Origin of the sequence: Proteiniborus ethanoligenes (assembly GCF_900107485.1) — a bacterium.
Lineage (GTDB): Bacteria > Bacillota > Clostridia > Tissierellales > Proteiniboraceae > Proteiniborus > Proteiniborus ethanoligenes.
Map to the genome: position 1 here is coordinate 1 of NZ_FNQE01000015.1, position 57,671 is coordinate 57,671.

At 31.2% G+C, this 57,671-nt stretch carries 59 protein-coding genes and 1 riboswitch (1 of these 60 running past the window's edge); of the genes, 54 read left to right on the plus strand and 5 right to left on the minus strand.

Features of this window, described 5'->3' with window-relative positions:
• Nucleotides 1–329: 329 nt before the first annotated feature.
• The 16 genes from remA to BLV37_RS07395 all read left to right on the plus strand — a co-directional run bounded on the left by remA (nt 330) and on the right by BLV37_RS07395 (nt 15,284).
• Entirely contained in the window at nt 330–590 is a 261-nt protein-coding gene (gene remA, locus BLV37_RS07320; RefSeq protein ID WP_091729401.1) for an extracellular matrix/biofilm regulator RemA, read from the plus strand.
• 29 nt (nt 591–619) lie between these two features.
• Nucleotides 620–1,216, plus strand: coding sequence for a guanylate kinase (gmk, locus tag BLV37_RS07325; RefSeq protein WP_091729404.1), 597 nt, complete (start codon nt 620–622; stop codon nt 1,214–1,216).
• 12 nt (nt 1,217–1,228) lie between these two features.
• Nucleotides 1,229–1,432 carry a DNA-directed RNA polymerase subunit omega gene (gene rpoZ / locus BLV37_RS07330; RefSeq protein ID WP_091729407.1) on the plus strand — a complete coding sequence of 68 codons (204 nt, stop codon included), beginning with the start codon at nt 1,229–1,231 and terminating at the stop codon, nt 1,430–1,432.
• A 22-nt stretch (nt 1,433–1,454) separates the two neighbouring features.
• Nucleotides 1,455–2,648, plus strand: a complete 1,194-nt coding sequence (coaBC, locus tag BLV37_RS07335; protein ID WP_091729410.1) for a bifunctional phosphopantothenoylcysteine decarboxylase/phosphopantothenate--cysteine ligase CoaBC — start codon at nt 1,455–1,457, stop codon at nt 2,646–2,648.
• Between the two features lie 102 nt (nt 2,649–2,750).
• A complete protein-coding gene (priA, locus tag BLV37_RS07340) occupies nt 2,751–5,237 on the plus strand; it encodes a primosomal protein N' (protein ID WP_091729412.1) in 2,487 nt (828 codons plus the stop codon).
• 11 nt (nt 5,238–5,248) lie between these two features.
• Nucleotides 5,249–5,701: a peptide deformylase gene (gene def / locus BLV37_RS07345; protein WP_091729415.1), complete on the plus strand. Its 453-nt coding sequence runs from the start codon at nt 5,249–5,251 to the stop codon at nt 5,699–5,701.
• 8 nt (nt 5,702–5,709) lie between these two features.
• A complete protein-coding gene (fmt, locus tag BLV37_RS07350; protein WP_208975227.1) occupies nt 5,710–6,642 on the plus strand; it encodes a methionyl-tRNA formyltransferase in 933 nt (310 codons plus the stop codon).
• A gap of 174 nt (nt 6,643–6,816) precedes the next feature.
• The gene (gene rsmB, locus BLV37_RS07355; RefSeq protein WP_091729420.1) at nt 6,817–8,160 is read left to right on the plus strand and encodes a 16S rRNA (cytosine(967)-C(5))-methyltransferase RsmB; all 1,344 of its coding nucleotides are present in this window, start codon (nt 6,817–6,819) and stop codon (nt 8,158–8,160) included.
• Nucleotides 8,161–8,230: 70 nt separating this feature from the next.
• A complete protein-coding gene (gene rlmN / locus BLV37_RS07360) occupies nt 8,231–9,277 on the plus strand; it encodes a dual-specificity RNA methyltransferase RlmN (RefSeq protein WP_091729423.1) in 1,047 nt (348 codons plus the stop codon).
• A 47-nt stretch (nt 9,278–9,324) separates the two neighbouring features.
• Nucleotides 9,325–10,059, plus strand: coding sequence for a Stp1/IreP family PP2C-type Ser/Thr phosphatase (locus tag BLV37_RS07365; RefSeq protein ID WP_091729425.1), 735 nt, complete (start codon nt 9,325–9,327; stop codon nt 10,057–10,059).
• A 14-nt stretch (nt 10,060–10,073) separates the two neighbouring features.
• Nucleotides 10,074–12,026: a Stk1 family PASTA domain-containing Ser/Thr kinase gene (gene pknB / locus BLV37_RS07370; protein WP_091729428.1), complete on the plus strand. Its 1,953-nt coding sequence runs from the start codon at nt 10,074–10,076 to the stop codon at nt 12,024–12,026.
• Nucleotides 12,027–12,050: 24 nt separating this feature from the next.
• Complete coding sequence (gene rsgA, locus BLV37_RS07375) at nt 12,051–12,926, plus strand: ribosome small subunit-dependent GTPase A (protein WP_091729430.1); 876 nt, start codon at nt 12,051–12,053, stop codon at nt 12,924–12,926.
• 1 nt (nt 12,927) lies between these two features.
• Nucleotides 12,928–13,575: a ribulose-phosphate 3-epimerase gene (gene rpe, locus BLV37_RS07380; protein WP_091729433.1), complete on the plus strand. Its 648-nt coding sequence runs from the start codon at nt 12,928–12,930 to the stop codon at nt 13,573–13,575.
• Nucleotides 13,576–13,620: 45 nt separating this feature from the next.
• Nucleotides 13,621–13,724: riboswitch (TPP riboswitch) on the plus strand.
• A gap of 83 nt (nt 13,725–13,807) precedes the next feature.
• Entirely contained in the window at nt 13,808–14,359 is a 552-nt protein-coding gene (thiT, locus tag BLV37_RS07385) for an energy-coupled thiamine transporter ThiT (protein ID WP_091729436.1), read from the plus strand.
• A 13-nt stretch (nt 14,360–14,372) separates the two neighbouring features.
• A complete protein-coding gene (locus tag BLV37_RS07390) occupies nt 14,373–15,002 on the plus strand; it encodes a thiamine diphosphokinase (RefSeq protein WP_091729439.1) in 630 nt (209 codons plus the stop codon).
• 93 nt (nt 15,003–15,095) lie between these two features.
• Nucleotides 15,096–15,284, plus strand: a complete 189-nt coding sequence (locus BLV37_RS07395) for an exopolysaccharide biosynthesis protein (protein WP_091729442.1) — start codon at nt 15,096–15,098, stop codon at nt 15,282–15,284.
• A 69-nt stretch (nt 15,285–15,353) separates the two neighbouring features.
• Here the strand turns inward: BLV37_RS07395 and rpmB are convergent, their stop codons facing one another.
• Nucleotides 15,354–15,545 (minus strand): 50S ribosomal protein L28, encoded by a 192-nt coding sequence (gene rpmB / locus BLV37_RS07400; RefSeq protein WP_091729444.1) that lies wholly within the window; start codon nt 15,543–15,545, stop codon nt 15,354–15,356.
• Nucleotides 15,546–15,941: 396 nt separating this feature from the next.
• Between rpmB and BLV37_RS07405 the strand changes: the two genes are divergently transcribed.
• The 6 genes from BLV37_RS07405 to BLV37_RS07430 all read left to right on the plus strand — a co-directional run bounded on the left by BLV37_RS07405 (nt 15,942) and on the right by BLV37_RS07430 (nt 21,737).
• The gene (locus BLV37_RS07405) at nt 15,942–16,298 is read left to right on the plus strand and encodes an Asp23/Gls24 family envelope stress response protein (protein ID WP_091729447.1); all 357 of its coding nucleotides are present in this window, start codon (nt 15,942–15,944) and stop codon (nt 16,296–16,298) included.
• An 18-nt stretch (nt 16,299–16,316) separates the two neighbouring features.
• The gene (locus tag BLV37_RS07410) at nt 16,317–17,948 is read left to right on the plus strand and encodes a DAK2 domain-containing protein (RefSeq protein ID WP_091729450.1); all 1,632 of its coding nucleotides are present in this window, start codon (nt 16,317–16,319) and stop codon (nt 17,946–17,948) included.
• 95 nt (nt 17,949–18,043) lie between these two features.
• A complete protein-coding gene (gene recG / locus BLV37_RS07415) occupies nt 18,044–20,116 on the plus strand; it encodes an ATP-dependent DNA helicase RecG (RefSeq protein ID WP_342026598.1) in 2,073 nt (690 codons plus the stop codon).
• 132 nt (nt 20,117–20,248) lie between these two features.
• Nucleotides 20,249–20,836 (plus strand): 16S rRNA (guanine(966)-N(2))-methyltransferase RsmD, encoded by a 588-nt coding sequence (gene rsmD, locus BLV37_RS07420; RefSeq protein WP_091729455.1) that lies wholly within the window; start codon nt 20,249–20,251, stop codon nt 20,834–20,836.
• Nucleotides 20,808–21,287 (plus strand): pantetheine-phosphate adenylyltransferase, encoded by a 480-nt coding sequence (gene coaD / locus BLV37_RS07425; protein WP_091729457.1) that lies wholly within the window; start codon nt 20,808–20,810, stop codon nt 21,285–21,287. The genes rsmD and coaD overlap by 29 nt, the downstream gene beginning before the upstream one ends.
• 3 nt (nt 21,288–21,290) lie before the next feature.
• Complete coding sequence (locus BLV37_RS07430; protein ID WP_091729460.1) at nt 21,291–21,737, plus strand: ATPase; 447 nt, start codon at nt 21,291–21,293, stop codon at nt 21,735–21,737.
• A gap of 35 nt (nt 21,738–21,772) precedes the next feature.
• Here the strand turns inward: BLV37_RS07430 and ylbJ are convergent, their stop codons facing one another.
• Complete coding sequence (ylbJ, locus tag BLV37_RS07435; RefSeq protein WP_091729463.1) at nt 21,773–23,074, minus strand: sporulation integral membrane protein YlbJ; 1,302 nt, start codon at nt 23,072–23,074, stop codon at nt 21,773–21,775.
• Nucleotides 23,075–23,169: 95 nt separating this feature from the next.
• On the minus strand, nt 23,170–24,426 hold the full coding sequence (locus BLV37_RS07440; protein ID WP_091729468.1) for a nucleotidyltransferase: 1,257 nt from the start codon (nt 24,424–24,426) through the stop codon (nt 23,170–23,172).
• 176 nt (nt 24,427–24,602) lie between these two features.
• On the opposite strand from BLV37_RS07440, the gene BLV37_RS07445 reads away from it, so the two are divergent.
• The 17 genes from BLV37_RS07445 to ffh all read left to right on the plus strand — a co-directional run bounded on the left by BLV37_RS07445 (nt 24,603) and on the right by ffh (nt 42,423).
• A complete protein-coding gene (locus BLV37_RS07445) occupies nt 24,603–25,793 on the plus strand; it encodes an acetate/propionate family kinase (RefSeq protein WP_091729471.1) in 1,191 nt (396 codons plus the stop codon).
• Between the two features lie 122 nt (nt 25,794–25,915).
• Nucleotides 25,916–26,425 (plus strand): YceD family protein, encoded by a 510-nt coding sequence (locus BLV37_RS07450; protein WP_091729473.1) that lies wholly within the window; start codon nt 25,916–25,918, stop codon nt 26,423–26,425.
• 18 nt (nt 26,426–26,443) lie between these two features.
• Nucleotides 26,444–26,623: a 50S ribosomal protein L32 gene (rpmF, locus tag BLV37_RS07455; RefSeq protein WP_091729476.1), complete on the plus strand. Its 180-nt coding sequence runs from the start codon at nt 26,444–26,446 to the stop codon at nt 26,621–26,623.
• 132 nt (nt 26,624–26,755) lie between these two features.
• On the plus strand, nt 26,756–27,337 hold the full coding sequence (gene fapR / locus BLV37_RS07460) for a transcription factor FapR (protein WP_091729478.1): 582 nt from the start codon (nt 26,756–26,758) through the stop codon (nt 27,335–27,337).
• 1 nt (nt 27,338) lies between these two features.
• On the plus strand, nt 27,339–28,358 hold the full coding sequence (gene plsX / locus BLV37_RS07465; protein ID WP_091729480.1) for a phosphate acyltransferase PlsX: 1,020 nt from the start codon (nt 27,339–27,341) through the stop codon (nt 28,356–28,358).
• Complete coding sequence (locus BLV37_RS07470; protein ID WP_091729483.1) at nt 28,336–29,352, plus strand: beta-ketoacyl-ACP synthase III; 1,017 nt, start codon at nt 28,336–28,338, stop codon at nt 29,350–29,352. The genes plsX and BLV37_RS07470 overlap by 23 nt, the downstream gene beginning before the upstream one ends.
• A 1-nt stretch (nt 29,353) precedes the next feature.
• Nucleotides 29,354–30,292: an enoyl-[acyl-carrier-protein] reductase FabK gene (gene fabK, locus BLV37_RS07475; protein ID WP_091729486.1), complete on the plus strand. Its 939-nt coding sequence runs from the start codon at nt 29,354–29,356 to the stop codon at nt 30,290–30,292.
• 12 nt (nt 30,293–30,304) lie between these two features.
• A complete protein-coding gene (gene fabD, locus BLV37_RS07480; RefSeq protein ID WP_091729488.1) occupies nt 30,305–31,246 on the plus strand; it encodes an ACP S-malonyltransferase in 942 nt (313 codons plus the stop codon).
• Between the two features lie 13 nt (nt 31,247–31,259).
• Nucleotides 31,260–32,003 (plus strand): 3-oxoacyl-[acyl-carrier-protein] reductase, encoded by a 744-nt coding sequence (gene fabG, locus BLV37_RS07485; protein WP_091729491.1) that lies wholly within the window; start codon nt 31,260–31,262, stop codon nt 32,001–32,003.
• Nucleotides 32,004–32,041: 38 nt separating this feature from the next.
• Nucleotides 32,042–32,272: an acyl carrier protein gene (gene acpP, locus BLV37_RS07490; protein WP_091729493.1), complete on the plus strand. Its 231-nt coding sequence runs from the start codon at nt 32,042–32,044 to the stop codon at nt 32,270–32,272.
• Nucleotides 32,273–32,411: 139 nt separating this feature from the next.
• Nucleotides 32,412–33,653, plus strand: a complete 1,242-nt coding sequence (gene fabF / locus BLV37_RS07495; RefSeq protein ID WP_091729496.1) for a beta-ketoacyl-ACP synthase II — start codon at nt 32,412–32,414, stop codon at nt 33,651–33,653.
• Between the two features lie 263 nt (nt 33,654–33,916).
• Nucleotides 33,917–34,648: a ribonuclease III gene (gene rnc / locus BLV37_RS07500; RefSeq protein WP_091729499.1), complete on the plus strand. Its 732-nt coding sequence runs from the start codon at nt 33,917–33,919 to the stop codon at nt 34,646–34,648.
• Nucleotides 34,638–35,735, plus strand: coding sequence for an elongator complex protein 3 (locus BLV37_RS07505; RefSeq protein WP_091729610.1), 1,098 nt, complete (start codon nt 34,638–34,640; stop codon nt 35,733–35,735). The genes rnc and BLV37_RS07505 overlap by 11 nt, the downstream gene beginning before the upstream one ends.
• A gap of 119 nt (nt 35,736–35,854) precedes the next feature.
• Nucleotides 35,855–39,436, plus strand: a complete 3,582-nt coding sequence (smc, locus tag BLV37_RS07510; protein ID WP_176967917.1) for a chromosome segregation protein SMC — start codon at nt 35,855–35,857, stop codon at nt 39,434–39,436.
• Between the two features lie 276 nt (nt 39,437–39,712).
• Entirely contained in the window at nt 39,713–40,627 is a 915-nt protein-coding gene (ftsY, locus tag BLV37_RS07515; protein WP_342026599.1) for a signal recognition particle-docking protein FtsY, read from the plus strand.
• A 78-nt stretch (nt 40,628–40,705) separates the two neighbouring features.
• Entirely contained in the window at nt 40,706–41,086 is a 381-nt protein-coding gene (gene ylxM / locus BLV37_RS07520; protein ID WP_091729506.1) for a YlxM family DNA-binding protein, read from the plus strand.
• The gene (ffh, locus tag BLV37_RS07525; protein ID WP_091729508.1) at nt 41,086–42,423 is read left to right on the plus strand and encodes a signal recognition particle protein; all 1,338 of its coding nucleotides are present in this window, start codon (nt 41,086–41,088) and stop codon (nt 42,421–42,423) included. Before ylxM ends, ffh begins: the two co-directional genes overlap by 1 nt.
• A gap of 209 nt (nt 42,424–42,632) precedes the next feature.
• On the opposite strand, the gene BLV37_RS07530 is transcribed toward ffh, so the two are convergent.
• Nucleotides 42,633–44,096, minus strand: a complete 1,464-nt coding sequence (locus BLV37_RS07530) for a transposase (RefSeq protein ID WP_091729511.1) — start codon at nt 44,094–44,096, stop codon at nt 42,633–42,635.
• A 246-nt stretch (nt 44,097–44,342) separates the two neighbouring features.
• On the opposite strand from BLV37_RS07530, the gene rpsP reads away from it, so the two are divergent.
• The 10 genes from rpsP (at nt 44,343) to BLV37_RS07580 (ending at nt 50,562) form a co-directional block, all read left to right on the plus strand.
• Nucleotides 44,343–44,615 carry a 30S ribosomal protein S16 gene (rpsP, locus tag BLV37_RS07535; RefSeq protein ID WP_091729514.1) on the plus strand — a complete coding sequence of 91 codons (273 nt, stop codon included), beginning with the start codon at nt 44,343–44,345 and terminating at the stop codon, nt 44,613–44,615.
• A gap of 20 nt (nt 44,616–44,635) precedes the next feature.
• Entirely contained in the window at nt 44,636–44,866 is a 231-nt protein-coding gene (locus BLV37_RS07540) for a KH domain-containing protein (protein WP_091729516.1), read from the plus strand.
• 169 nt (nt 44,867–45,035) lie between these two features.
• Nucleotides 45,036–45,551 carry a ribosome maturation factor RimM gene (gene rimM / locus BLV37_RS07545; protein ID WP_091729519.1) on the plus strand — a complete coding sequence of 172 codons (516 nt, stop codon included), beginning with the start codon at nt 45,036–45,038 and terminating at the stop codon, nt 45,549–45,551.
• A complete protein-coding gene (gene trmD, locus BLV37_RS07550; protein ID WP_091729522.1) occupies nt 45,548–46,306 on the plus strand; it encodes a tRNA (guanosine(37)-N1)-methyltransferase TrmD in 759 nt (252 codons plus the stop codon). Before rimM ends, trmD begins: the two co-directional genes overlap by 4 nt.
• Nucleotides 46,307–46,414: 108 nt before the next feature.
• Complete coding sequence (gene rplS / locus BLV37_RS07555) at nt 46,415–46,747, plus strand: 50S ribosomal protein L19 (protein WP_091729613.1); 333 nt, start codon at nt 46,415–46,417, stop codon at nt 46,745–46,747.
• An 88-nt stretch (nt 46,748–46,835) separates the two neighbouring features.
• Complete coding sequence (gene ylqF / locus BLV37_RS07560; protein ID WP_091729524.1) at nt 46,836–47,699, plus strand: ribosome biogenesis GTPase YlqF; 864 nt, start codon at nt 46,836–46,838, stop codon at nt 47,697–47,699.
• Nucleotides 47,700–47,801: 102 nt separating this feature from the next.
• Nucleotides 47,802–48,440, plus strand: a complete 639-nt coding sequence (locus BLV37_RS07565) for a ribonuclease HII (RefSeq protein ID WP_091729527.1) — start codon at nt 47,802–47,804, stop codon at nt 48,438–48,440.
• Nucleotide 48,441: 1 nt separating this feature from the next.
• Entirely contained in the window at nt 48,442–49,926 is a 1,485-nt protein-coding gene (locus BLV37_RS07570) for a flagellar hook-length control protein FliK (RefSeq protein ID WP_091729530.1), read from the plus strand.
• A gap of 5 nt (nt 49,927–49,931) precedes the next feature.
• The gene (locus BLV37_RS07575) at nt 49,932–50,216 is read left to right on the plus strand and encodes an EscU/YscU/HrcU family type III secretion system export apparatus switch protein (protein ID WP_208975225.1); all 285 of its coding nucleotides are present in this window, start codon (nt 49,932–49,934) and stop codon (nt 50,214–50,216) included.
• Entirely contained in the window at nt 50,209–50,562 is a 354-nt protein-coding gene (locus BLV37_RS07580) for a YraN family protein (RefSeq protein ID WP_091729533.1), read from the plus strand. Before BLV37_RS07575 ends, BLV37_RS07580 begins: the two co-directional genes overlap by 8 nt.
• A 79-nt stretch (nt 50,563–50,641) precedes the next feature.
• Here the strand turns inward: BLV37_RS07580 and BLV37_RS07585 are convergent, their stop codons facing one another.
• The gene (locus tag BLV37_RS07585; protein ID WP_091729535.1) at nt 50,642–51,055 is read right to left on the minus strand and encodes a putative ABC transporter permease; all 414 of its coding nucleotides are present in this window, start codon (nt 51,053–51,055) and stop codon (nt 50,642–50,644) included.
• A gap of 276 nt (nt 51,056–51,331) precedes the next feature.
• Between BLV37_RS07585 and BLV37_RS07590 the strand changes: the two genes are divergently transcribed.
• The 5 genes from BLV37_RS07590 to codY form a co-directional block, all read left to right on the plus strand.
• Nucleotides 51,332–51,853, plus strand: a complete 522-nt coding sequence (locus tag BLV37_RS07590) for a peptidylprolyl isomerase (RefSeq protein WP_091729537.1) — start codon at nt 51,332–51,334, stop codon at nt 51,851–51,853.
• A 271-nt stretch (nt 51,854–52,124) separates the two neighbouring features.
• Nucleotides 52,125–53,699 (plus strand): YifB family Mg chelatase-like AAA ATPase, encoded by a 1,575-nt coding sequence (locus tag BLV37_RS07595; RefSeq protein WP_280140122.1) that lies wholly within the window; start codon nt 52,125–52,127, stop codon nt 53,697–53,699.
• A gap of 28 nt (nt 53,700–53,727) precedes the next feature.
• Nucleotides 53,728–54,825 carry a DNA-processing protein DprA gene (gene dprA, locus BLV37_RS07600; protein ID WP_091729542.1) on the plus strand — a complete coding sequence of 366 codons (1,098 nt, stop codon included), beginning with the start codon at nt 53,728–53,730 and terminating at the stop codon, nt 54,823–54,825.
• A gap of 67 nt (nt 54,826–54,892) precedes the next feature.
• Complete coding sequence (gene topA / locus BLV37_RS07605) at nt 54,893–56,977, plus strand: type I DNA topoisomerase (RefSeq protein ID WP_091729543.1); 2,085 nt, start codon at nt 54,893–54,895, stop codon at nt 56,975–56,977.
• A gap of 130 nt (nt 56,978–57,107) precedes the next feature.
• Nucleotides 57,108–57,671: the 5' portion of a GTP-sensing pleiotropic transcriptional regulator CodY gene (codY, locus tag BLV37_RS07610; protein ID WP_091729547.1), read on the plus strand. 222 nt of this gene lie beyond the right edge of the window; 564 of the gene's 786 nt are visible here — the first part of the coding sequence; the start codon lies at nt 57,108–57,110; its stop codon lies beyond the right edge, outside the window.

The following is a 57,671-nucleotide window of genomic DNA, read 5'->3' on the forward strand; positions in this document are numbered from 1 at the left end:
TCACCATCAGCGGTCATAGCAGCGGCAAAGTGCTTTAGTTTGGCAATATCAATGCCAACGTAAATCATAGAACCACGTCCTTTATAATAATTGACAACTGTTTTGATCCACCTAGTCTTATTCTCATAGCCTTGCGGGAGATAAAAGTTTAAAACTTATCCAACTATAAATGATTTAAATAAGACAGTGGCAATACACTCCATCTAATAGTCAAGCTATAGGTAATTATAAAAAGTCCACAGTGTCTAATTTGATTATAGCGGATAATTAAAATAAATAAGGAAGGAGAGTATGATTTTAGTCCTTGACTATATCATACAAGGATAATTATGAGTATAAAGCTTATCAACATTGGTTTTGGCAATATTGTTTCTGCTAACAGGATTATTGCTATAGTCAGCCCTGAATCAGCACCTATAAAAAGAATAATTCAAGAGGCTAGAGACAGGGGAATGCTTATTGATGCAACATATGGCAGAAGAACGAGAGCAGTTGTTGTTACAGATAGTGACCATATAATATTATCTGCTGTCCAGCCTGAGACAGTAGCTCATAGATTAAATAGTAAAGACAGCAATGAAATAGAATAACATTATTTTAATGAAAAGAGGAGAATCATATGGGAAACGGGTTACTTATTGTAATTTCAGGACCATCAGGTGTAGGTAAAGGAACTGTTTGCAGATATTTATTAGATAAAAATAAAGAGATAAGCTTATCTGTATCTTCTACTACAAGAGCACCAAGAATAGGGGAAATAGATAAGGTTAGCTATTTTTTTACAGATAAAGAGCAATTTGAAAAAATGATAAATAATGAGGAGTTTCTAGAATATGCTTATGTTCATGGAAATTATTATGGGACTCCTAAAAAAAATGTTTTAGAAAAAGTTGAAAAGGGGCAAGATGTATTATTAGAGATAGATATACAAGGTGCATTACAGGTAAAAGAATTCTATCCAGATGGTGTGTTTATTTTTATTTTACCCCCAACTATGGAAGAGCTAAAAAAGAGAATTGTAAATAGAGGTACAGAGACAGAAGCGGCGATTGAAGAAAGATTTAAGACTGCTTACAAAGAAATAGAGTATGTATTCAAATATGATTATGCTATTCTAAACGATGAAATAGAATTAGCGGTAAAAAGAATAGAATCTATCATAGAAGCTGAAAAATGTAAAGTTAAAAGGCAGATAGAAATAATAAAAGATATATAGGAGGTTTTTTTTATGCTATATCCTTCAATTAATGACTTACTTAAAGATGTAGATAGTAGATACACTTTGGTACTATTAGTTTCTAAGAGAGCAAGACAAATAGTAGATGGTGCAGAGCCTTTAGTTAATCCAATGTCTAGCAAACCAGTATCTATTGCCTTACAAGAAGTGGCAGAAGGTAAATTTACATATACAAGATCAAATACTAACAAATAAGCTATATAAAGAGGTGTGTAAATTGCTTAGTGGAAAAAACATTGTAATGGGGGTATCCGGTGGAATAGCGGTGTATAAGGCTGTGGATGTAGTTAGTAGACTAAGAAAGCTTTGTGCCAACGTTGATGTGATAATGACTAGATCAGCAACCGAATTTGTGACACCATTAACTTTCCAATCCATATCGCAAAACCCTGTTACTGTAGATATTTTTAAAGAGCCAACACAATGGGAAATTGAACATATTTCTTTAGCAAAGAAAGCCCATGTTTTTTTAGTAGCGCCTGCAACTGCTAATATTATAGGAAAAGTAGCCAATGGCATTGCAGATGATATGTTGTCTACTACAATAATGGCTACAAAAGCAAAGGTTGTATTTGCACCAGCTATGAATACAAATATGTATAATAATATTATATTCAAAGAAAATATGGATAAGTTAAAAAAATATGGTTATGAATTTATTAAGCCTGGGACAGGCAGATTAGCATGTGGTGATTTTGGAGAAGGAAAAATGGCAGAACCAGCAGATATAGTTGATTATATTGTTCAGACACTGACTAATGATGAGCTTAAAGGAAGGAAGATTATTGTTACTGCAGGACCTACTATTGAACCACTTGATCCAGTAAGATATATGACTAATCATTCTAGTGGAAAGATGGGATATGCTATAGCAAAAGAAGCTAAACAAAGAGGAGCAGAAGTAATCTTAATTTCTGGACCAGTTAACCTGGAACCACCTTCAGGTGTGGAGCTAATAAAAGTAAACACTACAGAGGAAATGCATAATGCAGTTGAAAAGCATTTTGAAAGCTGTGATGTGCTTGTAAAGGCCGCAGCACCTTTGGATTATAGACCAGTTACTGTAAGCAAAAATAAAATTAAAAAAGATAAAGCTGAAATTGAGATAAAATTTACTAGAAATCCAGATATTGTTGCTTGCTTTGGTAAAATGAAGAAAAATCAGCTGTTAGTAGGATTTGCTGCAGAAACAGAGAACCTAATAGAAAATGCAAAGAAAAAAATAGTTAATAAGAATCTTGATTTTATTGTTGCAAATAACATACTAGCAGAAAATGCAGGATTCAAATACGATACTAATATTATAACAATTATAGATAGGGATGGAACCACAACAGATTATCCATTAATGAAAAAAGAAGATGCTGCAAGGGTTATAATAGATAAAATATCTGTAATGCTTAATTGTTGAGTGAAACAGAGCTAGATATTAGACATAGTAAATGTGATTTTTTATTATGTAAATATCTAGCTTTTAAATTATATTCTATGCTTAATTGAAAGGTTGATTTTAATGACATGTAAGATATTTGCTGAGGTAGTAGTAGACAACACAAGTTCTAGCACTGATAAGCTATTTACTTATTCTATTCCTTCAAAATATGAAAAAGACGCTAAGATAGGTAGAAAAGTACTAGTTCCATTTGGAAGGGGAAACAAACTGGTTGAAGGTATGATTATCAATTTGATTAATCATACTGATGTAGACTTTGACAGACTTAAACCGATAAAAACCGTATTGCACGATTCAATTTTTCTTTCAGAAAATTTAATAAAATTAAGCTTATGGATAAAAGATATGTATATGGCCCAATATAGTGAGGTTATTAAGACTATGATGCCTTCGGGAACAACAAATAAAGTAATTGAGCTTATAAGCCTTACATGCAAAGAAGAAGATATATACCACAAAGTAAAATCTAAGAATGGAATAAAGATATTAGAATATTTATTTAAATATGGAGAATCAGATTTACAAAAAATCAAGGAAGCAACTGGAATAACTAATATAAATCCAAGCATTAATCTGCTTTTAAAAAATAGTCTAATACAGATAGATAAAAGAATAAGCGCTGAAGTAAATAAAAAATATGAAAAATTTATTTATAAAAAATTTAGTGGCAAGGATAGAGATAATATTCTTGGTAATATTGCCCCAAATGCGACAAAGCAAAAAGAAATTATTAAATACATTCAAGACAAGGAAGTTGTCAGCTTGAAGGAGTTGATGATAGACACTAACTGTAGCCTTAGCTCAGTAAAGTCATTAGAAGAAAAGGGATATTTAAAAATAGAAGAGATTGAGGTCAGGAGAGAAGCCATAACAAAGGAAATTCATCTATACAAAAAACTCGATCTTACAAAGGATCAACAAAAATGTGTTGATGCCATTTATAATGACTATGTTGAAAATGGATTTAATAAGTTTTTGATTCATGGGGTAACAGGTAGTGGTAAGACTGAAATATATCTTCAGTTAATTGAGAAAATACTTGATATGGGTAAGGAAGCCATTGTATTGGTTCCAGAAATATCTTTAACACCTCAGACTGTTGAAAGATTTGCAGGAAGGTTTAAAAATAAAGTTGCCGTATTACACAGCGGGCTATCCTATGGTGAAAGATATGATGAGTGGAGAAAAATAAAAGCTGGAGAGGTACAGATTGCAGTAGGGGCTAGGTCAGCAATTTTTGCTCCTTTTGATAATCTAGGATTAATTATTATAGATGAAGAGCACGAGACAAGTTATAAATCTAGTATTAATCCTAAATATAATGCAATTGAAGTTGGTGAAAAAAGATGTGAAATAGAAAATGCAACTTTAATACTAGGCTCTGCTACTCCATCCATAGAATCCTATTATAAAGCTAAAGAAGGAGAATATAAGCTACTTGAATTACCTAATAGAGTGAATAACAAAAGCTTACCTAAAATTGAAGTTATAGACATGAAAACAGAACTAGATAATGGAAATAAATCAATGTTCAGTAATGAGCTCTATAATGCTATAAGAGATAATCTGAACAACAAGAAACAAACCATTTTATTTTTAAATAGAAGAGGCTTTTCAACTTTTGTTTCTTGTAGAAAATGTGGATTTGTTGTAAAATGTAAAGAATGTGATATTGCTTTAACCTATCATGGAGCTCAAAATATTCTTAAGTGTCACTATTGTGGATATACTTTTAAGCCACCAACAGTATGCCCAAGTTGTCAAAGCAAATATATTAAATATTTCGGTATAGGAACACAAAAGGTAGAAGATGAGGTAAAGAAATTATTTCCACAGGGAAGAATTGTTAGAATGGATATGGACACTACCTCAACTAAAGGAAGCCATGAAAGAATATTTGAGAAAATGAAAAAAGGTAGCATTGATATATTAATAGGTACTCAGATGATATCAAAGGGATTAGATTTCCCAAATGTAACCCTTGTTGGAATAATAGCTGCAGATACTACATTGAATATTCCAGATTTTAAAGCTTCTGAGAGGACATTTCAGTTGCTGACACAAGTTGGAGGTAGAGCTGGTAGAGGTGAATATGAAGGCAGAGTCATACTGCAAACTTATGAGCCTGACCACTATAGCATATTAACAGCCCAATATCATGATTATATTAGTTTCTATGAAAAAGAAATATCAATACGTAAAGCATTTGATTATCCACCATTTACTAACATTGTAAGCATTATCGTTTCAGGTGAAAATGAAAAAGATGTTTTTGAATCATCTAAACAAATTGCTAATAAAATTAAAGAAGATATAATTAAAGAAACTAACGATTTAGATTTAGTCAATAAAATAATTGGCCCTATGGAAGCGCCAATTTACAGAATAAAAGGCAGATTTAGAAGACAGATTATAATAAAAATTAAAGAATCACGCCTTTCTTTGATAATCAAGGTACTAGATAGGGTAAATAAAGAAAGTAGAACAAAAAATTATTTTGAAAATATAAGAATAAGTACAGATATAAATCCAGTTTCAATAATTTAGGAGGTAACAAAATGGCTGTAAGACAATTAAGATATGATGATGATCCTATTTTAAGGAAAAAATCTAGGGAAATAGATGTAATTGATGATAGAATAAGAACCTTAGCTCAAGATATGATAGAGACCATGTATAAGGAAGAAGGAGTAGGATTAGCAGCTCCTCAAGTGGGAATACTAAGAAGGTTGATAGTTATAGATGTAGGAGAAGGACCAATAACTTTAGTTAATCCTGTAATGATAGAAAAGGAAGGAGAAAACATTGACTTGGAAGGTTGTTTAAGCATTCCTGGGAAAAATGGAAAGGTAAACAGACCTAAAAGAGTAAAAGTAGAATATCTGGACATAGATGGGCAGAAGCAAATGATTGAAGGTTTTGATTTGCTAGCTAGGGCATTGTGTCACGAAATTGATCATTTAAATGGTGTCTTGTTTACTGATAAAGTAATAGATACTGAAGAAGAATAGGAGTGTTAATAATGAAGGTTCTTTTTATGGGGACGCCAGACTTTTCAGTTCCGACACTTGAAGCTTTGTATAAGGCTGGACACGAAATTCTACTAGTTGTTTCGCAAGCTGATAAAGCTAAAGGAAGGGGCAAGAAAGTAGCTCATACTCCTGTTAAGGAAAAGGCATTACAATTAGAGTTACCTGTGTTTCAACCGGAGAATGTTAATTCTAAAGAAAGCATAGATACAATAAAAAATACAAATCCTGATGTAATAGTTGTAGTTGCATACGGACAAATATTGAAAGAAGATATACTCAAAATTCCTAAATATGGGTGCATCAATGTTCATGCATCCCTTTTGCCTAAATATAGAGGGGCAGCACCAATTAATTGGGCCATTATAAATGGAGAGAAGCATACAGGAATTACAACTATGATGATGGAAAAAGGTTTGGATTCAGGAGATATGCTCCTTAAGACTGAAACAGAAATAAATGAAGAAGAAACAGCAGGTCAGCTTCATGATAGATTAATGAATATGGGGGCAGAATTGCTAATAGAAACTTTAAAGAAAATAGACAGTGGTGTTTTAGTAAAAACTCCACAGAATCATAATGAAGCCACATATGCTAGCATGATGACAAAAGAGCTTGGGAAAATTAATTGGAATGAGAGTGCAATTAATATTAAAAATCTAGTTAGAGGAACTCAGCCATGGCCTGGTGCGTATGCAATGTATAAGGACATAAACGTAAAGATATTGGAAGTAGATATAGTTGATAAATCTGTAGAAGGAGATAATGGAGAAGTAGTAAAGGTAACTGAAGAAGGAATATTTGTAAATGCTTTAGACAAGTGTGTAGTTTTAAAGCAAATTCAATTCCCGGGCAAAAGGAGTATGACAATCTCAGAATTTTTAAGAGGAAATCAATTTGAAACTGGGGTTTTATTAAAATAGATAATAAAGCAATATTGTTTAAGACTGATTAGTATTGAGTACTTAGACTTTCTAATACTGTTTATATATGGAACAGTTACGTAATTACTCAGTTGCTTAGATTGATGGAAATGCAAAGAAGGGATTAAGGGGTCATGTACCCCTTGTTTTTTTAAAATAACAAGAGGTGAAACAATGAAAAGAAGTCCTAGGGAAATCGTGTTAAACATACTAAATGAGATAAATGAGAAGGAAGCATATTCTAATATATCTATAAGCAGGAATATAAGTAATGATATAAATTACTTAGATGAAGCATTTATCAGAGAGACAGTATATGGAACCATAGAAAATAAATTATATATTGACTGGATTATCAATAAGTACTCAAAAGTAAAAAACAATAAGATTGCACCAATAATTAAAGACATACTTAGGTTAGGAATTTATCAGATAGTTTTCATGGATAGAATCCCTGATAGTGCTGCTGTAAATGAGTCTGTAAAACTAGCAAAAAAATATGGACATAAAGGTTCTATTGGTTTTGTTAATGCAATTTTAAGAAATATTTCTAAGAATAAAAATAATATTATTTTACCTGAAAAAGATATAGAACCTATAGAATATATATCTGTTAAATATTCTCACCCTCAATGGATGGTGAAAAAATGGTTAGAAGATTATGGAATGGATTTTACCGAAAGCTTATGCATTGCCAATAATGAAAGACCAATGCTAAATATAAGAGTTAATACACTAAAAATTTCTAATAAAGAACTAATGGATAAATTAATAAATAAAGGTTTCAATGTTAGCGAAGGAAAATATGCAAAGGATTGTATAATAATTGACAATCCAATTAGGATAACTGAAACAGAAGAATTTAAAAGTGGTCTGTTTCAAATACAAGATGAAAGTTCTATGTTAGTGGCTCAAATATTAAGCCCTAAACCTGGAGACCTTGTTTTAGATGTATGTAGTGCTCCTGGTGGCAAAACTACTCATATGGCTCAAATAATGGAGAATAAAGGATTGATAATATCCAGGGATGTTCATGAGCACAAATTAGGATTAATAAAAGAAAATGTTGAGCGATTGGATATTCGCATTGCTCAAATAGAGAAATTTGATGCACTTCAAATAGATGAAAGTTTGATTGGTAAGGTAGATTGCTGCCTTGTAGATGCTCCATGTTCAGGATTAGGATTGATCAGGAGAAAACCAGATATAAAATGGCATAAGTATGAGGTAGATTTATCTCAAATAAGTAAACTACAATATGATATATTAACAAATAGCAGTAAATATTTGAAAAAAGGTGGAACCTTGGTTTATAGTACTTGTACAATACAAAGAGAAGAGAATATATATTTAATAGAGAAATTTCTTGAAAATAATAAAGGCTTTAAGCTTAGTAACTTTGAAAATCTAGTAAACGATGAAGTGTTAAAAAAAGAGGCACAAAAAGGATATATTGAGCTTTATCCTAATGTACACAAGACTGATGGATTTTTTATTTCAAGAATGATTAAAATATAGACTATAGTTAAACTGAGCTTTAGTATGATATAATATATATTGTTTAATAAAATTTCCGAGGGGGGATTTTTTGAAAACTATTGACTTAAAATCACTTCAATTGGAGGATTTAATAGATGTTTTTTTAGAATTAGGTGAGAAAAAATATAGAGCTCTTCAGACCTTTAGATGGATACATCAAAAAATGGTTCCCTCAATAGATGATATTACAGAACTACCCAAAATTCTAAGAGACAAGCTAAATGAAAACTATTTATTTAGCACCCTAAAAGTAGCTAAAAGACTTGATTCAAAATATGATGAAACCAGCAAATATTTGTTTATATTAGAGGATAATAATATTATAGAGAGTGTGATGATGAAACATAAACATGGAATCACAGTTTGTTTATCTACTCAAGTGGGCTGTAGAATGGGATGCGAGTTTTGTGCATCTACTAAGAATGGGTTAGTTAGAAATCTTCTACCAGGAGAGATACTAGAGCAATTTTACTTGATACAGAAAGACCAAGGTAAGAATATATCTAATATAGTGCTCATGGGAAGTGGAGAGCCATTAGATAATTATGAAAACACAATAAAATTTTTGAGAATTATTCATAGTAAAGAAGGACAGAACTTAGGACATAGACATATTACTATATCTACCTGCGGTATAGTTCCTAAAATTTATGATTTAGCCGAAGAAGAAATGCCTATTAATTTGTCTATTTCTCTTCATTCACCTTTTGATGAGGAACGAAAGAAAATAATGCCTATTGCTAATAGATATAGTATTGATAAGATAATAGAAGCTTGTAATTATTATATTGAAAAAACTAATAGAAGAATAACCTTTGAATATACTTTAATTAGGGACGTAAATGACAAACTATCTGATGCATTGGAGATAGTAAGGCTCCTTAATGGAATGCTATGTCATGTAAATCTAATACCACTAAATATTATTAAAGAATTTGAACATGAAAAATCTAATAATAAAGCAATAAATAATTTTAAAGAAATATTAGTTAAAGGCGGCATAAGTACTACTATAAGAAAGGAAATGGGAGCAGATGTAAATGCTGCCTGTGGACAACTAAGAAGGGATTATATTAATAGGGAAACTATTAATTAATGATATATTTTGCTTAGCCACATTATTTCACAAAGTGGGGTGCTAAAATGTTTATTTGTGTATGCTCTGATATAGGAGAAGTTAGGAGTATTAATCAGGACTCATACTATTATTCAAAAGATGACAGATTACCTATATTTGCGGTAGCAGATGGTATGGGTGGTCACAATGCAGGTGAAATAGCTAGTACGCTAGCTATTGAAATTATTGAAGAGAATTATAACAGAGAAAAAGAAAATATCATTAATAGCAATCTTGACATTCCTAAGTTTATTAATTCAACCTTAGCTGAAGCAAATAACAGAATATTAAAAGAAGCTAGAGAAAATGAAAATTATAATGGCATGGGAACTACTGTGACTACTGGTATTATCTATAAAAATGAAATTTTCATAGGGCATGTAGGGGATAGCAGGGCATATTTATTAAGAAAAGATGAGTTACATCAGCTAACACAAGACCATTCTTTAGTAGCTGAGCTGGTTAGAAATGGAAGTATTAGTCTTGAAGAAGCTGTTAACCATCCACAAAAGAATATTATTACTAGAGCTTTAGGAACTGACGAAGAAGTGAAAGTAGATATATTTAGTAGAAATATAGAAAAAGATGATATAATATTGCTATGTACTGATGGCTTAACTAATTTGGTTAGTGATGACAGAATAAAAGAAGAAATAATCAATTGTGATGATTTAAGAAAAGTATGTGGCTTACTTACTGATGTAGCAAATAAGCTTGGCGGTTTTGATAATACAACTGTAATGATTGTTAAGATAAGTTGAAAGAAGGTGAAAATATGATTGGAAAAATATTGGGAAATAGATATGAGATTGTTGAAAAAATTGGTGGTGGAGGGATGGCTTTAGTATATAAAGCCAGATGCAGACTTCTGAATAGATTTGTAGCCATTAAAATATTAAGATCTGAGTTCATTAATGATGAAGAATTTATTAATAAATTTAGAAGAGAATCTCAAGCTGCTGCAAGCTTATCTCATCCAAATATTGTTAGCATTTATGATGTGGGCGTTGAAGATAATGTTTACTACATTGTAATGGAGTATGTCAATGGGAAAACCTTAAAACAATATATTAGAGAACAAGGGAAATTAAGCATAGAAGAGTCTTTAGATATTGCTATAAAAATTGCAGAAGCTTTAAGTCATGCTCATGAAAACCACATTGTTCATAGAGATATTAAGCCTCATAACATCTTAGTGACTGAGGATGGCAGAGTGAAGGTTACAGACTTTGGCATTGCTAGAGCTGCTACAGCATCTACTGTTACCAACACTAGTAATGTAATTGGCTCAGTTCATTATTTTTCTCCTGAGCAGGCTAGGGGAGGATATACTGATGAAAAATCAGATATTTATTCTTTAGGAGTAGTAATGTATGAAATGGTTACAGGTAGAGTCCCTTTCCAGGGCGATAGTCCTATTTCCGTGGCTTTAAAGCATATTCAAGAAGATATAGAACCGCCGTCATATTTTGATAGCTCCATATCAAAGAGCATAGAGAGCATAATAATGAAATGTGTGCAAAAGGACCAAAGCTTAAGATATGGCAATATAGAATTATTGTTAAGTGATCTAAAGAAGGTAAGAGATAGAGAAGAAATAGATATTGAGGACAATACAATATTCTATGATTCTCCTACAAGGATTATCCCAAGAATAGATGACGACCTAATCAACTCTACAGTGAAAGAATATGATGATGTTAAAAAGAAAAACAAGAAAAAAGTAGAGGATAATGAATATGAGCCTGAGAAAAAAGGAACTTCCAAAATAGTTACAATTACTGCAATTTTGCTAGCTTTTATATTAACTCTTGGTTTTGCTGGAGGTTTTTTCTGGATTAGAGGTCAAATACAAGGAAAGGAAGTAACTGTTCCTAGTGTTGTTGGATTACATCGCGATGTAGCTGAACAACAACTTTTAGAAAAAGGGTTAGGGTTTAAGGTTAAAAATGAAGTTTTTAGTTCCAACTTTAAAGCAGGCCATATAGTGGAGCAGAGCATAGATGCAGGAAATACTGTAAAATCTGGTTTTCCAATTGAAGTTACTATAAGCAAGGGGGAACAAGAGGTAGATGTACCTGATGTAGTTAATAAGCATATTGATGATGCTGAGGCTATTTTAGATAATCATGAATTAAAAAGTAGTGTTAAATATATTCCTAGTGATATACCTAAAGATTATGTTATAAGCCAAACACCAGATGGAGCTAGTAGGGTTCCTGCTTGGTCAATAGTAAGTCTAGTTGTAAGCCAAGGCCCTGAAATTAAATATGTTGTTATGCCTAATGTTATTGGAGATAATGTGGAAGATGCTAAAAAAGAGTTAACAGACTTAGGGCTTTTAGTAGAAATAAAAGAAGAAGAAAATGAAAATGTTGACAAGGGCATCGTAATATGGCAAAGCTTTACTGCAAATTCAGAAGTAGAGGAAAATACTACTGTAAATTTAACAGTAAGTAAAGGAATTGAAGCAGACAACAATTCTAATACAGGTGAAGGAACAGGAACTGTAGAAGAAGATGTGGTGTATAATAATTTAACTATTATTTTGGCAAAGGATAAAAGTGAGGTCGAAGTTAAAATATATAGAATACAAGATAATGAAAGAGAATTAGTATATAATCAAACTCATAATACAAACGAAGAATCAATTTCAGTTCCAGTTGAAGGCAAGAAAAGTGCTAAATATGAGGTGTATTTCGACGGTGAATTTAAGGGAGAAATTTAATAGTAACTATAGGAGGACTGATTAATGCTAGAAGGAATAATAATCAAAGGAATAGGTGGCTTTTATTATGTTAAAGTTGGAGATAGGATTTACGAGTGCAGAGCTAGAGGTCTTTTTAGGAAAAACAAAATAATACCTCTAGTAGGAGATAGGGTCCTGATTAAAATTAACAAAGAAGATAACACCGGATATGTAGAGGAAATTTATGATAGAACTACAGAACTAATCAGACCGCCAGTAGCAAACGTAAATCAAGCTGTTATAGTTTTTGCTGTAAAAAAACCAGATCCTAATCTTTGGTTGTTAGACAGATTTTTGCTTCTTGCATCATACCAAGGCCTAGATGCGATTATTTGTATAAACAAATCAGATTTAGATGTAGATGGGGAAATTGACAATATTTATGACATCTATAAAAAGGCAGGGTATCAAATTATTAAAACTAGTTGTACTAATAGAATAGGCATTGATGAATTAAAAAGACAATTGAAAGACAAAATAACAGTATTTGCAGGACCTTCTGGAGTGGGAAAATCAACGTTGCTCAACAATATACAATCAAATTTAAAGCTACAGACTGGTGAAATTAGTCAAAAAACAAGTAGAGGAAAACATACAACCAGGCATGTAGAGCTTATAGAACTTGATTCAGGAGGTTGGGTTGTAGACACACCAGGGTTCAGTACTTTAGATATTGACTTTATAAAAGAGGACGAGCTAATAAAATATTTTATTGAAGTATATGATAGAAGTTCCTTATGTAGATTTTCAGGCTGTAGTCACAATAAAGAGCCTGGATGTGAAGTGAAGAAAGCAGTAGAAGAAAGAGAAATAAGTCAATCAAGATATGATAATTATCTTAGTATGCTACAAGAAGTAAAAGACATTAGGAGGTATTAGCATGATAAAGATAGCACCTTCTGTTTTATCAGCAGATTTTAGCAGGTTAGAAGAGCAAATTAAGCTAGTTGAAGAAGGCGGAGCTGATTATATTCACCTAGATGTTATGGATGGGCATTTTGTACCCAACATTACCTTTGGAGCACCAGTTATTAAAATGCTTAGAAAGGTAACTCAAATACCCTTTGACGTACATTTAATGATAGAAAATCCAGACAGATATATTAAAGATTTTGTAGATGCAGGTGCAGATATAATTACTGTTCATGAAGAAGCAAGTATACATCTTCATAGAACAATACAATATATAAAAAGCTTTGGAGTTAAAGCTGGAGTTGCTCTTAACCCATCTACTTCTATAGAAAACATTAAATATGTTATCGATGAAGTTGATATGGTACTAATTATGACCGTAAATCCTGGCTTTGGTGGACAATATTTTATTGAACAGATGAAAGAGAAAATAATAGATTTAAAAAGGTTAATAGACAGCAAAAACTTGAATATAGATATTCAAGTGGATGGAGGAATCAAGCTAGATAACATTAAAGAGATAGCCTCATATGGGGCGAATATATTCGTGGCAGGCTCTGCTATATTCAATAGTTCGGATATAACTAATGTCACAAGAATGTTTAAAAATTTATAACTTTACAATTATTCATCTATTTGTTATACTAAATGTTGATAAAAAAAATTTCACTAGGGGAGCATAAGTGCTGAGAGGAAGCCATTTAGGTTTCGACCCTATAACCTGATCTAGTTAATACTAGCGTAGGGAAGTGTTTATATTTTGTTTTTCATTTTTAAAAAAATCATGAAAAATTATAGACACTAATCCCTCCCCAGGAAAACATTTAAAACTTAAGGGAGGTTTTTTTATGGTAAAAAACAAAGCAGCAAGATTTTTAGCAGAAAGCGGTATTATGATAGCATTAGCTACTGTACTAAGCATGATTCCATTGTACAAAATGCCGTTTGGAGGCTCAGTAACAGCAGGTAGCATGATTCCAATTATACTTATTGGAATAAGGTGGGGTACATTGCCTGGATTATTAGCAGGAACAGTGTATGGATTGATACAAGCAGTTTTAGAGCCCTATATTGTTCATCCTCTTCAATTTCTTTTAGATTACCCGATAGCTTTTGGCTTATTAGGTCTATCTGGTATGTATAGAAGCATAAAAAGCATTAAGCCAGAAAGCAAAACCATGGAATATGTTGGAGCAGTAATTGGAGTTTTTATAGCTATATTTGGAAGATTTATAAGCCATGTTTTATCAGGAGTAGTGTATTTCTCAGAGAATGCAAAGGATCTTGATTCATGGTCATACTCTCTAAAATATAATGGAGGCTATTTAGGCGTAGAATTGATTGTTTCTATAATAATTATTATGTTGATTTGGAAGCCTATTAGAAGAGAAATTAAATAAGGTGAGTGATTTTATGAAGGCATTAGTAGTATCTAATGGCAATATTACAGATATTGATATAGAAGCCTATTTCAAAGATGCTGATATTGTTATATGTGCTGATGGTGGTGCTAGACACTTATTTAATAAAAACCTAATCCCTAACGTGATAGTAGGTGATTTAGATTCCTTAGATTATACTATTTTGAAAAAATTTGAGGATCTGGGGGTAAGGTTTCAAAAATATCAAGCATCAAAGGACAAATCTGACACAGAATTAGCAATAGAATTTGCCATTTCTGAAGGAGCAATTGATATAATATTATGTGGTGCTACAGGCACTAGATTAGACCATACTATTGCCAACATTATGATGCTATATAAGCTGCTAGTTAATCAAAAGGTCAATATATCTATTGTAGATAGCCATAATGAAATATTTATAACAAAAAAACAGTTAAGACTAAAGGAGAAAAAGGGATGCTTTATATCTATTATACCTTTAGTTGATTCTAAGGTCACTCTTAAGGGTTTTAAGTATGAAACAAATAATAGGAGATTTACTCTAGGCTCTACATTAGGCATAAGTAATGTGATAAAGGATAATGAAGGAATAGTTATTATAGAAGAAGGAGCATGCTTAGTTATTAGATCAAGGGATTAACACACATTTAAATCGGCTAATAGCCGATTTTTTGTAACTTTTTATTCTATGCTGAATAAAATATAATATAGTAGCCTTATGAGGGGTGTCTCTATGGGAAGGTATAGAAGATGGAATTGTAGACGTCATATTATTAATGGGAGTATAAAAAAGATATTAGGCATAGTACTAGCAGTATTAGGTGTTATTATTATAATACAAATAATACCTTTAAAAGCATGGATTTTTGCCATAGGAATACTGTTAATTTGCCTAGGCTGGAGTTTGTTTAGAATTTTTTAGACTTTATGCTAAGTACTTAAAAAGATTACAAAAAATCAGATAGGCTTCCATTCCACAGGAAGCCTTTAATTATAATGCTCTTTCAACATTACCTGATCTGATACATCTTGTACATACATAAATTCTTTTTGGAGCACCGTTAACGATTGCTCTTATTCTACGTACATTTGGAGCCCAAGTTCTATTACTTTTCTTATTTGAGAAAGTCACTAAATGGCCTGACATTTTTCCCTTTCCACATACTTCACAGAATCTTGCCATATTAAAACACCTCCTTAAAATCTAGGTTGACGATAATTAATATTTTATAAATACATTTTCAAAATCAACACATCCTATTGTATCATACACTAGATATTCTTTGCAATATGAAAGATAATATTATACTAAATTTTAATTATATATTCTAAAGTTGAAGATAATATAAATATAATGTAGAATATAGTTATAAAAATCCTTTAGGTATTTTTTATAACTAATAGGAAAGTTCTAATTCAGTATCTTTTATATATAAAAGAACTTGACTGCAATGAGTTTTAAGCAGATTGCAAAATCCTTGATTTCGTACAAGTAACTTATGTAGTGACTCAAGAAAAGCTTCCCTAATTTTAATGAGATCATAGAAGCTTTTCTCATATTTTAAAAGGAGGACTGTAAATGGCAGGTAAATTGACTAATAAATATGGTTCAATAAGTATTGATGAAAGTGTAATAGAAACCATCGCTGGATTAGCAGCTATTGAAAGCTATGGTCTAGTTGGCATGTCAAATAGAAATGCTACTGATGGATTAGTTGAACTACTAAAAAAAGATCATGTTAAAAAGGGTGTAAAAGTTTTTACAGATGATGACAGAATAATTGTAGACTTATATATAGTTGTGCAGTTTGGAACAAAAATTTCTGTTGTGGCAGATAATGTAATTGAAAAAGTAAAATATAATATTGAAAGTATGACTGGATTAAAAGTAGAAAAAGTGAACATAAATATACAGGGAGTAAGAGTACAAAAGTAGGCTAAGGAGGTGCTTATATTGAAAATCGAATATGTAGATGGGAACATTCTAAAAAAATCATTTATTGGAGCTGCAAATTGTCTTGAAAAAAATAAAGAAATAGTTAATGCACTGAATGTATTTCCTGTTCCTGATGGCGATACTGGAACTAACATGTCATTGACTATGCAGTCTGCTATTAAACAAATAAGGACATTAGAAACTGATAATATAGATAAAATAGTATCTGCTGCTTCTAATGGCTCTTTAATGGGAGCTAGAGGTAATTCTGGTGTTATATTATCTCAGCTATTCAGAGGTTTTGCAAAAGAACTCGCAGGAGCAGAAAAAATAAATACTAGTATATTGGCAAATGCTTTTAAAGCTGGATCAGATACTGCTTATAAGGCAGTTATGAAGCCTATTGAAGGTACTATCTTAACAGTTGCTAGAGAATGTGCTGAAATGGCTATTAATATATCAAAAAAGGAAACCGATATTGTTGAATTTATGAGATTAGTTATAAAGCATGGAGAAGAAACTTTATCTAAAACACCTGATATGTTACCTGTATTAAAGCAAGCTGGGGTAGTTGATGCAGGTGGAAAAGGACTTATTATGATACTTACAGGAGCTTTAGAAGCTTTAACAGGAAAAGAAGAGACTATAATTGAAGAAACTATAGCAAGAGATGATTCTTTGCATACATATACAGAAACAGATGAAGATATTAAATATGGCTATTGTACTGAATTCATAATTAATAATTCATCCTTGGAAAGTGAACTCTTTAGAGATGAAATTATAGGATATGGAGACTCTATGCTTGTAGTGGGTGGAGAAAACATTATAAAAGTACATATTCATACTAATGATCCTGGAGAAGTATTGCAGAAAGCTTTGCAATATGGAGAGCTAATAGATATTAAAATAGATAATATGAGATATCAGCATAGGAACAATGACTTTAATGATGCAGCCACATCTAATAAGGAAGAAGTAATAATGGAAAATAAAAAATATAGCTTTATTACAGTATCCATGGGTGAAGGGCTTGCTAATGTATTTAAAGATTTGAATGTTGATTATGTAATAGCTGGTGGTCAAACAATGAATCCAAGTACAGAAGACATCCTAAATGCTGTTGATAATGTTAAAGGAGAAAATATTATTATTTTGCCTAATAATAGCAACATTATATTAGCTGCTACACAGGCTAAGGAGTTAAGCTCTAAAAGAGTAGAGGTGCTACCAACAAAAACTATTCCACAAGGAATAGCTGCTGTAGTTGCTTTTGACGAAGAGCTTAACATAGAAGAAAATATGGAAAATATGAAAGACGCAATTGAAGTTGTAAAGACTGGTCAAGTAACTTTTTCAGTTAGAGATACAGTTATTGACGAAAAAGAGATTAAAAAAGACGATATAATGGGAATATATGATGGAGATATTAAGATAATAGGAAATGATATACAAGATGTAGCTTTTGAACTAGTAAAAACTATGGTAGCTGATGAAAATGGCTTAGTAACCATTTTTTATGGTGATGAAATGACTGAAGATGATGCTATAGAGTTGGCAAATAAAATAGAAGAGGAATTAGAAGATTTTGACATTGAAATAATTAATGGAGGACAACCTCTTTATTATTATTTAATTTCAGTTGAATAATCTAATTATATATTAATATAAATCACAAGAATTCAATGGAATAAACTTTGGATTCTTGTTTATTTTTTGTATAATATATATAGTTAATTGTAGAGGTGAAAACTTTGGATATACTAGAAAAATCAGTTCAATACATTAAGGGTGTAGGGCCTAAGAAAACAAAAAATTTACACAAAATAGGTATTAAAACAATTGGAGATTTGCTTTTTCATTTTCCAAGAAGTTATGAAGACAGAAGAGAAATAAAAAAGATCTCAACCCTTCAAAATGGAGAAAAAGCAAATTTAAAAGTTGTTATTTGTAGCAATGCAAAAGTACATAGACCAAGAAGAAACATGTCAGTAATAAAAATATTAGCAAGAGATGAAACTGGAATCATTCATTTATCTTGGTTTAACCAAAATTATATAGTAAATCAAATTATGATGGGAGATATAGTCTATATAAGTGGTAAAGTAAAAAAAACAGGAGCTAATATTGAAATGCAAAATCCAGTATATGAAAAGATTGAGGAAAACGGAAAAAAAACTGGGCGAATTGTGCCGATATATCAATTAACTGACGGATTAACTAATAATGAATTGACAAAAATAATTGAAAATGTCATATCAACTTATTACATGGAGTTCATAGATGCAATTCCTCCTAAAATTATTCATGAGCTAAAATTAATCTCATTTCGTGAAGCAATAAAAAATATTCATTTTCCTAAAGACAGAAGTTCTTATGTAAAGAGTAAAGAACGTTTAGTTTTTGAAGAACTATTTCTATTGCAATTAGGGCTATTTATTCTTAAAGGAAAAGTTACATCTAATCATAGAGGGATTATATTTTCTAAGGATGATGGTATTGATGAAATAATTAAGTCACTTCCTTACGAATTAACTAATGCACAAAAAAGAGTTTTTATGGAAATATCTAAAGATATGGAGTCATCAAAACAAATGAATCGTCTTGTACAAGGTGATGTAGGCTCGGGTAAGACTATTATTGCAGTTCTTGCTATGATGAAGGCATATAAGTCAGGATACCAATCTGCAATGATGGCACCTACTGAAATACTTGCAACGCAACATTATGAAAGTATAAAAGGCATATTAAGCAAGTATGATGTTAAATGTGAATTGTTAGTAAGTAATGTTAACTCAAAAAAGAAAAGTGAAATATTAGGAAAAATTGAAAAAGGAGAAGTAGATATTATAGTAGGTACTCATGCTTTAATACAAGAAAGAGTTAAATTTTATAATTTAGGATTAACAATAACTGATGAACAGCATAGATTTGGAGTTAGACAAAGAGCAACCCTATCTATGAAAGGGAACAACCCAGATATACTTGTCATGACTGCTACACCTATACCTAGAACCTTAGCCCTAATATTATATGGTGATTTAGAAGTATCAATAATTGATGAACTTCCAGCGGGAAGAAAGAAGATAAAGACTTATGCTATTACTAGTGAAATGAAAGAAAGAGCATATGGATTCATTAAGGAGCAAATACATAAAGGCAGGCAAGCCTATATAGTATGTCCATTAATTGAAGAGTCTGATAGTATTGATGCTCAATCGGCAATTCTATTATATGGAATGCTAAAGGAAAAATATTTTAAAGAATTTAGACTAGGGCTATTACATGGGCAAATGAAAAGTACAGAGAAGGATTATGTAATGAACCAATTTAAAAATGGTGAGATAGACATACTAGTTTCAACTACTGTTATTGAAGTAGGAGTGAATGTTCCAAATGCTAATATTATGATGATAGAGAATTCTGAAAGGTTTGGGTTAGCTCAATTGCACCAGCTAAGAGGAAGAGTTGGAAGAGGAGCATATCAATCTTATTGCATTTTAGTTAATGAAAGCAAAAGTAAATCTTCTAAAGAGAGAATGAGTATAATGGAGAAAACAAATGATGGCTTCATAATCTCTGAAAAGGATTTAGAAGCTAGAGGACCAGGTCATTTTTTTGGAACAAAGCAGCATGGGATACCGGAGTTGAAAATAGCTAATCTGTTTACAGATGTAAACACTTTAACAATTGCACAGAAAATAGCTATTCAAGTTTTAGAGGAAGATCCTAAATTAGCCTTAGACCATAATAAGATGATTAAAATGAAAATCATGAATTTATTTAATCGAGAATATGAACTAATTTCATTTAATTGAGATAATAAAAAATTACAGGTATTTAGGATTTTAGTAGCAATTTCTGAGTATTTTTGCAAAAAATAATAATATTTTGTTTTGGACCTAAGAATTTTATGATAAAATAATATCTAATACTAAGGAGGAATTCTGTTGCGTGTAATAACAGGAAAGTTAAAAGGAAGTAAACTAATCTCTCCTAAAGGATTACATACAAGACCAACATCTGATAAAGTTAAAGAAGCTATATTTAACATCCTAGGAAACATATCTGAAGGCAGTCAGGTGCTTGATTTATATGCTGGTTCTGGAAATGTAGGCATAGAATTCTTGAGTAGAGGGGCTAGTAAATGCTATTTTATTGATTGTGATACAAATAGTATTAAATCAATTAAGGAAAATTTAAGTAGGACAAAACTTGCTGAACAGGCCTATGTATACAAGAACATCGCTGATAAGGCCATTAGCATGCTAGGTTCAAGAGGCATTTTATTTGATTATATATTCTTAGATCCGCCTTATGAAAAAAATCTTATAGTGCCTACACTTGAAAAAATAAGTATTTGTAATATACTAAATGAAAATGGAATCATCATAACTGAGCATGAAAGTAAAATTGTATTACCAGAGTATATAAATTATTTATTTAAGAAAGACTTCAGAAAATATGGAGGAACTACAATATCTTTTTACATCAATGGGAGGTTGAACAATGAAAGCAGTATATCCAGGGACATTTGATCCAGTAACTAATGGACATCTAGATATAATAAAAAGAAGTTCAAAAAAATTCGACAAAATTACAGTTCTGGTCTTAAATAACCCATCTAAAAATCATATGTTTACTGTAGAAGAGAGAATAAAATTACTTAAAGAAATCACTAAAAATTTCGAAAATGTGGAGGTTGATTCGTTTACGGGATTACTAGTAGATTATATGAAACAAAATGAATCTAAATTGATTATAAGAGGCTTAAGAGCAGTGTCAGATTTTGAATATGAGATGCAAATGGCATTAATGAACAACAGCCTTTATGATGAAGCAGAAACATTTTTTTTAATTGCAAGAGATAAATATTCTTATTTAAGCTCTAGCATTGTAAAAGAGGTTGCAAGCTTTAATGGTGATATTTCTGGATTAGTACCTAATATAGTAGAGTTAGCAATTAAGTCTAAACTAAGGGGGGAGTAAGATATGGATGTTTTAAAACTATTAGATGAAATAGAAGACATTATAGAAGGTAGTTCAACAATACCTTTTGCTGGCAAAGTATTAGTAGATAAGAACGAAGTATTAGATGTAATAAGGGAAATAAGAATAAAGTTGCCTGATGAAATTAAACAAGCTGAATGGATAAAAGAAGAAAGACAAAGGATTCTAGCAGAAGCACAAAATGAAGCAGACACAATAATTGATGAAGTTAAATTACATATCGAAGAAATGGTTGAGCAAGATGAAATTACAAAACAGGCCCATGAAAGATCAGAGGAGATAATAACAAAAGCTCAAAACAATGCTAAAGAAATAAGAATTGGCGCAAGAGAGTATGCTGACGGACTATTAAAAGAAGTAGAGAATAATCTTAAAAGTATTATTGACACATTAGAGAGAAACAGACAAGAACTAAATGGTTTTAAATAATTAACAAAGACTCCTGTGGTTTTGAAGGGGTCTTTTCATTTGTCATTTAAAATAGTTTTTATATTATATAGGGCTCCAATGAAAAGAGCAGTTACTGTTGTGACCACTATCATAACTAGTTCTATACCCAAGGAAAATTTAAAGGTATTTAACCAGTTATCAACAAAGCTGTTTTGTAGGCTGTAATTCTCAGTAATAAAAGAAACAACTATACTCTTAAAAAATAATTTGTATAGTATGTAGCTATAAATAAAAGATATGAATGCATGAAGACCTTTAGCAAGCAAGTAAAGTTTTGGATTAATGTCTGTTGTACCAATAGCACTAATAGCTTGGCTATGGATAGATAGACCGCTCCAGCCTATTAGGAAACTTACTGCACATAGCTGAGAAATAAAACTAGAGCCATTAGCCTTAGAAATTAGCTTGCAGCCATTAGTAACTTCTAAAAGCCCACTAATAAAGCCCTTGATTAGCTCTATATCTATATCAACAGGAAATATTACCATAAAAAGGGATGAAAAAAAATTAATAAATTTAGTTACCATTAGAATTTCAATTATAACAGAGTATATTATTATAAATCCTCCAATCATAAACATTGATTCAAATGAAGACCTTATAGAATCGCTCATTAACATACTTATATTTCTTCCATCTTTTTTTCTTGCTTGGACTAAACTATAAAGTGCTTTTCGAAAATAATTAATTCTTCCCTTGCTATACCCATTATTTAAGTTTTCTATTTTACCATAATTCTTAAAAAGAAATCCAACTGTGATAGCACCTAAATAATGTGATGATGCAAGTAGGGTTCCAATAGCTGGATTTCTAAACATTCCTATAGAAACAGCTCCAATCATAAACAATGGACCAGAAGTACTACAAAAAGAAACAAGTCTTTGTGCTTCAATTTTATCTATTATATTTTCATTCCTTAGCTTAGAAACTAATGTAACACCTACTGGATATCCAGATGATATACTCATAACAAATGGAAAAGATCCTTTACCAGATACACCAAACAAAGGATACATTATTGGCTCTAAGAGGACACCAAAAAAATTCACAACACCAAGTCCTATTAATACTTCTGCACCAATAAAAAAAGGCATTAAAGAAGGCAAAATGATATTTGACCATGTTCTAAAGCCATTTAATGCAGCGTTTATGGTGTTATTAGGATAAATTATTAAACAAGATACCAAGAATAAGACTAGTATGACTAATAAATAGGTTTTTATATTTTTAAATCTATTTACTATCTTCTTATTTATAATACTAATAAAAAATATTAAAATACATATAGAAAAAAATAGAATAATATAATTGGACATATTAAACCTCCTGCTTTATATCTTATATATTATATTGAGAACATCTTTATAATATGATAATAAACAGGAGGAAATGGGTAGGTACAATTAAAGTATTAAATAATGAAATTAATATAAGGTGAAGTTAGATAATCTAGGTTCATTTTAATTTTACCCTTGTCTAGACCTAAAAAATATAGATCTGTAGCTTTTTTATCTAATAATATCATTTGATTTAAAACCCTATTACCAAATTCCTTGTAATCAGCAAACTTAGTTATAATAGGTAGTGAGCATTTTAGTTTTGCTTGTTTAAGTATATCAAATCCTTTAGTATTTAAACCTAAAACTCTTATATATTGAGGTCCATGAAAATGAAGATGATTAAATTCATCTTGGTTAATCTCAATTAGAAGGTGAATAAGTATTCTTTTTAGTCTAGTTAAAGTAAACCTTTTAGTGCTTATACAGTTTAGGATGTCATTTATATTACTATAATTAGTAGAACAGTCTATAATTCTATTATGAAGCCCTTCTGTAACACCAATAATGCTCTTAAGTTTTTCAGGAGTACTATTTCTTAGTATGTATAAAAGAATATTTGAAAAATTTTCGATTCTGTTAAAATCCTTATTTTCTTCTAAAAAATTTTGTAGACTTATATATGTAGGAGCTGGAACAGTATCTATTATGTTTTTTGCCATATGATTATTCAGTAATTGTTCACGAATAGCAGTTGCACTAGAAAATCTGCCAGTAAGGTTCTTATCATGATAATTAGAATTCTTTCTCTTAATTGTATATGGCTTAATATTACTAGAAATCTTCTTTAATGCTTTTAAATATTCTATAGAAAGGATATTATTTGGATTAGAAATAACATCACTAATCTTAGAGCTATAATGAGGAGCACAATCTTTTAAATAATTAACTAAAGCATGTTCTCTAGCTTTGGGGAAAGAATTTCCTTGTGCAAGAGAATCTTTTAAGTATTCTATAAATGCTTCCGATTCACTATTAAATATCTCTGCTATATATTCTAATAGATGGATATCTCCAAGTTCACTTCCAAAACTAACACTATCAACAATACCTAAACTATCTAATATTCTAACAGCACCATAAGCAAAAAATTCTGCACTTTGACATGCGTATATAAATGGTAATTCTATTACTAAATCAACGCCATTATCTACGGCCATTTTAGCTCTAGTCCATTTATCTACTAAAGCAGGCTCACCTCTTTGCAAAAAATTACCGCTCATTACTGCTATAGAATAATCTGAACATGTAATTTCCTTAGATTTATTCAAGTGATATAAATGTCCATTATGAAAAGGATTATATTCTGTAATCAGTCCAACAATTTTCATAACAACCTCCAAAAAATGAAAAATAAGTATTTATTTCATATACTTTTCTTTATTATATCATTTTTTAAAAGATTAAAAATTATTAATATAGGAAATAATCTATAATACAGTTGATTTTTTTGCTTGACTATAATAATATGGGATTGTTAATATATATACTTGTAGGAGGGATAGACATGAAAATTTTAGTTATTAATTGTGGGAGCTCTTCATTAAAATATCAATTAATAGATATGACTAATGAAAATGTTCTAGCTAAAGGTTTAGCAGAAAGAATAGGCATTGAAGGCTCTAGAATTAAACACAAACCAACAGGAAAAGAAGAAGTAGTAATTGAAAAACCAATGGACAACCATAAAGTAGTGCTTGAAATAGTTTTAAATGCACTAGTAGACTCTAATTATGGTATCATAAAGTCAATGGATGAAATTGGTGCAGTAGGTCATAGAGTAGTTCATGGAGGCGAAAAGTTTTCAGAATCTGTTATTATTGATGACAATGTAATGCAAGCTATAAAGGATTGTATAGACTTAGCTCCATTACATAACCCACCAAACATTGTAGGAATAGAAGCATGTAAAGAGCTTATGCCAAATACTCCTATGGTTGCAGTTTTTGATACTGCTTTCCATCAAACAATGGAGGCTGATAATTATATATATCCAATACCTTACGAATTTTATGAAAAATATAAGATTAGAAGATATGGATTCCATGGAACTTCTCATAAATATGTTTCATTAAGAGCTGCTGAAATATTAGGAAAAGACATTAAAGACTTAAATATTGTTACATGTCACTTAGGAAATGGCTCTAGCGTATGTGCAGTACAAGGCGGAAAATCTATGGATACGAGCATGGGCTTTACACCTTTAGAAGGTTTAGCAATGGGTACTAGGTCCGGAGATATTGACCCAGCTATAATTCCATTCATTATGGACAAAGAAGGGATGACCTTTGATGAAGTAAATGATATGCTAAACAAAAAATCTGGTGTATTAGGTATCTCAGGAATTAGTAGTGACTTTAGAGACTTAGAAATAGCAATGGAAGAAGGCAATGAAAGAGCAAAACTTGCCTTAGATGTATTTGTTAATAGGGTTAAAAAATATGTTGGTGCCTATGTAGCTACTATGTGTAGAATAGATGCACTAGTATTTACAGCAGGAATAGGCGAAAATTCAAGCTATATCAGAGAGAAAGTTTGCGAAGGACTTGAATGCCTAGGTATTAAAATTGAACCTGAATTAAACAACATAAGAGGAAAGGAAGCTTTTCTTAACAAAGATTTAACTGCTGTTAATATACTTGTTATTCCTACAAACGAAGAATTAATGATTGCAAGAGATACTAAAGCTTTAATATAATATAACAAGGCAGGTTAATCCTGCCTTTATCTTCTATCATATGGTAATATAACAATTGTTCTTGACAAACATTCTATAACTTATATATAATAAAATTTGGCAATGTTTAAGAGGTGAAGGCGATGAAGATAGACCTGTCAAGACTCCTTGATAGAGCAGTTTACAAAATAGACTTTGAACAAGATGTTGAATTAACTAAAATATCAACAAACCTTCGTGAATTAGAGTTGGTAGACTTAGTTAATATAAAGGGAAGTGTTTATAGTACAGAGGAAAGTTTGTATCTTAGTGCAATGGTTTCTTATGAATACTATGAAAACTGCGCAAGATGCCTTGAAAAGTTTGTTAATAGAGTAGAGACTGTTCTATCAGGAAGACTTATGGAGAACTCTAAATCACATGATGAAATTGATGATGATGAACTCATAATTTATTATGAAAATAATGAATTAGATTTAAAAGAGCAAATATTAACCTCTATAATATTGTCTTTACCTATGAAGTCAGTTTGTAACGACAATTGTAGGGGATTGTGTCTAGTCTGTGGAAGAGATTTGAATAAAGGAAATTGTGATTGTAATATTCAAGAAATTGATCCTCGTCTAGCTAAATTAAAGGATTTATTTGACTGATTTAAGGAGGTGTTTTAAATGGCAGTACCAAAACGTAAGACATCAAAAGCAAGAAGAGATAAAAGAAGAGCTTCATCTCAAGTTTTAACAAAAGCTACAGTAGTTGAATGTCCACAATGTCATGAACCAAAACTACCACATAGAGTATGTAAGTCATGCGGATATTACAAAAATAAAGAAGTTGTAGCAGTTGAATAATGAATGAAAAAAGATAGTGGGTAATAGCACTATCTTTTTTTTATAAAAAACTATTGATTTTTTTAAAATATTAATATATACTCGTTATTAGTACCAGGTACTATATACAAGTATTAACTCGAGGTGAAAATTGTGAGTGCAAATAAGCTTAGTAAAAAAGAAAGGCATATTAGACTGGTTGAAAAATTAAAGGAGGATCCATTTTTAACTGATGAAGAGTTAATGCAATTATTCAATGTAAGCATTCAAACTATTAGACTAGATAGACTTGAGCTAGGAATACCAGAATTAAGAGAGAGAATAAAAAATGTTGCAGAAAAAAGCTATTCAAAAGTTAGAACTATCGGTGGTACAGAGATAGTAGGAGAATTAGTAGATATTAGCTTAGGGAAAAATGGAATATCCATACTGGAAACAGATGAAACAATGGCTTTTATGAAAACAAGTATTGTCAGAGGACATAATATTTATGCTCAAGCAGAATCCTTAGCTATTGCAGTAATAGATGCAGATGTTGCATTAACAGGGGTTGCAAACATTAAATACAAGGACTTAGTTAAAGCTGGTGAAAAGCTAATTGCAAAAGCAGAAGTAACTAGAAAAAGAGGAAACAAGTATTTTGTTCATGTATTTACATATGTTGGACAAAAACAAGTATTTAGAGGTAAATTTATTCTTGTGTCTATAGACCAGAATGTTCAGGAGGCGGATTAATGTGAGAATAGCTGTAGATGCTATGGGTGGAGATCAGGGGGTAATGGTTACAGTTAAAGGTAGTATTGAGGCTGTAAAAGAATTAGGAATCAATATAATTCTTGTGGGTAATGAAGAGATAATTAAAAATGAATTGTCGAAATATGAATATAGTGGAAACAATATTGAGATAATTAGTGCTGAAGATATAATTACAAACGATGAAGAACCAGCTATGGCCGTAAGAAGAAAAAAACAGTCATCTATGGTTATGGGGTTGAACTTAGTTAAAGACAAAATGGCAGATGCGTTTGTCTCTTCTGGAAGTACGGGAGCTTTGTTGGCAGGTGGCTTACTTCTTGTAAAGAGAATAAAAGGTGTAGATAGGGCAGCTCTTGCTATACCCTATCCAACAAAAAAAGGTGTATCTTTATTGCTAGATGCAGGTGCAAATACAGACTGCAAAGCAAAATACCTTCAACAATTCGCAATAATGGGCTCTATTTATATGGAAAAAATATTAGATACTGCAAATCCTAAAGTATCTCTTGTAAACATTGGTACTGAAGAGGGAAAAGGAAACGAGTTATCAAAGGAAACCTATGATTTACTTAAAAATACAAATGTTAATTTTACTGGCAATATAGAAGCAAGGGATATACCAGAAGGAGATGCAGATGTATTAATATGTGATGGTTTTGTTGGAAATATTATATTAAAGCTGACGGAAGGTCTTGCAATGTCAATTTTCAGCTTATTGAAAGAAGAATTCATGAGCTCTTTTACTAGTAAAATAGGAGCATTATTATTAAAATCAGGATTGAAGAAATTTAAGAAAAGACTTGATTATACCGAATATGGTGGTGCTCCCTTATTAGGGATAAAAGGAGTAGTAATAAAAGCTCATGGTAGCTCAGATGCAAAAGCTATTAAGAATGCAATAAAACAGGCCAAAATTCTTGTCGAGAATAAAGTAATTGAAAGAATAGAAGATGAAGTAAGTTTTTTAGGAGGTAATCATGATAGGGAGGAAAGAATTTAAAGGAGTAGGAATAGTAGGAACTGGCAGTTATGTTCCTGAAAAGGTGATTACAAATTTTGATTTAGAAAAAATGGTAGATACAACTGATGAATGGATAAGAACTAGAACTGGAATTAGAGAAAGAAGAATACTTGATATAGAAAAAGGGTCATCATATATGGCGATAGAAGCTGCTAAAAAAGCTTTAGAAGATGCAGAAATAAAACCAGAGGATATAGATTTAATTATTGTTTCAACTGTTACTCCAGATATGATGTTTCCATCAACAGCTTGTTTAGTTCAAGAAAGCTTAAGGTGCAAGAATGCAGCGGCCTTCGACTTAGAAGCAGCATGCTCTGGATTTTTATATGGACTTTCAGTTGCATATTCTTTCATAAGTTCAGGCATATACAAAAACATTCTGCTTATAGGTGCAGAAGCACTGTCAAGAATAACAGACTGGACAGATAGAAACACCTGTGTTTTGTTTGGCGATGGTGCTGGGGCAGTTGTTGTAAGCGAGGTACCAGAAGGTAAAGGAGTCCTAGGCTTAGACTTAGGTGCAGATGGAGAAGGAAAGGATTTGTTGAAAATTTCAGCAGGAGGTTCTTTAATGCCTGCCACAGATGATACAATAAAAAACAAATTACACTATATTTATATGGAGGGCAATGAGGTATTTAAATTTGCAGTCAGAAAGATGGAGGAAATATCCCTTAAGGTTATTCAAAAAACAAATTTAAAGCTACAAGATATTGATTTTTTAGTACCTCATCAAGCAAACATGAGAATTATTGAATCAGCAAGAAAGAAATTAAAGCTTAGAGAAGATAAGGTATATATAAATTTAGAAAACTATGGTAACATGTCCTCAGCTTCTATACCTGTTGCTTTAGATGAAGCAGTAAGAAAAAACAAAATAAAGAACAATGATGTGATTTTACTCATAGGTTTTGGTGGAGGTCTTACCTGGGGGGCCATGGTTTTAAAATGGCACAGTAGAAGGAGTGCATAAAATGATAAAGACAGAATTATGTGATTTGCTTAATATTGAATATCCGATAATCCAAGGTGGAATGGCTTGGGTTGCTACATCAGAGCTAGCGGCAGCAGTTTCAAATGCTGGAGGATTAGGTATAATAGGATGTGGGAATGCTCCTAGAGAAGTTATTGAAGCAGAGATTGCTAATATAAAAAAACTAACAGACAAACCTTTTGGGGTTAATATAATGCTTTTATCTCCATATGCAGAGGATATTATAGAGTTCTTATATGAAGAAAAAGTTCCTGTAGTAACAACTGGAGCAGGGAATCCAGGAAAATATATTAATAAATTTAAGGAAATAGGTACTAAAGTAATACCTGTAGTACCATCAGTGGCCTTAGCAAAGAGGATGGAGAAAATAGGTGCTGATGCAGTTGTTGTAGAGGGAACTGAAGCTGGAGGGCATATTGGGGAACTAACTACCATGTCACTTATTCCACAAGTTGCCGACGAGGTAACAATCCCAGTGATTGCTGCGGGAGGGATAGCCGATGGAAGAGGCTTTATTGCAGCTTTGTCATTAGGTGCGAAGGGAGTACAAATAGGAACAAGATTTATTTGTACAGTTGAATGTAAGGTGCATGAAAATTATAAACAAGCAATAATTAAATCAAGCGATAGAGATGCAGTAGCTACAGGCAGGACTACTGGTCATCCAGTAAGAGCATTAAAAAATGCATTTACTAAAAAGCTAGCTCAACTTGAAAAACAAAATACTGATATTGAAACTATAGAAAATTTTGGAGTTGGCATGTTAAGAAAAGCTGTTATTGAGGGGGACATAGTTAATGGATCAGTTATGGCTGGACAAATAAGTGGACTGATAAAAGACATAAAAACTTGCAAAGCAGTTATAGAAGATATTATGTTAGAGGCTGAAGCTATTAGAAGAAATATATATAGTCTATAGAGGTGATAAAGGATGAGAAAAATAGCCTTCTTATTTCCAGGTCAAGGTGCTCAGTATATAGGCATGGGAAAAGAAATTGCTGAAAAATACCCTAGTGCTAATAAAATATTTCAAATATCAAATGAAAGTCTTAATTTAGATTTAAAAAATCTTTGCTTTGAAGGACCTGATGAAGAACTGATGAAAACTGAATTCACTCAGCCTGCTATTTTGACCACTTCTGTAGCAATTTTAAAGGTAATTGGGGAGCATGGAATAAATGCAGAAATCTGTGCAGGTTTAAGCTTAGGAGAATATACAGCATTAGTATACTCAAATGTATTATCCTTTGAGGAAGCAGTAAAGCTAGTAAAAAAAAGAGGAAGGTTTATGCAAGAAGCAGTGCCAGAAGGTAAGGGTGCTATGGCAGCAATAATTGGATTAGATAATAGTTTGGTAATGGAGGCTATGGATAAAGCTAGAACAAAAGGAGTTGTTGAAGGCGCTAATTACAATTGTCCTGGTCAAATTGTTATTTCTGGTGAAGTTGAAGCAGTAAAGGATGCATGCACAATAGCCAAGGAATTAGGTGCAAAAAAAGCAACTCTTCTTTCTGTAAGCGCACCTTTTCATTGCAGCTTACTTAAGAATGCTGGTGATAAGTTAAAAGATGAACTAGTTAATGTAAGCATCAATCAGCCTATTAAAAAAATTATATCAAATGTAACTGGAGATTATATTATTAATAGTGACGAAATTAAAGATTTGTTGACTAAACAGGTTTCAATGCCAGTTTTATGGGAAAAATCTATAGAACAAATGATAGATGACGGTATAAATACTTTTATCGAAATAGGACCAGGAAAAACTTTAATTGGGTTTGCAAAAAAAATTAGTAAGAAATATGATAATGAGTTTGATTATTTTAATGTTGAGAATATTGAAACACTAGATAATTTGTTAACTAAAATATAGTAGGAGTGAGGACATGGATCTTAGAGGTAAAACAGCTTTAGTTACTGGAGGCTCTAGGGGTATTGGGAGAGCCATAGCCATTAAACTTGCTTCACTAGGCTCTGATATATTATTTTCATATTCAAGCAATGAAGAAAAAGCAAAAGAAGTGCAAGTAGAGATTGAAAAAATGGGAAGACGTGTATTAGCTGTAAAGGCTGATGTTTCAAAAATGGATAATGTTGAAAGCTTAGTAATACAAGGAATGAATTATTTTTCCAAAATAGACATATTAGTTAATAATGCTGGAGTCACTAAAGATAATCTTCTTATGAGAATGACTGAAGAAGAATGGGATGATGTAATCAATGTTAATTTAAAGGGTACATTTAATGTCACTAAATCTTTAATAAGAAATATGTTAAAACAAAAAGAATGCAGCATTATTAATGTAGCATCTATAGTTGGAGCTTCTGGCAATGCTGGGCAATGTAATTATGCTGCTTCAAAGGCAGGTATAATTGGGTTTACTAAATCTTTAGCCAAGGAAGTAGCTAAGAAAAATATTCGAGTTAACGCTGTTGCTCCTGGGTTTATATCTACAGACATGACTGAAAAGCTTCCAGAAAAAATAGTTAATGAGTATCTAGAAAAAATACCATTGCAAAAACTTGGTGAACCTGAAGATATAGCTAATGCAGTAGCATTCCTAGCAAGTGACATGTCAAAATATATTACTGGACAAATAATTGTTGTTGATGGTGGTATATTAATTTAATATAATATATATGCTTTGTGGAAGGAGGTGTGCATATTATGATATTTGACAAAATTAAAAAGCTAATTGCAGAACAACTTGATGTTGCAGAAGAAGATATTAACCTTGAATCTTCTTTTCAAGAAGACTTAGATGCTGATTCATTAGATGTTGTAGAATTAATTATGGCTATTGAAGATGAATTTGATATTGAAATATCAGATGAAGAAGCTGAAAAAATAGCTACTGTTAAAGATGCAGTTGAATATATTCAGAATAATACTAAGTAAAGAGAATAAAAAAAGGGTCCCGCAAGTCGGGACCTTAAAAAATAGATAAAAAATAAAATTCAAATATTATTGTACACTATTATTAGATTTTATTCTAGTTTTTATTAAACTAATTAAATATAGGATAGGCAGGGATAATATGAAAAAAAGGGTAGTGATTACTGGTTTAGGAATAATAAGCCCAATAGGAACTGGAAAGGAAGAATTTCTCAATTCGCTTCTGGAAGGCAAAAATGGGATATCAAATATTACTAGATTTGATATAGATGGATTTAACACCACAATAGCAGGAGAGATAAAAGATTTTGATCCTGAAAAATATATAGATAAAAAAGAAGCAAAAAGAATGGATAGATTTACCCAGTATGCAGTAGCAGCATCTAAGCTTGCTATAGAAGATGCAGAAATTGATATTGAGAAAATCAATAATGATAGGTTTGGTGTTATTTTAGGCTCAGGTATAGGAGGCCTTGAAACCTTTGAAGAGCAGCATGAAAAGTTTTTAGAAAAGGGACCAAAGCGAGTTAGTCCATTTTTCATTCCAATGATGATAGGAAATATGGCTGCAGGTCAAATATCCATAATGTTTAAAGCAAAGGGAGTAAATGAAACTATAGTTACTGCTTGTGCATCATCAACAAATGCAATTGGCGATGCTTTTAGGATAATACAAAGAAATGATAGTGATATTATTATCACAGGTGGAGCTGAAGCCTCAATTACCCCTATGGCTTTAGCAGGGTTTTCTGCTATGAAAGCATTATCTACAAATAATTTAAATCCTTCTAAAGCAAGTAGGCCTTTTGATAAAAATAGAGATGGTTTTGTAATGGGGGAAGGAGCAGGAATATTAGTTTTAGAAGAACTAGGCCATGCTTTAAATAGGGGAGCAAAGATTTACGGAGAAATAATTGGATATGGTTGCACAGCAGATGCATATCACATTACTACTCCTGCAGAAAATGGAGAAGGTGCTGCTAAAGCTATGAAAATCGCCTTGAATGATGCAGGTATTCAACCAAGTGAAGTGGATTACATTAATGCCCATGGTACATCTACATCTTATAATGATATGCTTGAAACTGCAGCAATTAAAGCAGTATTTAAAGAACATGCATACAATTTGAAAATTAGCTCTACCAAGTCAATGACAGGACATTTATTAGGAGCAGCAGGAGGAGTAGAGGCATGTGCATGTGCTTTGTCTATATCAAATGGATATATACCTCCAACAATAAATTATGAAACCATTGACGAGGAATGTGATCTTGACTATGTACCAAATAAGGGTATATTCCAAGATGTAAGTATTGCATTATCCAACTCATTAGGTTTTGGTGGACATAATGCATCTATAGTTATAAAAAAATATATAGACTAAAATTTAATTGCTAATAGGATAAAACAATTTAAACAGCCAAGACTCTTAAAACAATTGAGTCGAGGCTGTATAATCTTTTTTGCAAACTTTAAATAGATTGAAATTGCTTTAGAATTGAGCTGTTGACCTTAGTTTAAAATAGTTTGCATAATACACATGTTGTATAGTAAACTAAGGTATGTGGGTATTATTATAGATGATTTAAAATAATTAAAACATCTATAATAATACCTCTATAAATCTTTGATTTGGAGGGCTAGTTAATGAGATATGTAATTAATGCAGAGAGGATTCATTTGTTAAATGAAATTCAAAATAAAATAGGATATAAGTTTAGAAAAATCGAATTATTAAACTGGGCATTGACTCACAGCTCTTATGCTAATGAGCATAAACGATATAAAATTACATACAATGAAAGATTAGAGTTTCTGGGAGATTCTGTATTAGGACTTATAGTAAGCGACTACATTTTCGTAAAATATTCAGATTATCCAGAGGGAGATCTTACAAAACTTAGGGCAACTGTAGTCTGTGAACCTTCCTTATCACATGTTGCAAAGGAAATTGGACTAGGAAAATATTTATTGCTAGGAAAAGGAGAAGAGGTAACTGGTGGAAGAGAAAGGGTTTCTATATTAGCAGATGCTTTTGAGGCTTTAATAGGAGCTATATATATAGATGGGAAGTTTATTAATGCTAAAACTTTTGTGCTGAGATATATGACTGGAATTATCGAAAATGCAGTCAATGGAAGAGAATTATTCATAGATTATAAAACACAGCTACAAGAGCTTCTGCAGAAAAAAACAAAATCAAAGATTGAATATAAAATAGTATCAGAGGAAGGTCCAGATCATAATAAAACCTTTTACACAGAAGTGGTTGTGAAGAATAGGGTCTTAGGGAAAGGCTTTGGGAAAAGCAAGAAGGAAGCAGAGCAAAGTGCTGCAAAAGTAGCCTTAGAAGGAATGGAAATTGAAAATGAGCACTAAACATCATATAATACCCATTTTTGTTCCTCATATAGGATGTCCTAATGATTGTATTTTCTGTAATCAGAAAAAAATAGCAACAGATAAAACTAATGTTGATACTAAGGGTATTGCAAATACAATTAATAATTATATTTGCACTATTCCTGAAACAAACGAAAAACTAGAGATAGCCTTCTTTGGTGGAAGCTTTACAGGTATAGATATGGATATTCAAAGAGAGCTTTTGGAAACAGCATATTACTATAAAAGAAATGGTTATGTTGACAGAATAAGATTGTCTACAAGGCCAGATTATATAGATGATAAAAGGTTACATCTATTAAAGCAATATGGTGTGGATATAATTGAGCTTGGTGTACAATCTATGGATCAAGAAGTCCTCTTAAATAGCTTTAGAGGACATAGCGATTTGGATGTAATAAATGCTTCTAGGCTAATAAAGGATTATGGATTTGTTTTAGGCTTACAGATGATGTTAGGACTTCCTACAAGTAACTATGTGAAAGAACTATTTACAGCTAAGCAGCTCATAAGCTTAAAACCTAGTATTGTAAGGATATACCCGACCTTAGTCATAAAAGATACATTCTTGGAGAAAAAGTATTTTCGTGGAGAGTACATTCCATTGACCTTAAATGAAGCCATCATAATATGTGTGGACTTATTAATGCTGTTTAATTATTATAATATTAATGTCATTAGAATAGGCTTACAGCCAACTGACAATATAGCTGAAAATAAGGATGTAGTTGCAGGTCCATTCCATCCTGCATTTAGACAATTAGTTGAAGAAAAAATATACAAAGAGATTCTAACCTCTTTTTTCAAAAACATTGGCAATATTTCCAATAATATACAGGTTAAAATTAATAAAAAGGAGATTTCTAATTTTATTGGTCAAAATTCTTCAAATTTGAAGTATTTAAATGATTCATTTGGGATAGATAAAGTGAAAGTCTTAGGTGGGGACATAAGCAAATCTTCTTTTTATATAGAAAACAAAGACATGAACTATGAGATAAATATAAGAGAATATACTGAAAAATATTTGCTAAATAAGAAGTTAATTACAATTGACGATTAACATAATATTGCTTATAAATAATGTGCAATAAATAACAGAAACAATTACTTTTTATTTATTGATCAATATAAATAGCTTTTTTATTTAGACTATTTTTCTTAGGGATAGAGGTGAATGTTTTGTATCTTAAAAAAATAGAAATTCAGGGATTTAAGTCTTTTGCAGATAAGACTGAAATAGAATTCAAAGGTGGTATAACCGCTGTAGTTGGTCCTAATGGTAGTGGGAAAAGTAATATTTCGGATGCTTTACGTTGGGTGCTAGGTGAGCAAAGCGCTAAGTCTTTAAGAGGTAGCAAAATGGAAGATATTATTTTTTCTGGAACTAATAACAGAAGACCAGTAGGATATGCAGAGGTTACACTAATTCTCGACAACAAAGATGGTAATCTTCCAATAGATTATTCAGAGGTTAGTGTTACACGGAGAGTATTTAGATCTGGTGAAAGCGAATATTATATTAACAAAAGCTCTTGTAGATTAAAAGACATTAGAGAGCTCTTTATGGATACAGGAGTTGGTAAAGAAGGATATTCAATAATTGGACAAGGGAGAATAGACGAAATACTAAGTACAAAGTCTGAAGACCGAAGAATGATATTTGAAGAAGCAGCAGGCATAGTAAAGTATAAAACCAGAAAAGAAGAGGCAGAAAAAAAATTAGAAAAAACAAAAGAAAACATTATAAGAATTAAAGATATAATACTTGAGCTTGAAAACCAAATTGAGCCATTAAGAAATCAATCAGAAAAAGCAAAGGAATATTTAATATTATCAAAGAGTCTTAAAGAGCTAGAGGTTAATCTTTTTGTAAGAGAAATTGATAGGCTTAAAGAAGAGATATCTCACATAGAAGTTCAAAAAGAATTAGTTAAGTCTCAGCTTAAGGAGAATGAAGATATTAGAAATGTCCTTGAGAATAAGTACAATAAAGTAAAATTTGAAATTGAAAAAATGGATGCTAAAACAGATGAAATACAGAAAAACAAATACAATATCCAAAATATCTTGGAAAAAAACGACGGGGAACTAAACTTAAGTAATGAAAGGATATTTTATTTAGAAAAAGAATCAGAAAGGTTTCTACAAGAAGTTAAACTCCTAAAAGAACAAGTAATGGAACTTGAAGAAAAAGAAGAAAAGCTGCTGAATCACAAGTCAGAGCTTGAAAAGAATATTCAATCTTTGTATTCAGGTCTTGAGATGAAGAATGACGAATTAGAAAATTTGATACAGTCAATTAGAAAAAGTGAAGAAAATATAGAAAGCAAAAAAAGTGATTTAATACAATATTTGAATGAGATAGCAGATAAAAAAAGCCAATTGAATAGCTTAGCTTCATTTAATAAAAGCATAGATAAGAGAATTGAGCAAATAGAAAATGATATATATAATACCAACTTTCAAATTGAACACAATAATAATTTACTCAGCAATGTTTCAGAAGAAATAGCTGAAATGAAAGACTCCTTAGAAAGGTTTCATAAAGAAAAGGGAGATAAAGTTTCTGATAAGAAAATGATTTTAGAGCGTCAAGAAAAGCTACAAAAACAAGCAGATAATATTAAAGGACAAATTCATGGTAAAATTTCAAATTTAAAATTACTAATAGAAATGAAGGAAGAATATGAAGGCTATTACAAAAGTGTAAAAAATGCTTTGATAGCATGTAAAAAAAATAAAGCCCTTGGTAGTGGTGTAAAAGGCGTAGTTGCAGAATTGTTAGATGTAGATAAAAGATATGAGAGAGCTATTGAAATAGCCTTAGGCTCTTCACTACAAAATATTGTAACTGTAACCCAAGAAGATGCAAAGAAAATAATAGACTATTTAAAGCAGAATAAATTAGGAAGAGTAACATTTTTGCCTATATCCTCTATAAATGGAAGAGGCTTAAGTTCAGCAGAGAAAAATCTATTGCAACATAAAGGAGTAATAGGAGTAGCTTCTGATTTGATTAGCTTTAACAGTGCATATAGAAATATTTTTGAATACTTGTTAGGTAGAGTTTTAATAGTTGAAACAATAGATGATGGAATTAGGTTGTCGAAGCAAAGCAATTATTCTTTTAAGATTGTATCACTAGACGGAGATGTTTTAAGTCCAGGGGGCTCAATGACAGGAGGTAGCTTTACCACCAATTCTACTAACATTTTAGGAAGAGATAGACAAATAAAAGAGCTAGAAGATAATATTAAAGAGTTAAATAATCTACATGTAAGCTTAGTTAAAGAATTTGAAGAATGCCAAGAAGAAAAAAGTCAGCTTGATAAAAGAATACTTGAAATAGAAGAAAAAATCAACGAAATCAATATGACTTTAGTTAGATTAGAAAACAAACATAATCAATATATTGAAGATATTACTAGAAGCAATGTTTTAATAGAAAAATATATTGGAGAAAAAAATCAATTATTAAATGAAATTCAAAGTTCAGAAGTTGATGTTAGTGAATTGGAAAATAGTTTAGCTAAATTAAATGAAAAAACAAGTTTGATTCAGGCAGATATTGATGAACTGACTATAAGTCTTGAAAAACAAAAATCCGTTAGGGAAGACTTTTCCCAGCAAAACACAGAATTACGTGTAGAGGTAGCTACAATAAACCAAGAATTAAAATCAGTAACGGATTCAATTGATAATTATAAAAATATGACAGCAAAATTAAAAGAAGATATCAACAAAAAAGCAATAGATAGAGAGAAAAACAAAGAAGAAGTAATAAAAGAAAAAGAAAGAGTAAATTCATTGCTTGAAGATAAGAAACAATTATCATCTGAGCTATTAGAATACGATATTAGACTTAATGAAGTTAAAAATGAAAGAAATAACTTTATGCAGGCCTTCTATACTAATCAAGAAAAACTAAATGATATGAACAGAAAACTAAATGATCTTCAAAAAAGCATGTCTTCTTTAGAAATAAAGCAAGAGAAGTACAATATTCAGCTTGAGAATATTAACACCAAAATGTGGGAAGATTACGAGATTACTTATCAAATGGCAATAAATCATAAAAAAGAAATAGAAAGTGTAACTAAGGTTCAATCTGAAATACGTGAACTTAAAAACAAGATAAAAATATTAGGTAATATTAACTTAGATTCTATTGAAGAATTTGATAGGGTAAGTGAAAGATATGAGTTTATGAAGACTCAAAAAGAAGACTTAATCGAGGCTAAGGATTCCCTAGATATTGTCATAAAAGATATAAATGTAAAAATGAAACAGCAATTTAAAGAAAGCTTTGAAATAATAAGAGAAAACTTCAACAAAGTATTTGTTAAACTATTTGATGGAGGAAAGGCAGATGTCTTCTTAGATGACGAAGAGGATATATTATCTAGTGGAATAGAAATAATTGCTCAGCCTCCAGGAAAAAAACTTCAAAGCTTATCTTTGCTATCAGGTGGCGAAAGAGCATTGACAGCAATAGCGCTTTTATTTGCAATACTTAAAACTAAGCCTACACCATTTTGTGTACTTGATGAGATAGAAGCTGCTTTAGATGATGCAAACGTATATAGATATGCAGAATATCTTAAAGACTTTTCTAATGATACACAATTTATTGTTATAACCCATAGAAAAGGTACAATGGAGCATGCTGACTCATTGTATGGAATAACTATGGAAGAAGAAGGAGTAAGCAAGTTAATTTCAGTAAAATTAACAGATAAGAATGAAGAGAGAGCAAGCTAGGAGGCGGAATTTATGTTCAAGAACTTTTTTAAGCTAGGAAAAAAGGATAATAAAGAAAAAATAGATAATCACATTGAAAATGATTTAAATAAAGAATTAGATGATTACAAAGAAGAAAATTTAAGTGAAGATATATCAGAAGAAGAAAACCTAGTTGAGTACAATGGTATTGAAGAGAACTCCGGGGAAGAAAACATAGAATATGATTCTCAAATTGAATTGGAAGAAGCAGGCTCAGAAGATGACAATAATTATGAAGAAGCTGATGAGAAAAAAATAGGTTTTTTTAACAGATTAAAAAATGGACTATCAAAAACTAGAAAAGGAATCACTGAGAAAGTTGATATAATACTAAAATCTTATAAAAAAATAGACGAAGAACTATTTGAAGATTTAGAAGAAGTGTTAATAACTGCAGATGTAGGTGTTAACACTACAATGGATATTATTCAAGAGTTAAGAGAGAAAGTTAAAGAAAGAAAAATAAGTGAAGTATCAGAAATAAGAGGTCTTCTAAAAGAAGTTCTTAGAGAAGTATTAACTAAGGGAGAAACTAATAAACTTAATATTGATCCTTCCCCTGCGATTATTATGGTAGTTGGAGTAAATGGAGTAGGAAAAACTACAACTATTGGGAAGCTATCTTCTCGACTTAAATCAGAAGGTAAAAAGGTTCTAATAGCTGCAGGAGACACTTTTAGAGCAGCAGCAATTGAACAACTTCAAGAGTGGGGGAATAGGGCTGGGGTTGATATAATTTCTCATCAAGAGGGAGCTGATCCTGCTGCAGTAATTTATGATGGAATTCAAGCTGCAAAAGCAAGAAAAATTGATGTTTTAATATGCGATACCGCTGGAAGACTTCATAATAAAAAGAATCTAATGAATGAGCTTAGTAAAATATTTAGGGTTGTAGAAAGAGAATATCCTGATGCTAGAAAAGAAATATTACTTGTAGTTGATGCTACTACAGGACAAAATGCAGTTTCACAAGCCAAGGTATTTAAAGAAGCATGTGATATTACTGGAATAGTACTAACAAAGCTTGATGGAACAGCAAAAGGCGGTGTAGTATTAGCAGTACAATCTGAATTAGATGTACCAGTAAAATTAGTTGGTGTAGGAGAGAAAATTAGTGATTTACAAGATTTTGATCCCATAAGTTTTGTAGAGGCCATTTTTGAAGAATAATTGTTGACAAAAAATATTTTATAGTATAGAATACTACTGTCAAGCAAATAACTTTACATTAATAATGTAGGTGATTTTATGTTTGAGAAAGTTGTTCAAATAGGTTTGCTTTTTGACTTTTATGGAAAGCTATTAAATCACAAGCAATATACTGCTATTGAGCTTTATTATATACACGATTTGTCATTAAGCGAAATCGGTGAGCATATTGGGATTAGTAGGCAAGGAGTACATGATTTAATAAAGCGTACAGAAAACAAACTTTATTTTTATGAAGAAACTTTAGGTCTTGTTAATAAATTCTTTAATTATAAAGAAAAAGCAAAACAGATTTTAGAATATACAGAAGAAATAATAAAATATGATGATGATAAAAAACCTATAATAATTAGAGGGAACATCGAAAAAATTAAAGAGATTGCTCTTGAGATATTAGAAATTGACCAGGAGGTTAAGTGATGGTTTTTGAAGGATTAGCTGAAAAACTACAGAATGCCTTAGGCAAGTTGAAAGGTAAAGGTAAGCTTTCTGAAAAAGATGTTGAAAATGCTATGAGAGAAGTCAGACTTGCTCTTCTAGAAGCTGATGTTAACTTTAAGGTAGTTAAACAATTTATTAATACAGTTAAAGAACGAGCTATAGGACATGAAGTCATGGAAAGCTTAACACCAGGCCAACAAGTAATTAAGATAGTAAATGAAGAATTAACTATTTTAATGGGTGAAAAAGAAAGTAAATTAGAATTTGCAAACACACCACCTACTGTTATTATGATGTGTGGTTTACAAGGTGCAGGTAAAACGACCACATCCGGAAAGCTTGGTGCCCTATTAAAGAAAAAAGGGAAAAGACCTTTATTAGTTGCCTGCGATATATATAGACCCGCTGCTATAAAACAGCTACAAGTTGTTGGCGAAAAAGTAGAGATACCGGTATTTAGCATTGGAGACAAGCAAAGTCCGGTTAATATAGCAAAGGCGTCTATTGAACACGGTAAGAAAAATGGAAATGATGTTATTATCATAGATACTGCTGGAAGACTTCACATAGATGAAGATTTGATGGAGGAACTAGAGAATATAAAAAACGAGGTTAAACCTAATGAAATATTATTAGTTGTAGATGCTATGACGGGACAAGATGCAGTTACAGTCTCAGAATCCTTTAATGAAAAGCTAGGGATAACTGGAGTAGTTCTAACTAAGTTAGATGGCGATGCAAGAGGTGGAGCAGCACTTTCAATAAGAGCAGTAACAAACAAGCCAATAAAATTTGCTGCTACTGGAGAAAAATTTGATCAATTAGAGACTTTTCATCCTGATAGAATGGCATCTAGAATTTTAGGAATGGGAGATGTATTAAGCTTAATTGAGAAAGCTCAAGCAAGCTTTGATGAAAAAAAAGCTTTAGAGCTGGAGAAAAAACTAAGAAATCAGCAATTTACCTTTGAAGATTTTCTAGATCAATTGCAACAAATGAAAAACATGGGACCAATGAGCCAACTATTAGAGATGATTCCAGGAATAAATTCAAAACAGTTAAAAAATCTAAATGTAGATGAAAAAGAATTAGTCCATATTGAAGCTATTATACAATCCATGACAAAGGAAGAAAGAATCAACCCTTCAGTAATAGATGGTAGTAGAAGAAAAAGAATTGCAAAAGGAAGCGGTACTAGTATTCAAGAAGTAAATAAGCTTTTAAAGCAATTTAATGAAACAAAAAAGATGCTTAAGAAATTTTCTGGAATGGAAAAAACTATCAAGAAAAAAGGAAGGTTTAACCTGCCCTTTTAGAATAATTTAATAAATAGGCTCTCGGAATAGGATGAAGGTTCAGGATTAAAATATTGCAAATTTAATAATAAGGTCCTAGTTTTTCAAAGAAATATTCGATTTAAAAAATGATTTTAAAAAAGTGCATAGCAAATAAACCCAACATTTTGAGTTTTTTAAAATCATGAAAAGTGGTATAAAATCAAACTAAAATATAACCTCCGAGAGTTTTATTGTATCTTTTTTACGCTGTACCAAGCATCAATATGCTGGCACATCATAATACCGTAAAGGCGGATGTACCACATTTTAGTAGAACGATGACGCCCAGCTTCTAGATGGTAATCAACCTTTTCTCTTTTGTTTGAGCGTTCAACAGAGGTACGGCGTTTGTAGACAAATTTCCACTTGTCTGAGGAACGAGCTGTTTTGGGGAAAAGCCTCAAATTATCCTCAGAAAAAGTATGAAAGGTACGCCCATACTTAGCTTTGGAACAAGGATTTTTACAAGAATTTTTAGCACCATTAGCAAGAGAACATCTCCATTTTTGGCGGTTTTGAGACTTATCATAACCATTAGGTTTCATTTCTTTGCCAATAGGACAAATAGGAATGCCCTTAGCTGAAATCTTAATATCACCCTCAGAACTGAAATTAGCTTTAGTTCTGGGATTTAAATCAATAAAAGCCTCAATACCTTGATGCTCTAGTAATTCATATATGGCTTCAGCATCATGAGCAGCATCAAGGAGAAACCTGTTAATCGTGCCCAGGGAGAAGCGTTGTGCAAATTCAATAGAGCCTGTTACAAAACAAACAGAATCATGTCTTGAAGCAGGATGAAGTCTAGGATATAGAGGTAAATCATAGAAGCTGTCGCAGGCGGATATCATGTATAAGCTATATCCATTGTAATATTTTTCCCTAGAACTATCCCATCCGGAGTTACAGTCTGGTTGAGAATACAAGCGGGGACAATTACACTTTGCAACACCCTGGGCATAACAATCACAAGAAGATTTACTCCTTGGGAAACTAGCAGTAACCAAAGGAGTGCCATCGCCAGCAACGCTAAGGGACTCGAGATTATCAAGTAGACCTAATTTAGCAGAAACAGAAAGGATTTGAGATTGAAAGAACTCAAACAGCCTGTCCGCAGGCAAAGTTTTCTTTTTAGCACCATCGCGAAGGAAACGAGCGATTAGTTTCTTAACAATACCAGGATTTGTAGGGGCTTGTTTTTTCCCCTTTTTAGGTTTTTTCTTTCTTTTCTTCTTGCGTGTATGCTTTAAATTTGGTTTAACATTATCAAATTCCAAGCCCCATAAACGATTAAAGAAGTCATAGAAGGTGCCAACGCCAGGAATGTCACCAGGTTCAAAACCACTTAAAATGGCATAAAGAGGGACACGATAGAGTTCATCAACCCACTTTGTAATGCCAATAGTGGGATTAGTAAGTAAGAAAAGAATATAAGACCTGAGCATAGAAGCAGGATCCCGAGGCGCAGGTCCTTTGACAGAATACTCATCACTAAGAAAAGTCGTAATATAAGAAATATCAGTAATCCATAGCTTAGTGATAATAGGCCAGTCACTAGAAACAAGGGTAAGGATGCCGTCCGAATAATGTTTATTAAGTTGGTTTAAAACGAAGTTTTGGTAAGCTTCATGAGGAACAAAAACAGGCTTCATAAAAACACTCCCATCGCAGTTAGTAGGGAAAAAATCCCTTCACCTCGATTATTGGGGCGTTTTTGAAAAGTCAAGTGTTTTTTGGAAAAACATAAAAATAATGCAAGGATATTTTTAAAACTTGCATTTTGATATAAAACCCTATTGAAAAATAGGAGGAATGAAAAAAATGATGGTATAGCAAAGTGTTGTGCCATCTATCTCGGGGTATTCCGAGAGACTATATAATTTAAAGGAGGTGAAATAATGGCGGTAAAAATTAGATTAACAAGAATGGGTGCTAAGAAAAAACCATTCTATAGAATTGTAGTAGCAGATTCTCGCTCTCCAAGAGATGGTAGATTTATTGAGGAAATTGGATACTATAATCCTGTATCAGAACCTAAGGAAGTTGTAATTGACGATGAAAAGGCAATAAAATGGTTAAACAATGGTGCAAAACCGACTGATACAGTTAATTATTTGTTTAAAAACAATGGTGTTTTAGAGAAATATGAAGCTTCTAAAAAATCTGAATAATTGCTTCAGGGGGTGAAATAATGGGAGATTTAGTTGAAATACTTGCGAAAGCACTTGTTGACAATCCTGATGAAGTCCAAGTAAATGAAATAGAAGGTACTCAGTCTATTATTATTGAGTTAAAGGTAGCCCCAGAAGACATGGGAAAGGTTATAGGAAAACAAGGCAGAATTGCTAAAGCTATTAGAACATTAGTAAAAGCAGCAGCAATAAAAGAAAATAAGAGAGTAGTAGTAGAAATTATACAATAGGGATTAGCTAGCTAATCCCTTTTTATATAGTGCTTCTTTATGAAAAATATGATGTTAACCTTTAGAGGAATATTTTCGACCTAATAAGCATATTTATGTTTTATTTTTATAGGTAGTTTGATATTCTATATATAATGATACATTTATATAAAAATGGTGGGTGCATAGAATGAAACATATAAGAATTGGGAAAATAGTAAATACTCATGGAATAAATGGTGATGTTAAAGTATTACCCCTAACTGATGATTCTAAAAGGTTTGAAAAATTGGATTCTATTTTTATTGAAGATAATAAAGTTTCTGTCCAAATTGAAAGGGTTTGGTACAGTAAAGGATTTGTTATGTTAAAGTTTAAAGGCTACGACAATATTAATGATGTACTGAAATATAAGGACAAATATATAGTAATAGATGAGAAGAATGCAGTAGAGCTTCCAGAAGATTCCTACTTTATTTTTCAGATTATTGGAATTAAAGTTTATTGTAGTGATGGTAGAGAGCTTGGAGAAATAATAGAGGTTCTACAACCTGGTGGAAACGATGTCTATGTTGTTCAAGATATAGATAAAAAAACTGGTGATAAAAAAGAATATTTAATACCTGCTATAAAAGATGTTGTAAAAAAAATTGATATAGATAATAAAGAGATGATTATTGAGCCTATAAAAGGATTGATAGAATGAGAATTGATATATTAACACTATTTCCTGAAATTTTTCAAAATTTTTTGGATACTAGTATAGTTGGAAGAGCAAAAAACAATGGTATAGTTGAAGTAAATTGTATAAATATTAGAGATTTTTCAAAAGATAAACATAAAAGAGTAGATGATTATTCTTTTGGTGGAGGGCCAGGAATGGTTATAAGTCCTGAACCTGTATTTAATGCAATTATGTCAGCGAAAAGCGAAAGGTGTAAGACAATTTATCTTAGCCCCAAAGGTAGGACATATAAACAGCAAGTGGCTAATGAATTATCATCGGAAGAGCATATTATTCTATTATGCGGTCATTATGAAGGTATAGATAATAGAATAATGGAAAATTATATAGATGACGAGATTTCCATAGGGGATTATGTATTAACAGGTGGAGAAATAGCTGCTATGGTTGTAGTAGATTCTATTGTAAGATTATTACCTGGTGCTTTAAACAATCAAGAATCTTTTACTGATGAATCTCACTACAATGGATTATTAGAGTACCCACATTACACTAGGCCGCGAATCTTCAATGGGTTTGAAGTCCCAGAAGTTTTGTTGTCTGGGAATCATAGTAAGATTGAAGAGTGGAGAAAGTATCAATCCCTTAAAGTAACCTATGAAAGAAGACCAGATTTGCTTAAAGAAGCGAAGTTAAATAAAACAGAGCAAGAAATGTTAAACACCATAATAAACAATAAAAACTTTAATCAAATTGAAAATAAAAACAAGTTGTAATTACACTATATATATGTTATAATGACTTGTGGCAAAACGGATGGTCCTCTGCCAATGAGCAAGAACATCTAGGAGGAAGGGAGGTAAAATACATTGGATATCATAAAAATGATTGAACAGGAACAAATAAAAAATGAAGTAACTGACTTTAATGTAGGAGATACTGTACAAGTACACTATAGAATTAAAGAAGGTAATAGAGAAAGAATCCAAATCTTTGAAGGTACTGTACTTAAAAGACAGGGTGGAGGCTTAGGAGAAACTTTTACTGTAAGAAGAATTTCTTACGGTGTAGGTGTTGAAAGAACTTTCCCTTTAAATTCACCAAAGATTGAAAAGCTAGTTGTTGTAAGAAAAGGTAAAGTAAGAAGAGCTAAATTATTCTATCTAAGAGATAGACAAGGAAAATCAGCAAAAGTAAAAGAGAAAACAAACTATTAAGACATTGGGACTGGCTACAGTCCCTATGTTTATTTTACAGCCTTTATTATGGAACCTCTAAAGAAATAGTAAAAGGATAGGTGAAAACATGAATATTAATTGGTATCCTGGTCACATGAAAAAAACTAAGGACTTAATCATAAATAATCTAAAATTAGTAGACTTAGTAATAGAATTATTAGATGCAAGAATCCCATACAGTAGCAAGAACCCTAATATTGATACTATAGTAAGCAACAAGCCTAGAATAGTAGTAATGAATAAAAGTGACTTAAGTAATGAAAAAGGCAACTATAAATGGGCAGAGCATTACAAATCAAAAGATATACCTGTCATATTAGCTAATGCAACTAGCAATACAGGAGTAGGGAGTATTATGGAAGAAGCTAATAAAGCTGTAATAGAAAAATTCAGAGTCAGAGAACAAAAGGGAATCAAAAATACTTCTATCAGAGCTATGATAGTTGGTATCCCCAATGTAGGGAAATCCACATTAATAAATTCTTTGGCTGGAAGAAAAGGAGCACAAACTGGGAATAGACCTGGAATTACAAAAGGTAAGCAATGGATAAAATTAAAAGGAAATATAGAGCTATTAGATACACCAGGCATACTCTGGCCTAAATTTGAAGATAAAGATGTGGCATTAAACCTAGCTTTTACAGGAGCCATTAAAGATGAGATAATGGATATAGAAACTTTAGCTTTAAAATTAATAGAAAAGCTTAATAATATGGATCCTGTTTTATTAGAGAGAAGATATGAAATAAATGTAGAAAGTAATAAACCACTTGAAATTATGGATAAAATCGCCATAAAAAGAGGCTGTATTCTTAAAAATCAAGAGATTGATTATACAAGAGTTAGTCATTTAATACTAGATGAGTTTAGACGAGGATTTATTGGACGAATAACATTAGAATACCCAGAGGATATAAAGATTATTGATTAGCCTTCCGATAATATTAAAAGGAAGGCTTTATTAATATATGATCTAATAAGTAGGTATGTATAATGAAGTATTCATTACAAAATACTGCTGGAGGTAAATACAATGCTAGAGTATGAGAAAGAATTATGGAATAAAGATTATAGTTATATTGCCTGTATTGATGAAGTTGGAAGAGGCTGCTTAGCAGGAGATGTAGTTGCATGTGCAGTAATATTGCCTAAGAATTTATTGATTGAAGGCGTAAAAGATTCTAAAAAGCTTTCATCAAAGAAGAGAGAGCAGCTTTGTGGAATCATTTATGAAAAAGCTATTGCTATTGGAATAGGTTGTATGGATTCAGAACATATAGATGAATTTAACATAAAAAATAGCACTTTAATGGCTATGAAAAAGGCATTAATGAATTTAAAGGATAAGAAGGGAAATGCAATTGCTCCAGATTATGTTTTAATTGATGCGGAAAGGATAGATATTAATATACCTCAGGAAAGTATAATTAAGGGTGATGAAAAATGTCATGGTATAGCTGCAGCATCAATAGTTGCAAAAGTGTACAGGGACAAAAAATGCGAAGAATGGGCTACTGAATATCCCAAATATGGATTTGAAAAGCACAAGGGATACGGGACAAAAGCCCATATAGAAGCCATAAAAGAATATGGACCCTGTTCAATACATAGAAAGAGCTTCTTAAAAAATATCATTAGTAGTTCAAAGCAAATAAATTTATTTGGTGAGTAATATGAAAATTACAAATTTAAATCTAAATAAAAATATAAATATTGATGATAAGGTTTTGAGAGAAGGAGTAGCTATACAAGCAAAAATCATGGAAGTAAATGGCTCAAACATTATAATTATGCTTGACAATGGAGAGTTACTAGAAGCAAAGACACTATTGGATATGGAAAATCTAAAGAATCAATTAGTAAAGTTTCTTATAAAAAATATTGAGGATGGGAAGGTCTTCTTAACTCCTATCAATAAAGAGGATTTAAATTTAATTAAAGGGGAAGGGTACAGTGATAATAAGGCTGTTGATGTATTTATTGATAAGGTATTAAACACATATAATCTTATCAAGAATGAAGAAAATATTCTCTTAATTAAGACTATTATAGGTAATAAAATGCCCTTAACAAAAGAAAACTTAGATAATTTAATTAAGAATATTGAAAAGCTCAAAAACCTAATAAACATTCAAAAAGATGAAAAAGTCTTTGCAATTAACTTAGACAAAACTCCCTTTGACGAAAGCATAATGAAATTTATTAAAATAAATAATAACACTATAACAGAGAATAATGCTGGAACATATCCCCATTTAGATAATAATCTACTAATTAATGAAAACATAGCTAATATTAAGCAAAATAATTATCAAGGTCAAAGAGAAGTAGTTGATGTAACAAAAGATATTTTCCCAAAGCTAGAAACCATTTTTTCGCAAGATACATCAACACGAAGTCTAATAAATAAAGTTGTAATTTTAACACAATTAGGGGTAGAATTATCTTTGAACAACATTGAAAAACTTAAAAATTTTATAGAGAATGGCGAGGGAATAATTAGGCCCTTATTAAAATTGGCAAGCTTTATAAAAAACAGTGAACAAACAGATGATAGATATACAGATGAAATTAATGATTTTTCTAATAAGCTTGATCTCAAATTTGTAAAGGTAGATGAAAAAAATACAATTAGTAAGGAAAGTATAAAACGTTTTCTCTATGAAACAAAAGAAATATTGGAACGACTAACACCCTATATAAAATCTAAGAAAAGCTTATCAGAAGAACTGAGTATAAGAATAAACAATTTTTTAGATAATCTTGATTTGCAAAGGAAAATCAATTCCTATTATACATTTGTTCACATTCCAATAGAATATGAAGAAGAAAAAGATGAAAATAACTTATTTATTATAAAAAAGAAAAATAAACTCTACACAAATAGCTATAGTATATATATTTCACTAAATACAAAAAACCTTAATAAAGTAGATGTATACTGTAATATTAATGATGAAGAGATAAAAGCAGATTTTATTATAGAAAAAGAATTTAGGAATTTATTTAAGGATGAATTTGATAGATTAAAAGGTAGCTTAAACAAGCTAGGGTATAAAAATGTGAGTATTAATTTAAGAGAAGATTTTGAGAAAGATCTTTTAAACGTATTTTTAGAAAATGATTTGTTTAACTATAATTTAAATATTAGGGTGTGAAGACTTTGGACAAAAAAAAAGATAAGAAAATGGCCGTAGCTTTACAATATGATTCAGACATAAAAGATGCTCCCTTCGTAGTGGCTAAAGGCAAAGGTATAATTGCAGATAATATTATTGAAGAAGGGATTAAAGAAGGAATTAAAATAATTGAAGATAAAAACCTAGTCCATAGCTTAATAAATTTAGAAATTACACAAGAAATACCAGAAGAATTATACGCTGCAGTAGCCCAGATTATTTCTTTTATTTATGGCTTAGACAATGAGAGGGAAAAATATTATGAGTAATATAGAGACTGGAATTTTGGGTGAAAAATTAGCATACAATTATTTATCAAACAATGATTATACTATATTAGAAAAAAATTTCAGAGCTAAAGTAGGAGAAATAGATATTATTGCCAAGAAAAACGAGGTAATTGTTTTTATTGAGGTTAAGACCAGAAATAATAATAATTATGGTCGTCCCTATGAGTCTGTTAACTACAGAAAACAGCATAAGATTGTATGGACAGCACAAAGCTATATCAATCTGAAGAAATTATCAAATTATCAATTTAGGTTTGATATAATTGAAGTTTATCTAAAACCCAATATTAGAATAAATCATATTCAAAATGCTTTTTGGTTATAGTATAATAAGGTTTATATAATATTTTAAGAATATATAAACCTTAAAGAACAGATATATTATGGTTGAAATCAAGGGGAAATCACATGATTTTTTCAAGCTTTTCATCTAAGAAATCATGAATTTTTTCAAAAGTTAGACCAACAACAAACCAAGCAGGGAAATAATCAAACCTTATGTACCCTCTTATTGTGTATGATGTGGAGCTTCTATAATCCCAAGGGCAAGAACCCACTAATTGCTCTAGAACAAAGCCACTAATAAATTCAATGATAAATATGAGTAATGCCCATATAATCCCTCTTAAAAATATATTATACCTCCTTATCTTATTGTGTATAGGTTCTAAAAATACAGCTCCTCCATATATGAAAAACATCCATATACTAGTACTACTTATTAAATTAAGGTTTCCAGATAATAGAGAATGGAAACCAGTCCAAAATACTTCCATAAGCAAGCCTAATAATCCATATACAACATAGCGAGTTAACATAACAATATTATGTTCAACAGATTTTATTTTATTCGTTACGACAAATAATCCTATAAACGTACACGCTACACTAAAGAAAAATCTACATGTGTCACTATCTGACTATTACCCAAGGAATAATTCTATGTAAATTATTTTTTTACAGGATAAGAGACAATAATATATATATGATTCTAATTAATGTTTTAAATAAAGTAAAATCATTATATAATATAACTGTTTATTAAAACCATTTAAACATAGATAATAATTAAACAAACAAAAAGGAGGATTTTTATGAGCAATAAACCAATTGTAACAATAGAAATGGAAAACGGAGAACTAATAAAGATAGAACTATATCCTGAAGTAGCTCCAAATACAGTAAGAAATTTCACATCATTAGTTCAGAGTGGATACTATGATGAACTTACTTTTCATAGGGTAATTCCTGGATTCATGATACAAGGAGGATGCCCTCAAGGAACAGGTATGGGGGGGCCAGGATATTCAATAAAGGGTGAGTTTAAAAATAATGGGTTTGAAAACAACTTAAAACATGATAGAGGCATTATTTCAATGGCCAGATCTATGATGCCAAACTCTGCAGGCTCACAATTCTTTATTATGGTAAAATCAGCACCACATTTAGATGGACAGTATGCTGCATTTGGGAAAGTGACAGAGGGCCTAGAAGTAGTGGATAGAATAGTTAATGTGGATAGAGACTACAATGATAAGCCTTTTGAAGAACAAAAAATGAAAAAAGTAATAGTAGAAACTTTTGGAGTAGAATATGGAGAGGTAGAAAAAATATAACTATATATTTTTAGCTATTTAATAACATTAATCATAAATATTAAAAATGTATGTTTTAAATAGTTTTAGTGAAGTAAAAGGAGTGTGTATATTTGCCACACTCCTTTTTGTATGTTCAATAATATGCAAAAAACAGTTTCAATTGATTAGTTTAAATATGTCAGATTTATTTACACATATTTAAATTTTCAGAAAATTTAGAGGAATAATAAATTTTATATTGAATTATTCATAAATATGAAATAAACTAAAAATTAACGATTATTTTAAAGTGTTTATATATGAATTACAGATAAATAAAAAGGAGAAGGTAGAAATGCTTTCTAAAGTAAAAACATGTGTGCTTCAGGGTTTAAACGGTTCAATTGTAGAAGTAGAAACAGATATCTCTAGAGGATTACCTATGTTTAATATTGTGGGTCTTGCGGACATATCAATAAAAGAGTCTAAAGATAGGGTAAGAACAGCAATAAAGAATAGTGGATATGAATTTCCTTTAAGCAGGATAACTGTCAACTTAGCACCAGCTAATACTAGAAAAGAAGGTTCTCAGCTAGATTTGGCAATTGCTGTAGGTATACTGGCTTCTACAGAAATTATTAAGAATAATATCATTGAGGATACATGTTTTATAGGGGAATTATCTTTAGATGGTAACATAAGTAGAGTTGATGGAGCTCTACCAATAACTATTTCATTAATGGAGCTAGGTATAAAAAAGGTTATAATACCTTTTGACAATAGAGATGAGTGTAAGGTAGTTAATAATATAGATATTATTCCTGTTAAAAGTATTAAAGATTTAGTATCATATTTAAATGAGGAATTAATTATAGATTCATATTCAGCAATTAGCCAAATATTTTATGATGAAGAAGATTATAGTTGTGATGATTTTTCAGATATTAAAGGACAGCAGGCTTTAAAAAGATCTATGGAAGTTGCAGCAGCTGGGCATCATAACGTAATTATACTAGGTCCACCTGGCTCAGGTAAAACCATGGTAGCTAGGAGACTACCATCTATTTTGCCAAAACTAACATTTGAAGAGGCGTTAGAAGTAACTAAGATATATAGTATAGCTGGATTACTTAATAATAAATCTATCATAACCAGTAGACCCTTTCGTTCGCCTCATCATACAGCCTCTGCTATTTCGCTAATAGGAGGAGGAAGAGTACCTAAACCTGGAGAAATATCTTTGTCCCATCACGGAGTTTTATTCCTTGATGAACTGCCGGAATTCTCCAAAAATGTAATTGAGGTTCTTAGACAGCCAATGGAAGATGGAGCTGTAACTATTTCTAGAGTAAATGCTACACTAACTTACCCTACCAGATTCATGTTAATTGCAAGCATGAATCCATGTCCGTGTGGTTATTATGGTGACCCAGTTCACGAATGTAGCTGTAGTCAGAAAAATATCGAAAGATATCTGGGGAAAATAAGTGGACCATTACTTGATAGAATAGATATACATATTGAAGTAACTCCGGTTAACTATAGCGAATTAGATAATCATACAGATAAAATTGAATCCTCAAAGGAAATAAGAGAAAGAGTCAATAAAGCAAGAGATATTCAAGTAAACAGATATAAAGGAGAAAATATTTTTTCTAACTCTCAACTGAGCCCTAAAAATATAAATAAATACTGCAAGTTAGACACCAAAGGTAAAAAATTAATAAAAGAAGCCTTTGAAAGACTCGGATTAAGTGCAAGAGCATATAACAAAGTCTTAAAAGTGGCGAGAACCATTGCGGATTTAGATGGAAAGGAAAATATAGAATCATGTCATTTGGCGGAGGCTATTCAATACAGAAGTTTAGATAGAAAATATTGGTGATACAATTTACTGTTTAAGGGTGATTGTTATGGATAACAGAGAGGTATTAATATGGCTTGCAAGCATAGAGGGAATAAACAATAGAATCATAGAAATCTTAGAAAATAAATTTGAACAAATGTCCTATGTTTGGTATGCAGATGCAAAAGAAATACTAATGCTAAGTGAAATAAATGATAAAATTAAAAACCAGATTATAAAGCATAGAAATAATCTATATTACGAAAGTCTTTTAAAAAAGATATATAGTAGCAATGTAAAGGTAATAACATACTATGATGATGATTATCCAAGCAAGCTTTTGCACATCAATGGGTACCCTAAAGTACTATACTTAAAAGGCAATCTACTCCCAGAAGACCATATTTCTATAGCCATTGTTGGCTCTAGGAAATCTACAGCATATGGAAGATTAGTAGCAGAAAAGATTTCATCTGAGTTAAGTCAGTTAGGAGTTACATTAGTAAGTGGCATGGCCAAAGGCATAGACACTCAAGTTCACCAAAGTGCTTTAAATAATAACACCCGTACTATTGCAGTTTTAGGAAGTGGAGTAGATGTAGTTTATCCAAGTTCTAATAGAGAATTATACTATAAAATCCAAGAAAATGGATGTGTAATTTCAGAATTTCCCTTAGGTACACAGCCTTTTTCATACAACTTTCCTCAGAGGAATAGAATTATTAGCGGGCTTTCCTTAGGAGTAGTAGTAATAGAAGCCACTGAAAAAAGTGGCTCATTAATAACTGCACATCATGCAACTGAACAGGGTAGGGATGTTTTTGCTGTACCAGGAAATATAAACAGCTTATATAGCAGAGGTACAAATCTACTTATTAAAGATGGTGCAAAGCTAGTAATGTCAGTTGAGGACATAATAGATGAAGTTCCTGAGCTGAATGATAAATATTTAAAGACAAATAATAAGAAGGAAAGATTAGATTATTCTCAATTTAGCGATGCAGAAAGAAATGTAATAGAATGCTTAATAGAAAACCCTATACATTGCGATTTAATATCTTATAGAACAGGTATAGGAATTATTGAACTTAATGGCATACTTACAATACTTGAAATGAAAGGAATTATCAGACAGCTACCAGGAAGAGTTTATGCAATTATGTAGAGTAGTTGTACATCTAGCATCATTTTTGATATAATAACAGTCATTATGATATTCGGAGGTGGAAATATTGGCAAAGGATTTAGTTATAGTTGAATCGCCTGCAAAAGCTAAGACAATATCAAAGTTTTTAGGAAAAAATTATGAGGTTAAAGCTTCAGTTGGTCATATTAGAGATTTACCCAAAAGTAAATTGGGAATAGATATAGATAATAATTTTGAGCCACAATATATTACAATAAGAGGTAAGGGACCATTAATAAAGGAATTAAAAAGTGAAGCCAAAAAAGCTAAAAGAATATTTTTAGCTACGGACCCTGATAGAGAAGGAGAAGCTATATCTTGGCATTTATCAAATATTTTAGAATTAGATGAAACACAGAAAAATAGAATAGAATTCCATGAAATAACAAAAAACGCAATACAAAATGCTATAAAAAAACCAAGAGCAATTAACAAATCTTTAGTAGACGCGCAACAAGCTAGAAGAGTATTAGATAGACTTGTAGGTTATAAAATTAGTCCTCTATTATGGAAAAAGGTTAGAAAGGGATTAAGTGCAGGGAGAGTGCAATCAGTAGCTACAAAGCTTATCTGTGACCGTGAAAAAGAAATAGAGAATTTTATCCCAAAAGAATATTGGTCTATAGATGCCATATTAATGAAAAACAAAAGCGAATTTAGGGCTAATTTTTATGGAATAAAAAACGGTGAAGATGACGAGAAAATAGAACTTAATACAAAAGAACAAGTGGATGAAATAATTTCATCCATTAAAGATGAAAAATACATTGTAGAAGAAATAAAAAAGGGAAAGAAAAACAGGAATCCTCATCCTCCCTTTACTACTAGTAGCCTACAACAAGAAGCATCTAGACGTATTGGGTTTTCAACTAAAAAAACTATGATGATTGCACAACAGTTATATGAAGGAGTTGACATAAAGGGAGAAGGAACTGTGGGACTTGTATCATATATAAGAACAGATTCCACAAGAATTTCTGAAGAAGCAACAAATAGTGTTAATGAATTTATAAAAAGTGAATTTGGAGAAAGTTATTTAAAGAGTCCAAACCGTAATAAACCAACTAATAAAAAAGAAGCACAGGATGCACACGAAGCCATTAGACCTACATCAGTACTAAGAACTCCTGCTATGGTTAAGGAGTCTTTAAAAAAGGATCAATATAAACTATATCAGCTTATTTGGGAACGTTTTGTAGCTAGCCAAATGGAATCAGCTTTATATGAAACACTGTCAGTAAAAATTAATGTTAATAATCATATTTTTAGAGCTACAGGTTCAAAAATTGTATTTGATGGATTTTTAAAAATATATAACACTGCAGAAAATGAAAAAGATGTTATATTACCAGATATAAAAGTAGGAGAAGTTCTCGAACTTAGTAGCTTAGACCCTCAACAGCATTTTACTCAGCCGCCTTCAAGATATACAGAAGCTTCTTTGGTTAAGACCTTAGAAGAACTAGGCATTGGAAGACCAAGTACTTATGCACCTACTATAAGCACTATAATAAGCAGAGGATATGTAATTATTGAAAAAAGATCTTTTAAGCCTACTGAGCTAGGAATTATAGTAACAGAATTACTCAAAGAGTATTTTGCAGGCATTGTAAATGAAGAGTTTACTGCTGAAATGGAAGAGCAGCTGGATAAAATTGAAGAAGAAAATATTGATTGGAAGAAAGTAATAGAGTATTTTTATAAAGATTTTTCTAAGGAGTTAGAAATTGCAGAAAAAGAAATAAGTAAAATAGAAATACAAGATGAAGAGACAGATATTAAATGTGATAAATGTGGTAGGAATATGGTAATAAAAATAGGAAGATACGGGAAATTTTTAGCATGTCCAGGATATCCAGAGTGCAAAAACACTAAGCCTATTACAGAGGAAATAGGTGTTAAGTGTCCTGAATGTGGTGGAGAAATCATTGAAAGAAAATCTAAAAGAGGCAGAAAATTTTATGGCTGTAGTAATTATCCTGATTGTACCTTTGTTTCATGGGATAAGCCCTCCCAAGAACGTTGTCCTAAATGTAACAATATATTAGTTGAAAAAAAATCAAGAAAAGGTACTGAAAAAAAATGTTTAAATGATAAATGTGATTATGTCTCAAAAGAAAAAGATGAGTAGAAAAAAATGTTAAAATCATTTTGTTGAAATATTTCGAAAAATATGATAATGTTTTTTTGCTGTGTAAAAAGACAGGGATTAAAAATTTGCACCATTTAGAATATAATCAAATATTAAAAGGAGGATTTTTATGGCAGAAAGCTTGTTACAGAAGACAAGAAGATTAAATAAAATTTTGCAAAACACAGGTTCTAAACCTGTTTCGTTTACTGAATTAAGTAATGTATTATCAGATATTTTAGATGCAAATGTTTATATTGCAAGCAGAAAAGGTAGAGTTTTAGGATTTGCCTTACATGAAGGCTTTGAGTGTAGCATTTTGCATACTGAAGTAGTAGAAGAAAAACGATTCCCAGAAGAATATAATAATGAACTACTGAAAATAACAGAAACAAACGAGAATATTAAAGAGATATCTGAATGCGTATTTGATCAAATCTCAAAATGTGATTATCCTGAAAAAATAGCCACGGTTATACCTTTAATAAGTGGTGGTACAAGATTAGGAACTTTAGTGTTGGCAAGGTTTGGAAGACTGTTCACAGAAGACGATTTAGTACTATCTGAATACAGTGCTACTATTGTTGGGATGGAAATTCTCAGATCAAAAAATGAAGAAATTGAAGAAGAGGCAAGAAAAAAAGCAGTTGTTCAGATGGCTATAGGGACTCTTTCCTACTCAGAATTAGAAGCA

Bases quoted from the DNA above. Each gene is read 5' to 3' on its own strand.
- BLV37_RS07565 (WP_091729527.1), top strand. From the start codon at position 47,802: ATGCTAGAGTATGAGAAAGAATTATGGAATAAAGATTATAGTTATATT.
- rnc (WP_091729499.1), top strand. From the start codon at position 33,917: ATGAGATATGTAATTAATGCAGAGAGGATTCATTTGTTAAATGAAATT.
- coaD (WP_091729457.1), top strand. From the start codon at position 20,808: ATGAAAGCAGTATATCCAGGGACATTTGATCCAGTAACTAATGGACAT.
- remA (WP_091729401.1), top strand. From the start codon at position 330: ATGAGTATAAAGCTTATCAACATTGGTTTTGGCAATATTGTTTCTGCT.
- trmD (WP_091729522.1), top strand. From the start codon at position 45,548: ATGAGAATTGATATATTAACACTATTTCCTGAAATTTTTCAAAATTTT.
- BLV37_RS07470 (WP_091729483.1), top strand. From the start codon at position 28,336: ATGATAGGGAGGAAAGAATTTAAAGGAGTAGGAATAGTAGGAACTGGC.
- BLV37_RS07505 (WP_091729610.1), top strand. From the start codon at position 34,638: ATGAGCACTAAACATCATATAATACCCATTTTTGTTCCTCATATAGGA.
- BLV37_RS07430 (WP_091729460.1), top strand. From the start codon at position 21,291: ATGGATGTTTTAAAACTATTAGATGAAATAGAAGACATTATAGAAGGT.
- ylbJ (WP_091729463.1), bottom strand. From the start codon at position 23,074: ATGTCCAATTATATTATTCTATTTTTTTCTATATGTATTTTAATATTT.
- BLV37_RS07440 (WP_091729468.1), bottom strand. From the start codon at position 24,426: ATGAAAATTGTTGGACTGATTACAGAATATAATCCTTTTCATAATGGA.
- priA (WP_091729412.1), top strand. From the start codon at position 2,751: ATGACATGTAAGATATTTGCTGAGGTAGTAGTAGACAACACAAGTTCT.
- BLV37_RS07530 (WP_091729511.1), bottom strand. From the start codon at position 44,096: ATGAAGCCTGTTTTTGTTCCTCATGAAGCTTACCAAAACTTCGTTTTA.
- BLV37_RS07395 (WP_091729442.1), top strand. From the start codon at position 15,096: ATGGGAAGGTATAGAAGATGGAATTGTAGACGTCATATTATTAATGGG.
- ylxM (WP_091729506.1), top strand. From the start codon at position 40,706: ATGTTTGAGAAAGTTGTTCAAATAGGTTTGCTTTTTGACTTTTATGGA.
- fabF (WP_091729496.1), top strand. From the start codon at position 32,412: ATGAAAAAAAGGGTAGTGATTACTGGTTTAGGAATAATAAGCCCAATA.
- def (WP_091729415.1), top strand. From the start codon at position 5,249: ATGGCTGTAAGACAATTAAGATATGATGATGATCCTATTTTAAGGAAA.
- BLV37_RS07585 (WP_091729535.1), bottom strand. From the start codon at position 51,055: ATGTTAACTCGCTATGTTGTATATGGATTATTAGGCTTGCTTATGGAA.
- rpoZ (WP_091729407.1), top strand. From the start codon at position 1,229: ATGCTATATCCTTCAATTAATGACTTACTTAAAGATGTAGATAGTAGA.
- BLV37_RS07405 (WP_091729447.1), top strand. From the start codon at position 15,942: ATGGCAGGTAAATTGACTAATAAATATGGTTCAATAAGTATTGATGAA.
- BLV37_RS07540 (WP_091729516.1), top strand. From the start codon at position 44,636: ATGGGAGATTTAGTTGAAATACTTGCGAAAGCACTTGTTGACAATCCT.
- rimM (WP_091729519.1), top strand. From the start codon at position 45,036: ATGAAACATATAAGAATTGGGAAAATAGTAAATACTCATGGAATAAAT.
- thiT (WP_091729436.1), top strand. From the start codon at position 13,808: ATGGTAAAAAACAAAGCAGCAAGATTTTTAGCAGAAAGCGGTATTATG.
- gmk (WP_091729404.1), top strand. From the start codon at position 620: ATGGGAAACGGGTTACTTATTGTAATTTCAGGACCATCAGGTGTAGGT.
- ylqF (WP_091729524.1), top strand. From the start codon at position 46,836: ATGAATATTAATTGGTATCCTGGTCACATGAAAAAAACTAAGGACTTA.
- rplS (WP_091729613.1), top strand. From the start codon at position 46,415: ATGATTGAACAGGAACAAATAAAAAATGAAGTAACTGACTTTAATGTA.
- rpsP (WP_091729514.1), top strand. From the start codon at position 44,343: ATGGCGGTAAAAATTAGATTAACAAGAATGGGTGCTAAGAAAAAACCA.
- BLV37_RS07365 (WP_091729425.1), top strand. From the start codon at position 9,325: ATGTTTATTTGTGTATGCTCTGATATAGGAGAAGTTAGGAGTATTAAT.
- rpe (WP_091729433.1), top strand. From the start codon at position 12,928: ATGATAAAGATAGCACCTTCTGTTTTATCAGCAGATTTTAGCAGGTTA.
- fabK (WP_091729486.1), top strand. From the start codon at position 29,354: ATGATAAAGACAGAATTATGTGATTTGCTTAATATTGAATATCCGATA.
- rpmF (WP_091729476.1), top strand. From the start codon at position 26,444: ATGGCAGTACCAAAACGTAAGACATCAAAAGCAAGAAGAGATAAAAGA.
- dprA (WP_091729542.1), top strand. From the start codon at position 53,728: ATGGATAACAGAGAGGTATTAATATGGCTTGCAAGCATAGAGGGAATA.
- acpP (WP_091729493.1), top strand. From the start codon at position 32,042: ATGATATTTGACAAAATTAAAAAGCTAATTGCAGAACAACTTGATGTT.
- fabD (WP_091729488.1), top strand. From the start codon at position 30,305: ATGAGAAAAATAGCCTTCTTATTTCCAGGTCAAGGTGCTCAGTATATA.
- pknB (WP_091729428.1), top strand. From the start codon at position 10,074: ATGATTGGAAAAATATTGGGAAATAGATATGAGATTGTTGAAAAAATT.
- ffh (WP_091729508.1), top strand. From the start codon at position 41,086: ATGGTTTTTGAAGGATTAGCTGAAAAACTACAGAATGCCTTAGGCAAG.
- rsgA (WP_091729430.1), top strand. From the start codon at position 12,051: ATGCTAGAAGGAATAATAATCAAAGGAATAGGTGGCTTTTATTATGTT.
- fabG (WP_091729491.1), top strand. From the start codon at position 31,260: ATGGATCTTAGAGGTAAAACAGCTTTAGTTACTGGAGGCTCTAGGGGT.
- BLV37_RS07390 (WP_091729439.1), top strand. From the start codon at position 14,373: ATGAAGGCATTAGTAGTATCTAATGGCAATATTACAGATATTGATATA.
- rsmB (WP_091729420.1), top strand. From the start codon at position 6,817: ATGAAAAGAAGTCCTAGGGAAATCGTGTTAAACATACTAAATGAGATA.
- BLV37_RS07450 (WP_091729473.1), top strand. From the start codon at position 25,916: ATGAAGATAGACCTGTCAAGACTCCTTGATAGAGCAGTTTACAAAATA.
- BLV37_RS07590 (WP_091729537.1), top strand. From the start codon at position 51,332: ATGAGCAATAAACCAATTGTAACAATAGAAATGGAAAACGGAGAACTA.
- BLV37_RS07445 (WP_091729471.1), top strand. From the start codon at position 24,603: ATGAAAATTTTAGTTATTAATTGTGGGAGCTCTTCATTAAAATATCAA.
- BLV37_RS07570 (WP_091729530.1), top strand. From the start codon at position 48,442: ATGAAAATTACAAATTTAAATCTAAATAAAAATATAAATATTGATGAT.
- BLV37_RS07580 (WP_091729533.1), top strand. From the start codon at position 50,209: ATGAGTAATATAGAGACTGGAATTTTGGGTGAAAAATTAGCATACAAT.
- rpmB (WP_091729444.1), bottom strand. From the start codon at position 15,545: ATGGCAAGATTCTGTGAAGTATGTGGAAAGGGAAAAATGTCAGGCCAT.